The organism is Methylorubrum thiocyanatum (assembly GCA_014138645.1).
Lineage (GTDB): Bacteria > Pseudomonadota > Alphaproteobacteria > Rhizobiales > Beijerinckiaceae > Methylobacterium > Methylobacterium thiocyanatum.
Window position 1 is genome coordinate 1 of the sequence record JACJIB010000012.1, and the last position, 56,229, is coordinate 56,229.

55 protein-coding genes and 1 pseudogene are annotated in these 56,229 nt (G+C 67.9%); 33 read left to right on the top strand and 23 right to left on the bottom strand.

Annotated features, from left to right (window positions below):
* Positions 1-96, bottom strand: a pseudogene (locus tag HNR51_RS26985) (IS5/IS1182 family transposase); the annotation flags it as partial.
* 86 nt (positions 97-182) lie between these two features.
* The gene (locus tag HNR51_RS24645; RefSeq protein ID WP_141951543.1) at positions 183-1,463 is read right to left on the bottom strand and encodes an O-acetylhomoserine aminocarboxypropyltransferase; all 1,281 of its coding nucleotides are present in this window, start codon (positions 1,461-1,463) and stop codon (positions 183-185) included.
* A gap of 421 nt (positions 1,464-1,884) precedes the next feature.
* Between HNR51_RS24645 and petA the strand changes: the two genes are divergently transcribed.
* The 4 genes from petA to HNR51_RS24665 all read left to right on the top strand — a co-directional run bounded on the left by petA (position 1,885) and on the right by HNR51_RS24665 (position 5,756).
* On the top strand, positions 1,885-2,433 hold the full coding sequence (petA, locus tag HNR51_RS24650) for a ubiquinol-cytochrome c reductase iron-sulfur subunit (RefSeq protein WP_012454363.1): 549 nt from the start codon (positions 1,885-1,887) through the stop codon (positions 2,431-2,433).
* A gap of 34 nt (positions 2,434-2,467) precedes the next feature.
* A complete protein-coding gene (locus HNR51_RS24655; protein ID WP_012454364.1) occupies positions 2,468-3,760 on the top strand; it encodes a cytochrome b in 1,293 nt (430 codons plus the stop codon).
* Between the two features lie 21 nt (positions 3,761-3,781).
* Complete coding sequence (locus tag HNR51_RS24660; RefSeq protein WP_152277158.1) at positions 3,782-4,675, top strand: cytochrome c1; 894 nt, start codon at positions 3,782-3,784, stop codon at positions 4,673-4,675.
* 205 nt (positions 4,676-4,880) lie between these two features.
* The gene (locus HNR51_RS24665; RefSeq protein ID WP_012454366.1) at positions 4,881-5,756 is read left to right on the top strand and encodes an S-methyl-5'-thioadenosine phosphorylase; all 876 of its coding nucleotides are present in this window, start codon (positions 4,881-4,883) and stop codon (positions 5,754-5,756) included.
* 103 nt (positions 5,757-5,859) lie between these two features.
* Here the strand turns inward: HNR51_RS24665 and HNR51_RS24670 are convergent, their stop codons facing one another.
* Both HNR51_RS24670 and HNR51_RS24675 read right to left on the bottom strand, forming a co-directional pair.
* Complete coding sequence (locus tag HNR51_RS24670; protein ID WP_182556690.1) at positions 5,860-6,123, bottom strand: YARHG domain-containing protein; 264 nt, start codon at positions 6,121-6,123, stop codon at positions 5,860-5,862.
* A 35-nt stretch (positions 6,124-6,158) separates the two neighbouring features.
* Complete coding sequence (locus HNR51_RS24675; RefSeq protein ID WP_182556691.1) at positions 6,159-7,064, bottom strand: metallophosphoesterase; 906 nt, start codon at positions 7,062-7,064, stop codon at positions 6,159-6,161.
* A gap of 189 nt (positions 7,065-7,253) precedes the next feature.
* Here HNR51_RS24675 and hisB point away from each other — a divergent pair, with 189 nt between their 5' ends.
* From hisB to coaA, 8 genes are all read left to right on the top strand, one after another.
* Complete coding sequence (gene hisB, locus HNR51_RS24680; RefSeq protein WP_182556692.1) at positions 7,254-7,841, top strand: imidazoleglycerol-phosphate dehydratase HisB; 588 nt, start codon at positions 7,254-7,256, stop codon at positions 7,839-7,841.
* 22 nt (positions 7,842-7,863) lie between these two features.
* Complete coding sequence (locus tag HNR51_RS24685) at positions 7,864-8,352, top strand: DUF2628 domain-containing protein (protein WP_182556693.1); 489 nt, start codon at positions 7,864-7,866, stop codon at positions 8,350-8,352.
* Positions 8,349-9,011 carry an imidazole glycerol phosphate synthase subunit HisH gene (hisH, locus tag HNR51_RS24690; protein WP_182556694.1) on the top strand — a complete coding sequence of 221 codons (663 nt, stop codon included), beginning with the start codon at positions 8,349-8,351 and terminating at the stop codon, positions 9,009-9,011. Before HNR51_RS24685 ends, hisH begins: the two co-directional genes overlap by 4 nt.
* 41 nt (positions 9,012-9,052) lie before the next feature.
* Positions 9,053-9,799: a 1-(5-phosphoribosyl)-5-[(5-phosphoribosylamino)methylideneamino]imidazole-4-carboxamide isomerase gene (hisA, locus tag HNR51_RS24695; RefSeq protein ID WP_012454372.1), complete on the top strand. Its 747-nt coding sequence runs from the start codon at positions 9,053-9,055 to the stop codon at positions 9,797-9,799.
* A 23-nt stretch (positions 9,800-9,822) separates the two neighbouring features.
* Positions 9,823-10,308: a DUF29 domain-containing protein gene (locus HNR51_RS24700; RefSeq protein ID WP_012454373.1), complete on the top strand. Its 486-nt coding sequence runs from the start codon at positions 9,823-9,825 to the stop codon at positions 10,306-10,308.
* A 10-nt stretch (positions 10,309-10,318) separates the two neighbouring features.
* Complete coding sequence (hisF, locus tag HNR51_RS24705) at positions 10,319-11,095, top strand: imidazole glycerol phosphate synthase subunit HisF (protein WP_152277164.1); 777 nt, start codon at positions 10,319-10,321, stop codon at positions 11,093-11,095.
* 120 nt (positions 11,096-11,215) lie between these two features.
* Entirely contained in the window at positions 11,216-11,539 is a 324-nt protein-coding gene (locus HNR51_RS24710; RefSeq protein WP_041371349.1) for a phosphoribosyl-ATP diphosphatase, read from the top strand.
* The gene (gene coaA / locus HNR51_RS24715; protein ID WP_141951552.1) at positions 11,536-12,549 is read left to right on the top strand and encodes a type I pantothenate kinase; all 1,014 of its coding nucleotides are present in this window, start codon (positions 11,536-11,538) and stop codon (positions 12,547-12,549) included. The genes HNR51_RS24710 and coaA overlap by 4 nt, the downstream gene beginning before the upstream one ends.
* Before the next feature lie 717 nt (positions 12,550-13,266).
* Here coaA and HNR51_RS24720 read toward each other — a convergent pair.
* On the bottom strand, positions 13,267-14,139 hold the full coding sequence (locus HNR51_RS24720) for a hypothetical protein (protein WP_239681524.1): 873 nt from the start codon (positions 14,137-14,139) through the stop codon (positions 13,267-13,269).
* 530 nt (positions 14,140-14,669) lie between these two features.
* On the opposite strand from HNR51_RS24720, the gene HNR51_RS24725 reads away from it, so the two are divergent.
* Complete coding sequence (locus HNR51_RS24725; protein WP_012454378.1) at positions 14,670-15,803, top strand: transglycosylase SLT domain-containing protein; 1,134 nt, start codon at positions 14,670-14,672, stop codon at positions 15,801-15,803.
* 242 nt (positions 15,804-16,045) lie between these two features.
* Positions 16,046-16,567, top strand: a complete 522-nt coding sequence (locus HNR51_RS24730; protein ID WP_182556758.1) for a response regulator — start codon at positions 16,046-16,048, stop codon at positions 16,565-16,567.
* Positions 16,568-16,621: 54 nt separating this feature from the next.
* Here the strand turns inward: HNR51_RS24730 and HNR51_RS24735 are convergent, their stop codons facing one another.
* Entirely contained in the window at positions 16,622-17,128 is a 507-nt protein-coding gene (locus tag HNR51_RS24735; protein ID WP_182556695.1) for a hypothetical protein, read from the bottom strand.
* 462 nt (positions 17,129-17,590) lie between these two features.
* Between HNR51_RS24735 and HNR51_RS24740 the strand changes: the two genes are divergently transcribed.
* Positions 17,591-18,268, top strand: a complete 678-nt coding sequence (locus HNR51_RS24740) for a L,D-transpeptidase (RefSeq protein ID WP_012454381.1) — start codon at positions 17,591-17,593, stop codon at positions 18,266-18,268.
* A 116-nt stretch (positions 18,269-18,384) separates the two neighbouring features.
* Here the strand turns inward: HNR51_RS24740 and HNR51_RS24745 are convergent, their stop codons facing one another.
* Both HNR51_RS24745 and HNR51_RS24750 read right to left on the bottom strand, forming a co-directional pair.
* Complete coding sequence (locus HNR51_RS24745; protein ID WP_182556696.1) at positions 18,385-18,705, bottom strand: hypothetical protein; 321 nt, start codon at positions 18,703-18,705, stop codon at positions 18,385-18,387.
* 194 nt (positions 18,706-18,899) lie between these two features.
* Complete coding sequence (locus HNR51_RS24750) at positions 18,900-19,376, bottom strand: phasin (RefSeq protein WP_012454383.1); 477 nt, start codon at positions 19,374-19,376, stop codon at positions 18,900-18,902.
* A 240-nt stretch (positions 19,377-19,616) separates the two neighbouring features.
* Between HNR51_RS24750 and HNR51_RS24755 the strand changes: the two genes are divergently transcribed.
* The 5 genes from HNR51_RS24755 to HNR51_RS24775 all read left to right on the top strand — a co-directional run bounded on the left by HNR51_RS24755 (position 19,617) and on the right by HNR51_RS24775 (position 28,742).
* A complete protein-coding gene (locus tag HNR51_RS24755) occupies positions 19,617-22,178 on the top strand; it encodes a PAS domain-containing sensor histidine kinase (RefSeq protein WP_182556697.1) in 2,562 nt (853 codons plus the stop codon).
* A gap of 270 nt (positions 22,179-22,448) precedes the next feature.
* Positions 22,449-24,398 carry an acetate--CoA ligase gene (gene acs, locus HNR51_RS24760; RefSeq protein ID WP_012454385.1) on the top strand — a complete coding sequence of 650 codons (1,950 nt, stop codon included), beginning with the start codon at positions 22,449-22,451 and terminating at the stop codon, positions 24,396-24,398.
* A gap of 215 nt (positions 24,399-24,613) precedes the next feature.
* Positions 24,614-25,000, top strand: coding sequence for a DUF485 domain-containing protein (locus HNR51_RS24765; RefSeq protein WP_012454386.1), 387 nt, complete (start codon positions 24,614-24,616; stop codon positions 24,998-25,000).
* A complete protein-coding gene (locus tag HNR51_RS24770; RefSeq protein WP_182556698.1) occupies positions 24,997-26,682 on the top strand; it encodes a cation acetate symporter in 1,686 nt (561 codons plus the stop codon). The genes HNR51_RS24765 and HNR51_RS24770 overlap by 4 nt, the downstream gene beginning before the upstream one ends.
* Positions 26,683-27,005: 323 nt before the next feature.
* Positions 27,006-28,742 (top strand): MFS transporter, encoded by a 1,737-nt coding sequence (locus tag HNR51_RS24775; RefSeq protein WP_041371354.1) that lies wholly within the window; start codon positions 27,006-27,008, stop codon positions 28,740-28,742.
* A gap of 94 nt (positions 28,743-28,836) precedes the next feature.
* On the opposite strand, the gene purH is transcribed toward HNR51_RS24775, so the two are convergent.
* The 3 genes from purH to sseA form a co-directional block, all read right to left on the bottom strand.
* Positions 28,837-30,435: a bifunctional phosphoribosylaminoimidazolecarboxamide formyltransferase/IMP cyclohydrolase gene (gene purH, locus HNR51_RS24780; RefSeq protein WP_182556699.1), complete on the bottom strand. Its 1,599-nt coding sequence runs from the start codon at positions 30,433-30,435 to the stop codon at positions 28,837-28,839.
* Between the two features lie 128 nt (positions 30,436-30,563).
* On the bottom strand, positions 30,564-32,276 hold the full coding sequence (locus HNR51_RS24785) for a heparinase II/III family protein (RefSeq protein WP_182556700.1): 1,713 nt from the start codon (positions 32,274-32,276) through the stop codon (positions 30,564-30,566).
* A 184-nt stretch (positions 32,277-32,460) separates the two neighbouring features.
* A complete protein-coding gene (gene sseA, locus HNR51_RS24790) occupies positions 32,461-33,309 on the bottom strand; it encodes a 3-mercaptopyruvate sulfurtransferase (protein ID WP_182556701.1) in 849 nt (282 codons plus the stop codon).
* A gap of 198 nt (positions 33,310-33,507) precedes the next feature.
* Between sseA and HNR51_RS24795 the strand changes: the two genes are divergently transcribed.
* Positions 33,508-33,744, top strand: a complete 237-nt coding sequence (locus HNR51_RS24795; protein WP_012454392.1) for a hypothetical protein — start codon at positions 33,508-33,510, stop codon at positions 33,742-33,744.
* Positions 33,745-33,840: 96 nt separating this feature from the next.
* On the opposite strand, the gene HNR51_RS24800 is transcribed toward HNR51_RS24795, so the two are convergent.
* Positions 33,841-34,926, bottom strand: coding sequence for a calcium-binding protein (locus tag HNR51_RS24800; RefSeq protein WP_182556702.1), 1,086 nt, complete (start codon positions 34,924-34,926; stop codon positions 33,841-33,843).
* A gap of 521 nt (positions 34,927-35,447) precedes the next feature.
* On the opposite strand from HNR51_RS24800, the gene HNR51_RS24805 reads away from it, so the two are divergent.
* From HNR51_RS24805 to gyrB, 8 genes are all read left to right on the top strand, one after another.
* Positions 35,448-36,968: a DEAD/DEAH box helicase gene (locus HNR51_RS24805; RefSeq protein ID WP_182556703.1), complete on the top strand. Its 1,521-nt coding sequence runs from the start codon at positions 35,448-35,450 to the stop codon at positions 36,966-36,968.
* Between the two features lie 104 nt (positions 36,969-37,072).
* Positions 37,073-37,258, top strand: coding sequence for a YegP family protein (locus HNR51_RS24810; RefSeq protein ID WP_003600744.1), 186 nt, complete (start codon positions 37,073-37,075; stop codon positions 37,256-37,258).
* Between the two features lie 124 nt (positions 37,259-37,382).
* On the top strand, positions 37,383-37,667 hold the full coding sequence (locus HNR51_RS24815) for a hypothetical protein (RefSeq protein WP_012454395.1): 285 nt from the start codon (positions 37,383-37,385) through the stop codon (positions 37,665-37,667).
* Positions 37,668-37,873: 206 nt separating this feature from the next.
* Positions 37,874-38,017, top strand: a complete 144-nt coding sequence (locus tag HNR51_RS24820) for a hypothetical protein (RefSeq protein WP_182556704.1) — start codon at positions 37,874-37,876, stop codon at positions 38,015-38,017.
* Between the two features lie 87 nt (positions 38,018-38,104).
* Positions 38,105-38,509 carry an acyl-CoA thioesterase gene (locus HNR51_RS24825; protein ID WP_012454397.1) on the top strand — a complete coding sequence of 135 codons (405 nt, stop codon included), beginning with the start codon at positions 38,105-38,107 and terminating at the stop codon, positions 38,507-38,509.
* Positions 38,510-38,585: 76 nt separating this feature from the next.
* Positions 38,586-39,230, top strand: coding sequence for an MBL fold metallo-hydrolase (locus HNR51_RS24830; RefSeq protein WP_182556705.1), 645 nt, complete (start codon positions 38,586-38,588; stop codon positions 39,228-39,230).
* Positions 39,231-39,352: 122 nt separating this feature from the next.
* Positions 39,353-39,982, top strand: a complete 630-nt coding sequence (locus HNR51_RS24835) for a DNA gyrase subunit B family protein (protein WP_182556706.1) — start codon at positions 39,353-39,355, stop codon at positions 39,980-39,982.
* A 211-nt stretch (positions 39,983-40,193) separates the two neighbouring features.
* A complete protein-coding gene (gyrB, locus tag HNR51_RS24840) occupies positions 40,194-42,641 on the top strand; it encodes a DNA topoisomerase (ATP-hydrolyzing) subunit B (protein ID WP_182556707.1) in 2,448 nt (815 codons plus the stop codon).
* An 81-nt stretch (positions 42,642-42,722) separates the two neighbouring features.
* Here gyrB and HNR51_RS24845 read toward each other — a convergent pair whose 3' ends face one another.
* The gene (locus tag HNR51_RS24845) at positions 42,723-43,427 is read right to left on the bottom strand and encodes a sigma-70 family RNA polymerase sigma factor (RefSeq protein ID WP_182556708.1); all 705 of its coding nucleotides are present in this window, start codon (positions 43,425-43,427) and stop codon (positions 42,723-42,725) included.
* Between the two features lie 398 nt (positions 43,428-43,825).
* Here HNR51_RS24845 and mscL point away from each other — a divergent pair, with 398 nt between their 5' ends.
* Entirely contained in the window at positions 43,826-44,254 is a 429-nt protein-coding gene (gene mscL, locus HNR51_RS24850; protein WP_012454486.1) for a large conductance mechanosensitive channel protein MscL, read from the top strand.
* A 6-nt stretch (positions 44,255-44,260) separates the two neighbouring features.
* Here mscL and HNR51_RS24855 read toward each other — a convergent pair whose 3' ends face one another.
* From HNR51_RS24855 to HNR51_RS24885, 7 genes are all read right to left on the bottom strand, one after another.
* A complete protein-coding gene (locus HNR51_RS24855; protein WP_012454487.1) occupies positions 44,261-44,551 on the bottom strand; it encodes a hypothetical protein in 291 nt (96 codons plus the stop codon).
* Positions 44,552-44,834: 283 nt separating this feature from the next.
* A complete protein-coding gene (locus tag HNR51_RS24860) occupies positions 44,835-45,248 on the bottom strand; it encodes a DUF1236 domain-containing protein (protein ID WP_012454488.1) in 414 nt (137 codons plus the stop codon).
* A gap of 184 nt (positions 45,249-45,432) precedes the next feature.
* A complete protein-coding gene (locus HNR51_RS24865) occupies positions 45,433-46,614 on the bottom strand; it encodes a pyridoxal phosphate-dependent aminotransferase (RefSeq protein ID WP_182556709.1) in 1,182 nt (393 codons plus the stop codon).
* 38 nt (positions 46,615-46,652) lie between these two features.
* Entirely contained in the window at positions 46,653-46,844 is a 192-nt protein-coding gene (locus HNR51_RS24870) for a hypothetical protein (RefSeq protein ID WP_012454490.1), read from the bottom strand.
* 133 nt (positions 46,845-46,977) lie between these two features.
* Positions 46,978-48,396 carry an ATP-binding protein gene (locus HNR51_RS24875; RefSeq protein WP_182556710.1) on the bottom strand — a complete coding sequence of 473 codons (1,419 nt, stop codon included), beginning with the start codon at positions 48,394-48,396 and terminating at the stop codon, positions 46,978-46,980.
* A gap of 7 nt (positions 48,397-48,403) precedes the next feature.
* Positions 48,404-49,132, bottom strand: a complete 729-nt coding sequence (locus tag HNR51_RS24880; RefSeq protein ID WP_141951570.1) for a response regulator — start codon at positions 49,130-49,132, stop codon at positions 48,404-48,406.
* Positions 49,132-49,695 carry a MarR family winged helix-turn-helix transcriptional regulator gene (locus HNR51_RS24885; protein WP_210280241.1) on the bottom strand — a complete coding sequence of 188 codons (564 nt, stop codon included), beginning with the start codon at positions 49,693-49,695 and terminating at the stop codon, positions 49,132-49,134. The genes HNR51_RS24880 and HNR51_RS24885 overlap by 1 nt, the downstream gene beginning before the upstream one ends.
* Positions 49,696-49,929: 234 nt before the next feature.
* Between HNR51_RS24885 and HNR51_RS24890 the strand changes: the two genes are divergently transcribed.
* From HNR51_RS24890 to HNR51_RS24900, 3 genes are all read left to right on the top strand, one after another.
* Positions 49,930-50,817: a branched-chain amino acid aminotransferase gene (locus tag HNR51_RS24890; RefSeq protein ID WP_141951572.1), complete on the top strand. Its 888-nt coding sequence runs from the start codon at positions 49,930-49,932 to the stop codon at positions 50,815-50,817.
* 77 nt (positions 50,818-50,894) lie between these two features.
* Complete coding sequence (locus HNR51_RS24895) at positions 50,895-51,167, top strand: DUF3072 domain-containing protein (RefSeq protein WP_012454495.1); 273 nt, start codon at positions 50,895-50,897, stop codon at positions 51,165-51,167.
* A gap of 354 nt (positions 51,168-51,521) precedes the next feature.
* Positions 51,522-51,671: a Flp family type IVb pilin gene (locus HNR51_RS24900; protein WP_114415955.1), complete on the top strand. Its 150-nt coding sequence runs from the start codon at positions 51,522-51,524 to the stop codon at positions 51,669-51,671.
* Positions 51,672-51,752: 81 nt separating this feature from the next.
* On the opposite strand, the gene HNR51_RS24905 is transcribed toward HNR51_RS24900, so the two are convergent.
* From HNR51_RS24905 to HNR51_RS24915, 3 genes are all read right to left on the bottom strand, one after another.
* A complete protein-coding gene (locus HNR51_RS24905; protein WP_182556712.1) occupies positions 51,753-52,532 on the bottom strand; it encodes a DUF937 domain-containing protein in 780 nt (259 codons plus the stop codon).
* A gap of 251 nt (positions 52,533-52,783) precedes the next feature.
* Complete coding sequence (locus HNR51_RS24910) at positions 52,784-54,223, bottom strand: MATE family efflux transporter (protein WP_182556713.1); 1,440 nt, start codon at positions 54,221-54,223, stop codon at positions 52,784-52,786.
* The gene (locus tag HNR51_RS24915; RefSeq protein WP_012454499.1) at positions 54,216-56,114 is read right to left on the bottom strand and encodes a monovalent cation:proton antiporter-2 (CPA2) family protein; all 1,899 of its coding nucleotides are present in this window, start codon (positions 56,112-56,114) and stop codon (positions 54,216-54,218) included. Before HNR51_RS24915 ends, HNR51_RS24910 begins: the two co-directional genes overlap by 8 nt.
* Positions 56,115-56,229 lie beyond the last annotated feature (115 nt).

Below are 56,229 nucleotides of genomic sequence, written 5' to 3' on the forward strand. Positions count from 1 at the left end.
CCGGTCGTCGTTGCGTTCGGGCCCGGGCTGGTTCTTGGGCATGAACGGTTCGATGACCACCCACTGCTCGTCCGACAGCCAGAACAAGTCCGCCACGGCGCGCCTCCCTGTCTCAAGGTGCACCATGGAAGCCACATTACGTCGACAGATCAATACCTTGATAGGGTTTTGACCCTAGACCCTCACGCCCGCAGGGCGGCGTCGAGATCGTCGATGAGATCCTGCGGATCCTCGATGCCGATCGAGAGGCGCACAGTCTCGGGGCCGGCGCCCGCTGCCCGCTTCTGCTCGTCGGTGAGCTGGCGGTGCGTGGTCGAGGCCGGGTGGATCACCAGCGAGCGGGTGTCGCCGATATTGGCGAGGTGGCTGAAGAGCTGGAGGTTCGAGACCAGCTTCACGCCGGCCTCGTAGCCGCCCTTGAGGCCGAAGGTGAACACGGCCCCCGCGCCCTTGGGCGTGTAGCGCTGCGCCAGCGCGTGGTAGCGGTCGCTCTCCAGGCCCGGATAGCTCACCCAGTCCACGAGGTCGTGGCTGCTGAGGAAGGTGGCCACCTTCAGGGCGTTGTCGGAGTGGCGCTGCATCCGCAACGGCAGCGTCTCGATGCCGTTGAGGATCAGGAAGGCGTTGAAGGGCGACAGCGCCGGCCCGAGATCGCGCAAGGAGAGCACCCGCACGGCGATGGCGAACCCGAAATTGCCGAAGGTCTCGGCCAGCACCATGCCGGCATATTCCGGCCGCGGCTGCGACAGCATCGGGTAGCGTTCGTCGCCCTGCCACTGGAAGGTGCCGCCGTCGACGATCAGGCCGCCGATGGAGTTGCCGTGACCGCCCAGGAACTTGGTGGCCGAATGCACGACGATGTCGGCGCCGTGCTCGAACGGCTTGATCAGGTACGGCGTCGCCATCGTGTTATCGACGATGAGCGGGATGTTGTGGCGCTTGGCGATCACCGAGAGCGCGGCGATATCGGTGATCACGCCGCCGGGATTGGCGATGGACTCACAAAAGATCGCCTTGGTGCGCGGGGTGATGGCGCGCTCGAAGGAGGCGGGATCGTCGGTATCGGCCCAGACCACCTGCCAGCCGAAGTTCTTGTAGGAATGGTTGAACTGGTTGATCGAGCCGCCGTAGAGCTTGTTGGCCGCGATGAACTCGTCACCCGGCTGCATCAGCGCGTGCAGCGTCAGGAACTCGGCGGCGTGGCCCGAAGCCACGGCGAGCGCGGCCGTGCCGCCCTCCAAGGCAGCGATGCGCTCTTCCAGCACCGCATTCGTCGGGTTGGTGATGCGGGTGTAGATGTTGCCGAAGGCCTGGAGCCCGAACAGCGAGGCGGCGTGGTCCACGTCGTCGAAGACGAAGCTCGTCGTCTGGTAGATCGGGGTCGCCCGCGCGCCCGTGGCCGGGTCGGGGGTCGCGCCGGCGTGGATCGCGAGGGTGTTGAAGCCGGGCTGGCGGTCGGTCATCGGAAAACTCCTCAAGACGCGTCGTTTACGCCCGTGCCTTTCGGCGGTGCAAGCGTTGCGGCCGCATGGAGCCCCGTGAGGCCGCGGCGCGTCTCAGGCATCGGCCGTTCGGCTGCCGAACCCTCGACGGCGTCTTCCGGGGTTTCGATTGCTGCTCCGCGGTAACGATCAGCGGGGATCGTTGCAGTGCGGCACGGCGCAGCAAGCGCGGCAGTCTGGACATGTTCGCATCTGGCATGTCAGAGAGCCGCACAGGAAATAAAACGGTAATCCGGTGACCCACGGTCGCATTGATTGCCGCGGCGCGATGGTGTCTCCCGTTGCGTCGGACTTCGAATTTGAAAGCCTCCAGGGCGCGGGCGGCCAGACCGGTCGGGTGCGATGAGAGGCTCGGCGCGACGGCTGACGGGAGGGTTGCACCTTGGCGGACGAAGGGCCTCAGGGCACCAAGCGAGATTTCCTGTTCCTCGCCACCGGCGCGGGACTGGCCGTCGGGGCCGGCGCGGTGGCATGGCCCTTCGTGGCGTCCATGGCACCGGACGCCGCGACCGTCGCGGCCGGTGCGCCGCTCGAGGTCGATCTCAGCCCGATCCAGGACGGCCAGATCGTCAACGTGTTCTGGCGCGGCAAGCTGATCTTCGTGCGCAAGCTCACGGAGAAGGAAATCACGGACATGAAGGCCGTGCCCCTCTCCGAGATGATCGATCCGGCCACCTTCGATTCCCGGGTGAAGAAGGGCCACGATCAGTGGCTCGTGAGCTACGGCAACTGCACCCATCTCGGCTGCGTGCCGATCGGCCATTCCGGCAATTACGAGGGCTGGTCCTGCCCCTGCCACGGCTCGCAGTTCGACGCCGTCGGCCGCGTGCGCCGGGGCCCGGCGCCGACCAATCTGCCGATTCCGCCCTACGCCTTCGAGACCGATACGAAGATCAAGATCGGTGAAGAGGGCGGCAAGGCGGTCGCCTGACAACAGGACACGAGAAGCCGGAGCGGGCAAACCGATGAGCAGCGCACACGCGACCTCGACCTACGTACCCAAGAGCCGCGTCGCGAAGTGGTTCGAGTCACGGCTCCCGCTGGTCGGGCTGGTGCACTCGTCCTTCGTCGCCTTCCCGGTTCCGCGTAACCTCAACTACTTCTGGACCTTCGGCGCGATCCTGATCGCCTTCCTCGGCATTCAGATCATCACCGGCGTCTGGCTGGCGATGCACTACGATCCGAGCTCGGCCAACGCGTTCGAGAGCGTCGAGCACATCATGCGCGACGTGAACTACGGCTGGCTGCTGCGCTACGCGCACGCCAACGGTGCGTCGATGTTCTTCGTGGCGGTCTACGTCCACATCTTCCGCAACCTCTATTACGGGTCCTACAAGGCCCCGCGCGAGGTGCTCTACCTGCTCGGCGTCATCATCTACCTCCTGATGATGGCCACCGCCTTCCTCGGCTACACCCTGCCGTGGGGCCAGATGAGCTTCTGGGGCGCCACCGTCATCACCAACATCCTGGCGGCGATCCCCGTGGTCGGCGACACGATCCAGAGCCTGCTCTGGGGCGGCTACTCCGTCGGCAACCCGACCATCAACCGCTTCTTCTCGCTGCACTTCCTGCTGCCGTGGATGATCGCCGGCGTCGTCGTCCTGCACGTCTGGGCCCTGCACGTCACCGGCCAGAACAACCCGGCCGGCATCCCGATCAAGTCGAGCAAGGACGCCGTGCCCTTCACCCCCTACGCGACCATCAAGGACGTGTTCGCGGTGGTGGTGTTCATGATCCTGTTCGCGTGGTTCATCTTCTACCAGCCGAACTATCTCGGCCACGCCGACAACTACGTACCCGCCAACCCGTCGGTGACGCCTGCGCACATCGTGCCGGAATGGTACTTCCTGCCCTTCTACGCGATCCTGCGCGCTGTTCCCGATAAGCTCGGCGGCGTCATCCTGATGTTCGGCGCGGTGCTGATCCTGGCCTTCGCGCCCTGGCTCGACACCTCGCGGGTCCGCTCCTGCAACTACCGTCCGGTCTACCGGGTGTTCTTCTGGGTGTTCCTCGTCAACGCCATCCTGCTCGGCTGGCTCGGCGCCAAGCCCCCGGAGGGCGGCTACGTCCTCGCCTCGCGGATCTGCACCGTCTACTACTTCGCCCACTTCCTCATCGTCATGCCGCTGGTCGGCCTGTTCGAGACGCCCGACCGTCTGCCGGGTTCGATCCTCGAGACCGTGACCGGTCCGGGCAAGCAGGTGAGCGGCTCGGGCATGCCGGCGGGTGCTGCGGCCGAACCGGCCAAGCGCGCCTAAGGCTTGAGGGAGAGAACAACGATGCGCATCGCACGCCTCGCCGCCGCGGCTCTGCTCGCGGCCTCCCTCGGTGCCGGCTCGGCGCTCGCCGAGGACGGACACGGCACCAATCCGCCGCGGGAGAAGTGGAGCTTTGCCGGCATGTTCGGCCGGTTCGATCAGGCGCAGCTCCAGCGCGGCTTCCAGGTCTACAAGGAAGTCTGCGCCAACTGCCACTCCATGCGCCTCGTCGCCTTCCGCAACCTCGCGGAGCCGGGTGGCCCCGGCTTCACCGAAGGGCAGGTCAAGGCGCTGGCCGAGACCTACAGCGTGAAGGAGCTCGACGATTCGGGCGCCGAGAAGGAACGCCCGGCCCGCCCGGCCGACCGCTTCCCGTCGCCCTTCCCGAACGACAAGGCGGCCGCTGCGGCCAATGGCGGCAAGGCGCCGCCGGATTTCTCGGTGCTCGCCAAGGCCCGCACCTACGAGCGCGGCTTCCCGCTCTTCGTCTTCGATGCGCTGCCGGTCACCGGCTATTCCGAGCAGGGCGTCGACTACATCCACGCGCTGCTGACCGGCTACGAGGACGCCCCGAAGGGCTTCACGATGCCGGAGAGCGGCTACTACAACAAGTATTACCCGGGCCACGTGATCGCGATGCCCAACCCGCTCAGCGACGGGCAGATCACCTATCCGAAGAACGACAAGGGCGAGCCGGTCGTGCCGGAGACGGTCGAGCAGTACTCGCACGACGTGGCGGCCTTCATGGCCTGGGCGGCCGAGCCGCACATGATGGCCCGCAAGGCCCTGGGTCTGCGCGTGATCCTGTTCCTGATCGTGCTCGCCGGGCTGCTCTTCTACGTGAAGAAGCAGGTCTGGAAGAAGGTCGGCGGCGAGGTTCATGGCCTGCAGCCGGAGCTGCACAAGACCTACTGACCGGATCAGCGGATCGGACGGACGAACGGGCCCCTCGCGGGCCCGTTTGCGTGTCGGGGGAGGCCTGCGTTAAGGGTTTCCCATCGCCGGACGAGCCGATCCGGGCGCATTCAAAACGTCATCGCCGATGCTTATGCCCGGTCCCGCGAGGAAATCGCGCGGCGCGGGTCGCGTGAGTTTCGGCCATACAACAAGGGATTCTTGCATGACGGCAGCGGTTCTCGGCGTGATCGGCGGCTCGGGCGTCTACGACCTGCCCGGCCTGGAGGATATCCGCGAGGAGACCATCGCCTCGCCCTGGGGTGAACCCTCCGACGCGCTGCGCATCGGCCGCATCGGTCAGACCAAGGTGGTGTTCCTGGCCCGCCACGGGCGCGGCCACCGCTTCTCACCCACCGGCATCAACTACCGCGCCAATATCGACGTGCTGAAGCGGGCGGGCGTGACCGACATCGTCTCGCTCTCCGCCTGCGGCTCGTTCCGCAACGAGCTACATCCCGGTCTGTTCGTGCTGGTCGATCAGTTCGTGGACCGCACCTTCGGTCGCGCGACCTCGTTCTTCGGCAATGGCTGCGTCGCCCACGTGTCCTTCGCCCACCCGGTCGGGCCGGCGCTCCAGAAGCGCATCGCCGCGGCGGCGGAGGCCGAGGGCATCTCGGTGCACAAGGGCGGCACCTATGTTTGCATGGAGGGGCCGCAATTCTCGACCCTCGCCGAGTCGAAGCACTACAAGGCGGCGAATTTCGACGTGATCGGCATGACCAACATGCCCGAGGCCAAGCTCGCCCGTGAGGCGGAGATCACCTACGCCACCATCGCGATGGTGACGGATTTCGACTGCTGGCATCCGAGCCACGATAGCGTGGACGTCGCCTCGGTGGTCGCGGTGGCCCGCGCCAATGCCGGCAGGGCGGCGCAACTGGTCGCCCGCGTCGCCCTCGACTTCCCGGCCGAGCGCGAGGATTGCCCGGCCGGCTCGCACCGGGCGCTGGATGGTGCGATCATGACCGCCGCCGCCCACCGTGACCCGGAGCTGGTCGCCAAGCTCGACGCCGTCGCCGGCCGCGTGCTGAACGGCTGAGGCGCACCCTCGGCTGAGCGCCGCTTCGGTCGAAGGCACGGTCCCCCCTCTCCGCCTGTGGGAGAGGGGCATTCACGGTAAGGGCGGATATCGGCGTAGAGCCTCAGCGGGCGCAGCCGGCGGCGCGTTCCTGGCGCTGGATGTCGGCGATGTCGGCGCGCTGGCGGGCGGAGAGCGGCACGTCGGCCAGTTCGTCGTACCTGCAGCCGGCATTGCCGAAGGCGCGGATCGCGCGCTCGGTGCGGAAGCAATAGCCCGCATCCTTATAGATCGCATTGCGCTCGCCCCACAGCTCGTCGCAGGGGAAAGCCGCCAGAGCGGGCCAGGCCGTGATCGTCACGACAAGCGCAGCGGTCAGTCGACGCATGAAACGGGCTCCGTTCCACCGGAGCACGGACGTCCTCAGGCGGTCTTGAGGTTGAGCGAACGGCTCGGCTCGCGGCCGAACCCCTGGATCTCCAGACGGTCGCCCACGATCTCGACGATGGCGAAAGCCGAGCTGTCCGGCGTGTCTACCATGCCGCGGAAGTTCACGTAGTGGATTCCGTCGCGCTCCGCGTAGTTGCCCGCATGGTTGTGGCCGTTGAAGTAGGCGATCACGTGCGGCCGGTTGGCGAAAAGCGCCGTGAGCCGGTTCGCATCCCAGAGATTGTGCGGGTTTTCCGGCGCGACCGGGTAATGGTTGAGCACGACGACGCGCTGGTTTTCCGCCCGCGCCGCCGCCAGCCTCTGTTCCAGCCACGCGAATTGCGCGTCGCTGAGGGAGCCGTTCCACGGCTTGGCATTCGGCCGGTTCTCGGCCTTGGCCCGCTCCAGCCGCTCGGCGGCAAGCCGGCGGCGCGGGTCGTCGGGGGGCGGGGCGAACAGCGAGACATCATTGCCGTCGAGGACGACGAAGCGGATGCCGCCGACGGCGAAGTCGTAAGAGGGGGCCTCCATCCCGAGCAGCCCTGCCGTCCGCCCGAGAAACTCGGGCGCTACGTCGAAGTCGTGGTTGCCGAGCAGGAAGCGGGTCTCGTGGCGCAGCATCCGGTAGATCGGCAGGATCTTGTCGTAGCTCGCGATGTCGCGGTCGATGATGTCGCCGAGCGTCACCACGAAGCGCAGATCCTCGGCGTTCAGGACAGCGACGGCCGCACGCATCTTGTCGAGGCTGTTGGCGTAGTAGCGGTTGAGGGTCAGGTTGGGCGGCGCCTCGGCATATTGCGGGTCGGCGATCACGCCGAAGCGCAGCCGCTCCGTCGTGGCGCCCGCCGGACCGGCAAGGAGCGCGGCGCTCGCGGCGAGGACGGAACGGCGGGACAACATGGCGGCGCCTCGACATGTGGGGATGCGGCAGGCTCGCCCGCCCGCATGACCTGCGGATGACGCGGGGGCGTTCCTCGTTGAATCCTCTCCCGAAAAGCCTTCCCCCTCCGGGTAAAACCACACTACAAGGCAGGCCCGGCCGGCCGCTCGCGGCCGCGGCCTGTTTCAGGATCAGATATTCAGCACGCGATGCGTACAGCCAGCATCAGCCGCCGCACGGCGGAGACCGACGTTTCCGTCTCGATCGATCTCGACGGCACCGGCAAGGCCACGATCGCGACCGGCGTCGGCTTCCTCGATCACATGCTGGAGCTGTTCGCCCGGCACGGCCTGTTCGACGTCACGATCAAGGTCGAGGGCGACCTGCACGTCGATCAGCACCACACCACCGAGGATACCGGCATCGCGCTCGGCCAGGCGGTGGCGAAGGCGCTCGGCGACAAGCGCGGCATCGCCCGCTACGCCGACATTCACCTGCCGATGGACGAGACGCTGAGCCGGATCGCGATCGACATCTCGGGCCGGCCGTTCCTCGTGTTCCGCACGACGTTCCGCGTCGAGAAGATCGGCCAATTCGACACTGAGCTGGTGCGTGAATTCTTTCAGGCTTTTGCGATGAACGCCGGAATCACGCTGCACGTCGAGACGCTCTACGGTGACAACGCGCACCACATTGCCGAGAGCGTCTTCAAGGGGCTGGCCCGGGCCTTGCGCAAGGCGGTCGCCATCGATCCGCGCGAGGACGGCCGCGTTCCCTCCACCAAGGGATCGCTCTGAGACTGGACGAGGAGGAGCGAGAATGCGGACCTATACGCTGCACGTTCCCGAGGGCGCTCCGCGGGGTGACGCCCGTGCCTTGGAGAAGGCGCACATCGTGCGCGACGGCTTCTCCTGGGGCGCCTTCGCCTTCACGGTGCTGTGGTTCGTGCGCCACCGCCTCTGGCTTGCCGCGCTTCTCGTGCTGGTCGGACTCGCTGCGCTCGGATTCGCCGGCCGGGCGCTCGGCCTCTCGCCCTTCGCGGCGCTGGTCGCGGTTGGGCTGGCGAGCCTCCTAATCGGCATGGAGGCGTCGAGCCTGCGCCGCTGGACCTACGGCCGCCGGGGCAAGCCCGCCCGGGACGCGGTGATCGCCGGCTCGCAGGAGGAGGCCGAACTGAAGGCCGCTGCCCGCTGGCTCGATGCGGAGGCGGCCCCCGGCGTGGCCACCCCGGTCGCGAGCCGCCCGGCGCCCCGCCGCGGTGACGACGCGGTGATCGGCCTTTTCCCCGCAAGCGAGGGTGGACGGTGAGCGAGCAGACCGTCGCGATCATCGATTACGGATCGGGCAACCTCCACTCGGCGGCCAAGGCCTTCGAGCGCGCGGCCCGCGAGGCCGGGCTCGACGGCACCCGCATCGTCGTCACCGACGTGCCGGAAGCCGTGACGGGCGCCGACCGCGTCGTCCTGCCCGGCGTCGGCGCCTACGCCGATTGCCGCCGCGGCCTCGACGCGGTGCCCGGCATGGTCGAGGCGATGACCGAGGCGGTGAAGGGGAAGGGCAAGCCCTTCCTCGGCATCTGCGTCGGCATGCAACTCATGGCGAGCCGCGGCCTCGAATACGAGGAGACCGCCGGCCTGAACTGGATTCCCGGCGATGTCGCTCCGATCGAGCCCGCCGACCCCGCCCTCAAGATCCCGCATATGGGCTGGAACACCCTGCATCTCGACCGCGAGCACGCGCTGCTGCGCGACATCGCGATCGGGGAGGGGGGCCTCCACGCCTATTTCGTCCATAGCTTCGCGCTGAAGGCGGCGGAGCCCGCGGACGTGGTCGCCCATGCCGAGTATGGCGGCCGGATCACCGCGATGATCGCGCGCGACAACATGGCCGGCACCCAGTTCCACCCTGAGAAGAGCCAGCGCCTCGGCCTCGCGCTCCTCGGCAACTTCCTGCGCTGGCGCCCCTGAGGGCGCCTGCTTCCGACACACCGATTCGGGCGAGTCCACGCGTGATCCTGTATCCGGCCATCGACCTCAAGGAAGGGCGCTGCGTCCGCCTCGTTCAGGGCGACATGGCCCAGGCCAAGGTCTTCAACGACGACCCCGCGGCGCAGGCCGCGGCCTTCGAATCCCAGGGCTTCTCCTGGCTGCACGTGGTCGATCTCGACGGCGCCTTTGCCGGGGCACCGCGCAACGCCGCGGCGGTGGATGCGATCCTGGCGCGGGTGAGCATGCCGGTGCAGCTCGGCGGCGGCGTGCGCGAGATGCGCACCCTCGAAGGTTGGCTGGAAAAGGGCGTGAGCCGCGTCATCATCGGCACCGCGGCGGTGCGCGATCCGGCCTTCGTCCGCGAGGCCGCCCGGCGCCATCCGGGAAAGATCGCCGTCGGCATCGACGCCAAGGACGGGCGCGTGGCAGTCGAGGGCTGGGCCCAGACCTCCAGCATGACGGCGGAGGAACTCGGGCGCCGCTTCGAGGATGCGGGTGTCGCCGCGATCATCTACACCGACATCGCCCGCGACGGCATCCTCAAGGGCCTCAATATCGAGATGACGCTGGCGCTCGCCGCCGCCGTGAACATCCCGGTCATCGCCTCGGGTGGCCTCGCCTCGATCGCCGACGTCGAGCGCCTGCTCGAGCCGGACTGCGCCGTGCTGGCCGGCGCCATCACCGGACGCGCCCTCTACGACGGCCGGATCGACCCGAAGGAGGCGCTTGCCGCCATCGCCCGCTCCCGGAGCGGTGCCGCTTCGTGATAGGGTGCGGGCAGGAGGCTCGCATGAGTGCTATGAAGGCTGCCGCCGTTCAGACCCGGTCCGGCACCGCCTATGAGGACGACTTCTACACTTGGACCCAGGAGCAGGGCGCGCGCCTGCGGGCCGGTGACCTCTCGGCCCTCGACCTCGCGAACTTGGCGGAGGAGATCGAGAGCTTGGGACGCAGCGAGTTCAACAGCCTCGTCGGCGCGTGGCGCGTGATCCTGCTGCACATGCTCAAGTTCGATCATCAGCCGGACAAGAAGACCCGAAGCTGGGCCATTTCGATCGCGGCACAACGGAAAGAGGCAGAGTTCATCCTCAAGGACAACCCGGGCCTGAAGCGTCGCTTGGATGAGGCGTTGGAACGCGCCTATCACGGCGCCCGACTCGGTGCATCGAAGGAGACGCGCCTTCGCTTGAAGCGCTTTCCCGAGACCTGTCCCTACTCTCTGGAAGACATCCGGTCGCGGCCCTTCCCCGTCGATCCTGACGATCCGATTGCCTGAAAGCCTCCCTGTGCTCAAGACCCGCATCATCCCCTGCCTCGATGTGAAGGACGGGCGCGTCGTGAAGGGCGTGCAGTTCCTTGAACTGCGCGATGCCGGCGATCCGGTGGAATCGGCCAAGGCCTACGACGCGGCCGGGGCCGACGAACTCTGCTTCCTCGACATCACCGCGAGCCACGAGGACCGGGGCACGCTGCTCGACGTGGTGAGTCGCACCGCGGAAGCCTGCTTCATGCCGCTCACCGTCGGTGGCGGGGTGCGCACCGTGTCCGACGTGCGCACGCTCCTGCTGGCGGGCGCCGACAAGGTCGGCATCAACACGGCGGCCGTGAAGAACCCCGATTTCGTCGCCGAGGCGGCGGAGAAGTTCGGCGACCAGTGCATCGTCGTGGCGATCGATGCCAAGCGCGTCTCCGGGCCGGACGAACTGGCACGCTGGGAGATCTTCACCCATGGCGGCCGCAACCCGACCGGCCTCGACGCGGTCGAATTCGCCCGAAAGGTCTCCGAACGGGGGGCCGGTGAACTCCTCGTCACCTCCATGGACAAGGACGGCACCCGCTCCGGCTACGACCTCGCGCTCACCCGCGCCATCGCCGACGCGGTGAAGGTGCCGGTGATCGCCTCGGGCGGCGTCGGCGGGCTCGACGACCTCGTGGCGGGCGTGCGCGACGGCGGGGCAAGCGCGGTGCTCGCCGCCTCGATCTTCCACTTCGGCCAGCACACGGTCGGCGAGGCGAAGAGCCATATGGCCGCCGCGGGCCTTGCGATGCGGCTCGATCCGTAACGGGTATCCGGTGCGCGGCTGCCCGCGGCCCTTGACCGGGGGCCTGAGCCTGCGCAGGGTCCGGGACAACGGTGTCCGATCATGCGATGCCGCATGATATCGGTTCCGTTTGCACGCCTGATGACGAAGTTCAGCCTCGACGATCTCGCTGCCCTCGTGGACAGCCGCGCCGGCACGCCGCCCGAGACCTCCTACACGGCAAAGCTCCTTTCCGAGGGCCCGGCCAAGGCGGCCAAGAAGCTCGGTGAGGAAGCGGTCGAGGCGGCCATCGCCGCGGTCCAGGGGGACCGCAAGGCCCTCGTTTCGGAGGCGGCGGACGTGCTCTACCACCTCGTCGTGACGCTGAAGGCGGTGGGCGTACCCCTCGACGACGTCATGGCGGAGCTCGGCCGGCGCACCGCGCAGAGCGGGCTCGCCGAGAAGGCGGCGCGGAGGCATACATGATCGGGGCGCCGATCCCGTCGGCCGGGATCGAACCGGAAGAGCGCCAGAATCCGGTGACCGGCCAGGGGCCGAGCCGCCTCTCGCCCTACCGGATCTTCTCGCGGGACGAGTGGGCCCAGCTTCGCGCCGACACCCCGCTGACGCTGACCGCCGAGGATATCGGCCGGCTGCAATCCCTCAACGACCCGATCTCCATCGAGGAGGTTGTGGCGATCTACCTGCCGCTCTCGCGCCTGCTCTCGCTGTACGTTGCCGCCACGCAGGGGCTGTTCAAGGCGACGCAGCGCTTCCTGCTCGCCGAGCACGACGCCAAGGTGCCCTACATCATCGGGCTCGCCGGTTCGGTGGCGGTCGGCAAATCGACCACGGCGCGGGTGCTGAAGGCCCTGCTCGCCCGCTGGCCCAACACCCCGAAGGTCGATCTCATCACGACCGACGGGTTTCTCCATCCCAACGCCGAATTGCAGCGCATGGGCGCGATGGAGCGCAAGGGGTTTCCCGAGAGCTACGACAGCGCCGCCCTGCTGCGCTTCCTCGCCGACATCAAGGCCGGCCACAAGCGTGTCGCGGCCCCGGTCTATTCCCACCTCGTCTACGATGTCGTGCCCGGCGAGGAGCAGGTGATCGAATCGCCCGACATCCTGATCGTCGAGGGTTTGAACGTCCTCCAGCCGGCCCGCCTGCCGCGGGACGGCACAGCGATTCCCTTCGTCTCCGACTTCTTCGACTTCTCGATCTATCTCGACGGGCACGAGGACGACCTGCACCGCTGGTACGTCAACCGCTTCCTGCGCCTGCGCCAGACCGCCTTCCGCGACCCGCTCTCCTACTTCCGCAAATACGCCGAGGTCACCGAGGCCGAGGCGCTGGACATCGCCGACCGGCTCTGGACGACGATCAACCTGCCGAACCTGCGCGACAACATCCTGCCCACCCGCCAGCGGGCGAGCCTGATCCTGGCCAAGGGCCCGAGCCACCGCATCGAGAGCGTGGCGTTGCGGCGGTTATAGGCCGTGCTGCTGGTACACGGAAGCCGCTGTCGGCGTATGGAGCGGGGTGGGATCGTTGATCTTCGGTATGACGCGTCACCTCGACGGATGTGTCTGAGCCGCGGTTCGAGTCATCACAGATCACGGTTCGATTTGCCCATTGATAAAGATCTGGTGATGCGCCTTCACCGTGCGAGGCAGTTCAGGGCCGCCGCTGCGAACGACCCCTGTTCGACGAATTTTTCGGAGGAGAAGTGTCCTACCCGCAAAGAGGACGAGGAACCGGTCTCGGCGTATAAGTTCGGCACTCCCCATAGCTTCCATCCTCCTGAAGGAAGCAGATTTGGGCAGAGCCATCATCGAATTCATTGAAGCAGATGGGGGATTTTTCGAGTTCGTGGCTTCTGGCGACGAGCAGGGAGAAGAGCCCGGACAAAGCCGTCTTCTGCGCTTCTGCTGCCGTTAGCACAGATGCCACACGCCTTGGCGGTGGATTAGACGTCGCAGTTGCTAGGACTCCTTGTGTCGCGGAGATCGTGCGGACGGAAGCGACCACAACCGAATCGCTGGCCGGCATGCTTTCGGGTGATTGTGCGCCGGATCTCGTTTTGTAACTCTTCGGCTTAGCTGCGGGGGGCTTTGCCTTCGACTTGAGTTTCCGCGACTTTTTCGTCTTCTTCGATTCTTTCGACATTCTTGCCTCCTATGGATGATAATCGTCCCGGCAGAATGGGGGCATCACTGTGAAACAGCGGATCGGAAGCCGTTCGAAATTCCGCTCGTGATTTGTGACGTGAAGTGAAATTGCTCTGCTATGGGAATGAGGGACTTTCCGCCCGCCGCTCGATCAACTGGACCGAATGTAATCAGGAGATCATGTGTCTTGTCACGACTTGTGCTAAAGAATGGCCCATTCGGATTCACAGTGGCTCTGACCAGGGTCCACGTCGGGGTCGCGCTGGCGCTGGCGATGGTTTGAAATGAAACTTGGTGGGAGAGTACGTTTTTGCGGCCGGGTTCCGGATCGTCGGCATTCCCCAGCACGGTTGCCAGTATTCGGCCGTACAGCAAATCTGAGAGCTTGAGATCGTTTTGAACCAGCAGTGAGCCGTTGCGCTGTTCGCCGCTCGCATCGCACCGCGGCCCGTTCGGGCGAAACAGATCTCTCACAGTATAAAAGATATTCATCTTCTCGATCCGGGTCGCTTCCGCCGAACCGGAGAGGCCAAGCGCGGCGTTGAAGACGAAGTCCGTTGCGGGCGGAGGCTTCAGCAGTGCGGAGGGGCTAATGGTCGTCTTCTCGACGATCGTGAAGGTGAACGCGACCTCAGCGCCCCAGTTGTCGAGGAAGGCAGAGTAGACGCGTCCACCCGGGATCTCCGATGCGCGCCTGAGATCACGGCTCACCACCCGGGTGATTGCATCTTGGAGCTGGCAGCGAACACTTCTGACAACGGCTTGTATCATGTTCTGAGCGCCCGCCTGACTCGTATCATGCGGGAACTCTGTTAGATCCGGGACAACCGTCCCACAGCCGGGCAGCAACATGACAAACAAGAATGCTGCCGATGTTGATTTGATTTTCATAGCCTGCCCAATTTGCGCCGGCACGAGGCATTCTCTTTTTGATTCTCGGATGCGGCGATATTTCGATACTGCCGTGGGTATTTGCAGATGCAATGATAAAAATGCCACATTGTGCCTGAATATTCAAAAATTACGATGCGGGGGACGACAGTGCCCTGGATAATATACACATATATATGTGTGGGTCTATTTCTGAAGTAATTCCAACAAATCAACACAACATGGCAATATGAATTATGATCTATTATTGTAATTAATCGGGCATACGATGATGCAATCGCAGTGTAGGGGCGCAATTTCCTGCCCCGGCTGCCCGTTGTCGTGTCTCGATTGGGGACTGTTCGATTTGTTCTGCTAACGCAAGCCATTACGATGCTCTGCGGCTGGCCGTGAAAAACATCGGGGACAACGCCCCAAACGGCTCAGCTTGCCTGCAAATTGCCGCGGCTTGCCCTGGGGATGCCACAACCTCGGCCGTGTTTGCGCCACATCCGGCGGCGTAACTGTTGCCCACACGCCGCTGGCGCCATCACGAAGAGTGAGCGACGACAACGATGCAGGGCCGTACGATCGGATCGCCGCGTACCACCTCGATGCCGCGCAAGAGCGGGCGTCCCACCCCGTCCTCCGACGTCATCACCCTCAATTCCCGGACGGGCCGCGATCACGGCAGCCGCACGGCGCTGGTGCGCTCCATCCTCTCCATGACGCTTCTCGCCGGGGGGTTGAGCGCGGTTCTGCTCAATGCCGGCACCGATCTCGGCCGGGCCGAGGCCTCGACCAAGGTGTCCGACCTCGCCATGCCGAAGCCGCGCCTTCAGGCGCTGGCCCCCGAGGCGCCGGTGCCGACCGTGCTGGCGGCCTCCGCGAGCTTCCACCCCGTGGGCGATCTCGACACGGAACTCGGCACCAATACGGTGGACCGCGTCTCCTACGACTTCCTGCTCTCGCAGACCTCGACCGGCGATCCGAACGACATCCTCGAATTCGGGCCGATGAAGATCCGCCGCCACCTCGTGCAGACCATCGTCAAGGCGGCCCAGGCGGTCCAGACCGATCCGGTCCTGCTCATGGCGGTGGCCGACAAGGAATCGAGCTTCATCACCGCGGTCCAGGCCAAGACCTCCTCGGCCACCGGCCTGTTCCAGTTCATCGAGCGCACCTGGCTCGGCGTGGTCCGCGATTTCGGCCCGAAATACGGGTACGAGAAGGAGGCCGCCCTGGTCGTGCCGGATGCCAACGACAGGCCGTCGATCCAGGATCAGGCCGAGCGCACCCGCATCCTCGACCTGCGCCGCGACCCCTACCTCTCGGCTGTGATGGCCGGCGAGATGCTCAAGCGCGACGCTGCCCGCATCGCCCTCAAGATCGGCCGCGAACTGAGCCTCGGCGAGGTCTATCTCGCCCACTTCCTCGGGCCGGACGACGCGGAGAACTTCCTGTCCCAGGTGGTCGACAAGCCGACCGCCGCCGCCGCGACCCTTCTGCCGGGTCCGGCCCGGGCCAACCGCTCGATCTTCTTCGGTGGCACCACCGGCCGCGGACGGCACCGCAAGCCCGCGAGCCTCTCCGTTGCCCAGGTCCATCAGAAGTTCGAGGCGATGATGAGCACGCGCGGCGACCGTTATCGCGACGTGCGCAGCGTGGCCGGCCTCATCACCCTCGCCGACGCCGACAGCGTCCAGTAGGGCGGACTGGAGGGCGGGCGCTGCGTCCGCCCGCCGCGCGGCTGACCCGCACGGTGAAAATCTTCATTCGACGCAACTGAGCGGCGCCCGCCCGCTTTGTTGTCCTGTGCGGCGTCGCGACCCTTGCCGTTCTCAAGAGGTTTTCCGCCGCTCTGGATGCGCGAGAGAGGATTGTTTCCTTGACCGACTCGTTTCGAGACCGATCGCGACGGGATTTCGCCGACGATCCCCTGTTGCCCGGCATGAAGCTCGACCAGATCGGGCAGGCGCTCGCCTCCTGCTACGACAACCTCGTGGCGGAGGGCATCCCGGATCACCTCGCCGCTCTGGTCCGACGCGTCGATCATGCCGAACGTACCACGCCCGCGAAGGCCGATGGCCCGGAGGCACGCATCGTCCTCGTGGTGGAGGACGAACGCGACACCCGCGAACTCGCCGAGAGCGTGCTCGAAGAGACCGAGATGCGCGTCATCGGCTGCGACAGCGCCGAGCGTGCGCTGAGCGTCCTGCAGGAGCGCGGCGGCGACGTGGCCCTGGTCTTCGCCGATATCCGCCTCGCGGGCGCGATGGACGGGCTTCAACTGGCCCGTGCCATCGCCACCCTGTGGCCGCGCACCCGGCTGGTCGTGACCTCCGGTGTCGAGCCGGAGCCCGGTGTGGCGCTGCCGGAGGGGGCCGTCTTCATCCCGAAGCCCTGGCGCGCCTTCGATGTCCTGGTCGAGGCCGAGCGCGCCGCCCGCGACCCCTCGCCTCCGGTCAGCTGACCCCCTGGAGGCGCCGAGCCGGGACCTATGGCGGTCCGCGTCGAAAAGGTCGGCTCAGGCTGCCACCGCCTCGCGGCGACGGCGCCGGGGGAGAAAGAACAGGGCCGCGCCGATCAGGCCCAGAACGCCCGCAGCCGAGCCGACATAGATGAGTTCCTGGTCGGTCTGTTCCTGATGCGCGGTATCGGCGAGGACGACGACGTTCTCATCGGATTTTGGCGATCCGGCCTCGCCCGCGATGTACTTGATCGGCAGGCGATCGACGGCGAGTTGGTTGTCGACGATGACCTGCGCGGCCAGCGCGTGCGAGATCGAGACCTCCTCGACCTTCCGCCGCACGCCGCCGCCATCCGTCCAGCTCAGATCGAGCTTGTAGCTCGTTCCACCGCGGCGGCGTTTCACCCGCGTTGCGCTGTCGACGGTCGCCTCGGTCTGAATGCCCATCGCCATCACGTCGCGCCGGCGGTTGCCATCCTGCCAGCAGGCGAGCGCCACGATCGGTCCGCCGACTGCGCAGAGAACCGTGAGCCACTTCAGCTTTCCGAGGATCCAGCCCACCATACCTTCGACCTCTTCAAAGTTTCGAGGTGATCAGGCTAGGATGAGGCGAAGGAAAACGCAAACTCATCGAGCCGTGATCTGGTTCCATTGCGGATTTTTCGCGCGAAATCAGGGCTTTATGGCGGCTATGGCAGATATGAGCCTCCGCTCGATCGTGCGGCGCAGTCGGCGCGTGCCGGTGCGCTTGCCCGACGCGATCGAATGCGCTCGCGGCTTCTCGACGTCAGGGCTGATTCGCGGTCGAAACGGGAGCGGGATGCCTGAGAGCGGCGATCTCGCACGAGGCCGGCGGCCGGCCCGCTCGATCCGACGCGGCCGATTTGGGAGTAACCACGGCGGTGCGGCCAAGCTCATGTGAGCCGCCGCACGGCGGAGTCGTGGAAAATCCGTAAACGGCAGGGAACCGAGCAAGCACAGTCACGCTTGTTAAAGCAAAGATTACTGCACAGGTAGGCACCTGCGATGAAGACCCTGGCATCTGTTCTCGCCGGCGTTGTCGGCGTCTGTGTTCTTGCGACCAGCTCCGTGAGCGCCGCGCCCTACGATCCGTTCGGCTCGGACGACGACTATCAGGAACAGTCGCAAGGCGGCTGGCCGGTCTACGACCCCTACGCGACCCAGCGCCGCTCCGGCGCTCAGGGCTACGGCCAGAGTTACAATCAAGGCTACGGCGAGGCCGAAGCCGCCCAGGCACAGGTCGCGCGGATCCCTCGCGAGATCGTTTCGTTCAACGGCCGCTACGCGCCGGGCACGATTGTGGTCTCCACCGCCGAGCGGCGCCTCTACTACGTGCTGCCGGACGGACAGGCGATCCGCTACGGCGTCGGCGTCGGCCGGCCGGGCTTCACCTGGAGCGGCGTGAACAAGATCACCGCCAAGCGTGAATGGCCGGGCTGGACCCCGCCGGCGGCGATGCTGGCCCGCCGCCCCGACCTGCCGCGCTACATGGCCGGCGGGATCGAGAACCCGCTCGGGGCCCGCGCAATGTATATCGGCAAGTCGGAATACCGGATCCACGGCTCCAACGAGCCGGATACGATCGGCCAGGCCGTGTCGTCGGGCTGCATCCGCATGACCAACGAGGACGTGACCGACCTCTATTCCCGCGTGAAGGTCGGGGCGACGGTCATCGTCAACTGACGGCGCTCATCGAGCGTCTGAAGCAGGGATGAGAAGAGAGGCGCGCCGGCGAAACCCGGCGCGCTTTCTCGCGTGTCGGATCCTGCCCTTCTTCAGAGGCCGTCCGCCCCTCGGCGCTACGGCGCGACGCGGCCAACCGCCGTGCGCGGGCCGTTCAGGAACGAGACCGGCATATCGCAGAAGCAGCGCGCACCGAGCGGACGCGGGCCCGGCAGCGGACAGGAAAACGGCTGAAGGCCGCTGATGCCGGACTGCACGGCATCGCAATTGAGACCCATGGCACGGCGCGGCGGCGGGCCGCCCCAGTCACGGTAGGCGCGGGCGCGGGGCGGCGGCGCGTCGTAGCCGTCATCGTAATACTGCGCCTGGGCCGGTGCGAGGCTTCCGGCCGCGACGGCGAGCAGGGCTGCGAGGCCGAGAGTAGGAACGGGACGCATCGTGTCCAAAACCTCCGCTGGGCCGCCGGAAGACGGGCGGCACGGCCGCGAGCCTTGCGGCGTCCGGGAGGCGGAAAAGAGGCGAAGCGCGCCGTTCCCGTTCGCGGGAGACGTGCGGAGCGAAAACAGCCCGCTCCGTCGAGAGCGGGCCGTCATCTTCGAGGAGGAGTTGGCGGAACCCCTCGAACGAGGCGTCAGGAGGTCGCCTTCTGGGCGTCGTTGGCGTTCTCGCGGGCCGTCTCGACACCCTGCTCGTAGGCCTGGCGGGCTTCCGCGGCACCCTGCTGCATGGCGCTCTTGGCGTTCTCGGCGCTCTGCTGGAACGCGCTCTGCGCCAGGCCGCCGAATTCCTTGGCCTGCGCCTGGATTGCGGCGAATTGGGCGCGCACGAACTCGGCCTGGTGCTGCATCGCCTCTTGGACGTCACGGGCGCGGACGAGTTTCTGCGCGAGGTCGAACGCAGCGTTGACGTTCTGCTCGGCGTACTCGAAGCCGCGCGACGAGATGTTGGTGGCGTTGGTGCGGGCGAGGTCCGTCGAGCCCTGAACCGTGTCCGCGGTGCGGCGGGCGGCACCGATGAACGAGTCGAACGCCTTACGGGCCTGCTCGACGCTCTTTTCGGCGAAGTCGCGCATTTCGGTCGGGATCTCGTAATTGGGGGTGCTGCTCACGTCTCTCTCCTCTGTTTGGCATCGAGCGCTCGTTGTGCGGCGCACAATGTGCAATGCAAAATAGCGCGGTGGTGGCCATTTTTCCAGCCCCGAGGGGCCAATTAAGGTTACCAGTTGATAAACGTGTGGCGGCGGGTTTCAGTGTCCACGTCCGTCGGCAGTTAAGTTACACAGGAAGCTTGTGTTCATGCCCCAGGTGTCCAACCGCAGGCGATGAAGGGGCTCATGATCAGGGTTCGGATGTCGGACCACGCTGTGCAGGATTCGTTGCCGGGGGACGATTCGGCTGTTCTCGCCGCGCTGACGCGCTGGCGCGGCGACGCCTCGACGGCGCATCTCGTGCGCGAAGGCGGGGCGCTGCTCGTTCTCGACGGAGCGGCGGAGCGGATCCTCCACGCCGCCGGCGCGGCACTCGCGCTGCGGGCCGGCGTTGCCGGTGCGGACGGGGGGGTGCTTCCCGCTTTGCGCCTGCCCGAGCAGATCCGTCGCGCCGGCACCTTGGACGCGCGCCCCCGTATGGTCCGCCTGCGCTTCGATCCCCGCGGCGTGGCGCCTCCGGTGGTCGTCCTGGCGGCGCGTGCCGAGATGGAGCCCGGCCGCTCCGTCCTCCTCCTTGCTCCGATCGGACCGATTCCCTCCCTGCGTCCGTTCGAGGCCGGGCCGGCGAAGGCCGAGCCGCCATCGCAGAGGGCGAGCCAACCCGACGCGCAGCCCGAAGCGTCCACGCCCGCTCCGGCCCCGTCGCCTGCGATGGCGACGGAGGCCGGTCCCGATCAGCCAGAGGCGACGGCGGATCTGCCGGCGCGGCTGATCTGGCGCAGCGATGCCGAGGGCGTGCTGACACAGGTCTCGCGCACGCATCCCGACCTCGCCGAAGCGCTTCTCGGCCAGTCCTGGGCCATGCTCGCCATCGACGGCGTGATCGAGGGCGCGGCGCTGACGGAGGCGCTTTCGGCGCGCCGGACCTTCCGGTCCGTGCCTCTGCTGGTGCGCGGGCGTGCCTACGAGCACGCGCTCGAAATCTCCGGTGCTCCGGCGGGCCGCGCGACGGAGGACTTTTCCGGCTTCGGTGGTTTCGCGATCCTCGGCGAGCGGTCCCCGCGCGCGATCGAGGAGGATGCCGCGGCTGAGACCGAGTCCGGCGGATCGGACGCCCAGCGGGACGCCGAGCCCGTTGCTGGCCCCGACGTGGAGGACGGCCTATCGGTGAACGAGCACGCGGCCTTCCGCGAGGTGGCGCGCATTCTCGGATTGCGGTTCGCGCCCGACCTGTCCGCCGAGGCCGTCGAGGCCGGGTCCGCGGATTCGGCGACGGTGAGTTCGGTGACGCCGTTCCCCACGCCGCCCGGCCGGATTGGCGAATCCGAGGCGCGCGCCCGCGCCGCGCTCACCGAACTGCTCGAGAGCCTGCCCCTGGGCGTGCTCGTCTATCGTGGCAGCGAGATGCTGTTCGCCAGCCGCGCCTTCCTCGATCTCACCGGCTACGCCGACCTGTCGGCTCTGCGCGAGGCCGGACTGGCGCACCTCTTCCGCGGCCTGCCGCCTGGGGAGCGGGAGATCGCCGGGCCGGTTCCCTTCGCCCGGTCCGAGGGCGGCACGGTGGCCCTCCTCGTCGATCGGGCCGGCCTCGTCTGGGAGGGGGCTCCGGCCGAACTCTGCCTCGCGCGGGCGGCACCTGCCGCCGCCGCGCTCCAACTCCCCGCCGTTCCGCCCAATGCGGCGCGGTCGCGGGCGGAAAAGGTGCTGGAGAGCCTGGAGGAGGGCGTCGTCACCCTCGACGCGGAAGGCCGCGTCGTCGGCCTGAACCCGAGCGCCGCCGAACTCGTCCACGCCCATCCCAAAGAGGTCGTGGGCGGGCGTTTTGCCGATCTGTTCGCGCCCGAGAGCCTGCCGGCGCTGGAGACGGCGGTCACCGATTCCCGCCGCTCCGGCGCGAGCGAGATCCACGGCGTCACGCCACGCACGGGCGCGGCGGCTCTGCGCCTGCGCATCGCCCGTCTGCTGGGCGAGGACGCGCCGGGCTACTGCGCCAGCCTGCGCGAGATCCGCGACGACGAGCCGGCGCTTCCGGCCGCGGGCGAGCCGGCGCGGCGGGAGGCGTCCGAGGCGGAGGCCGTGTGGAAGGCCAATGCGCTCGCCCGCGTCAGCCGCGAGATCCGCCCCTCGCTCAACGCGATCCTCAGCCTCACCGAGATGATGCTCTCCGACCGCTTCGATCGGGCGGATGCCGAGCGTCTGGAGGCCTACCTGCGGGAGGTGCGGCTCTCCGGCGGCCGGATCGCCGGCCTCATCGACGACCTGCGCGACCTCGCCGAGATTCAGGCCGGCCGCGGCAAGCTCACCTTTGCCGAGCTTGCCCTCAACGAGCTCGTCTCCTCCTGCATCGCCGCACAGCAGGCGCAGGCGGCGCGGGATCGCATCGTCCTGCGCACGAGCCTCGCACCGGATCTGCCGGCCATGCGGGCGGACATGCGCTCGATCCGGCAGGCGACGCTGACCGTGCTTGGAAATGCCATCCGCGTGACCGAGGCGGGCGGACAGGTGATCGTCTCGACCACCCGCGCCGAACGGGGCGGGATCGCCCTGCGGGTGCGCGACACCGGCACCGGCATGACCGAGGACGAATTGATGGGCGCCCTCGAACCGTTCCGGGCAGATATCGCCCCCGCCGCGGAAGGCGAGGAGAGAGGGTTCGGACTGACGCTGACCAAGGCGCTCGTCGAGGCCAATCGCGGCCGCTTCCGCATCACCAGCCGCAAGGACGAAGGCACCCTCGTCGAGATGCTGTTTCCGGCCGCATGACCGCTCGGCCGGCACGCGCTCCGGCCGGCCCGCCAACACGGCGCACCGCTAATTCTTGCGATCCGACAAGCCTTTCCCGGATTACCAATGGGAAAGCCGAGGCTCTATGGAGCCTCCAATGAATTATGGTGCAACTCGATTGCGCAAAATTCCAGGGCACGACTTTTTGGTGCTTGCCGGGTGTATTCAACTGCGCTTAAGAGTTTTTTCGGAAGCCCCGGCTGCGCGGACCTTCGCGATACGATCGGGCACCCTCAGGGAAGAAACCAAATGAGCGAGAAGGTCATCGACGTTCAGGATGCCTGGCGGGAACGGGCTTTGATCGACGACGCCAAGTACAAGGAGATGTACGCCGCGTCCGTTTCCGATCCTGAGACGTTCTGGGCCGAGCACGGTCGGCGGATCGACTGGTCCACGCCCTTCAGCAAGGTCAAGAATACGAGCTTCGCGCCCGGCAACGTCTCGATCAAATGGTTCGAGGACGGCAAGACCAACGTCGCGCTCAACTGCATCGACCGGCACCTCGAGACCCGCGGCGACCAGACCGCGATCATCTGGGAAGGCGACGATCCCAACGAGTCGCAGCACATCACCTACAAGCAGTTGCACGCGGAAGTGTGCCGGATGGCCAACGTCCTGCGCAACCGCGGCGTCGGCAAGGGGGACCGCGTCACGCTCTACCTGCCGATGATCCCCGAGGCCGCCTACGCGATGCTGGCCTGCGCCCGGCTCGGGGCCATCCACGCCATCGTCTTCGGCGGCTTCTCGCCCGATTCCCTCGCGAGCCGGATCAAGGGCTGCGGCTCCAAGCTCGTCATCACCGCCGACGAGGGCCTGCGCGGCGGGCGCAAGGTGCCTCTCAAGGCCAATGTCGACGAGGCGATCAAGCGCCTCGATGCGGACCTCGTCGACCACGTCATCGTGGTGAAGCGCACCGGTGGCAACGTGGCGATGGAGCCGGGCCGCGACGTCTATTACCACGAGGCCGCCGAGCAGGTGACCGACGAGTGCCCGGCCGAGGCGGTCGAGGCCGAGCATCCGCTCTTCATTCTCTACACCTCGGGCTCGACCGGCCAGCCGAAGGGCGTGGTGCACACCACCGGCGGCTATCTCGTCTACGCCTCGATGACCCACCAATACGTGTTCGACTACCACGACGGCGACGTCTACTGGTGCACGGCGGATGTGGGCTGGGTCACCGGCCACAGCTACATCGTCTACGGCCCGCTCGCGAACGGCGCGACCACGCTGATGTTCGAGGGGATCCCGACCTACCCGTCGAACTCCCGCTTCTGGGAAGTCATCGACAAGCACAAGGTCAACATCTTCTACACCGCGCCGACCGCGATCCGCTCGCTCATGGGCGGCGGCGAGGGCCCGGTGAAGAAGACCTCGCGCGCCTCCCTGCGGGTGCTGGGCTCGGTCGGCGAGCCGATCAACCCGGAGGCCTGGGACTGGTACTACCGCGTGGTCGGCGATTCCCGCTGCTCCATCGTCGATACGTGGTGGCAGACCGAGACCGGCGGCATCCTCATCACCCCGCTGCCCGGCGCGACCAAGCTCAAGCCCGGCTCCGCGACCCGACCCTTCTTCGGCGTGCAGCCGGTGATGGTCGATGCCGAGGGCAAGGAGCTCGACGGCGCCTGCGAGGGCAACCTCTGCATCAAGGACAGCTGGCCGGGCCAGATGCGCACCGTCTACGGCGACCACGAGCGCTTCGAGCAGACCTACTTCTCGACCTATAAGAACCTCTACTTCACCGGCGACGGGGCGCGGCGCGACGCCGACGGCTACTACTGGATCACGGGTCGCGTGGACGACGTCATCAACGTCTCCGGCCACCGCATGGGCACGGCGGAGGTCGAATCCTCGCTCGTCGCCCATCCGAAGGTCTCCGAGGCCGCGGTGGTGGGCTATCCCCACAACGTGAAGGGCCAGGGCATCTACGCCTACGTCACCCTCAACGAGGGCGAGGACGGCTCCGACGAGCTGCGCAAGGAACTCGTCACCTGGGTGCGCAAGGATATCGGCCCGATCGCCTCGCCGGATCTGATCCAGTTCGCGCCGGGCCTGCCCAAGACCCGCTCGGGCAAGATCATGCGCCGCATCCTGCGCAAGATCGCCGAGGACGATTTCGGCTCGCTCGGCGACACCTCGACCCTGGCCGAGCCGGCGGTGGTCGACGACCTGATCGAGAACCGCCAGAACCGCTCGGCCTGAGCGTGTTCGCACAAGTCCGGCCGCCGCGTGCGGCCGGAACCGTTTCCGGCACGATCCAGGTGCTGGACCCCACGGTACCGGTCATCCGCCAGGGTGCGCCGGTGCCGATCTGCACCGGGGCGGGCGCCAACGCTCCGGTCGTCATCATGACAGAATAAGAGACCGATCCCCGGCGCCTGCGCTGCGCCGGAACAGGATCGCGCGGGAGGAGATGCATGAAAACGATACAGACGGCGGGGCCGTCCGCGACGTCGGACGTCCGGACGCTCCACGGGGCGGGAGCCCTCGACATGCCCGAGCCCGATCACCGGCTCGACCGCATCGCCGAGCACCCGACGTTCAAGACGCTGGTTCACGAGCGGACGCGCTTCGGCTGGATCCTCACCGGCCTGATGCTGCTGGTCTATTTCGGCTTCATCGGCCTGATCGCCTTCGACAAGGCGCTGCTCGCCACCAAGGTCGGCGGGACCGCCTCGCTCGGCTTCTACATGGGCATGTTCGTCATCGTCTTCGCCTTCGTGCTGACGGGCATCTACGTCGCCCGCGCCAACACCCGCTACGACCGGCTCTCGGCCGACCTCATCCGGAGCCTCGCCAAGTGATCCGCCTCGTCCCACTCCTCGGCGTCGTCCTCCTCGGCGCCACCACGGCGATCGCCGCCGGTCCCGATATGGGCGCCGTGCAGAAGCAGGCCACGAACTGGCCCGCCATCTTCATGTTCCTGTTCTTCGTGCTGTTCACCCTGGGGATCACCTACCGGGCGGCGAAGGGCTCGAAGTCGGCCTCCGACTTCTACGCGGCCGGCGGCGGCATCTCGGCGCGCACCAACTCGCTGGCGATCGCCGGCGACTACATGTCGGCGGCCTCCTTCCTCGGCATCTCGGGGCTCGTCTATTCCTCCGGCTTCGACGGCCTGATCTACTCGACGGGCTTCCTCGTCGGATGGCCGATCGTGCTGTTCCTGATCGCCGAGCGGCTGCGCAACCTCGGCAAGTTCACCTTCGCCGACGTCGCGAGCTTCCGCCTCGACCAGACTTCGATCCGCATCATCTCGGCCACCGGCACTCTCGTCGTGGTGGCGTTCTACCTGATCGCGCAGATGGTCGGCGCGGGTAAGCTGATCCAGCTCCTGTTCGGCCTCGACTACCTCTACGCGGTGGTGATCGTCGGCGCGCTGATGATCATCTATGTCGCCTTCGGCGGCATGAAGGCGACGACCTGGGTGCAGGTCATCAAGGCCTGCCTGCTGCTGGGGGGCGCGACCTTCATGGCCGGCGCCGTGCTCTACCTCTACGACTTCAGCCCGGAGAAGCTGTTCGCGACCGCGGTGCAGACGCATCCGAAGGGCGACGCCATCATGGCGCCCGGCGGCCTCGTCTCGAACCCGATCGACTCGATCTCGCTCGGCGTCGGCCTGATGTTCGGCACCGCCGGCCTGCCCCACATCCTGATGCGCTTCTTCACGGTGTCGGATGCCCAGGCGGCCCGCAAGTCGGTGTTCTACGCCACCGGCCTGATCGGCTACTTCTACATCCTCACCTTTATCATCGGCTTCGGCGGCATCGCCCTGCTGATGTCCGATCCGAGCTACTTCAAGCTCGGTGCCGACGGCACGACCTACGACAAGATCAAGGACATGGTCGGCGGCACCAACATGGTCGCCGTGAACCTCGCCAACGCGGTGGGTGGGCCGTACTTCCTCGGCTTCATCTCGGCGGTGGCCTTTGCGACCATCCTCGCGGTGGTGGCGGGCCTGACGCTGGCCGGCGCCTCGGCGATCAGCCACGATCTCTACGCCCAGGTCTTCGCCCGCGGCCGCACCACGGAGAAGGCGGAGGTCAACCTCTCCAAGCTCTCCGCCGTCGGCATCGGCATCGTGGCGATCTATCTCGGCTACGTGTTCGAGAACCAGAACGTCGCCTTCATGGTCGGCCTCGCCTTCTCGGTGGCGGCGAGCTGCAACTTCCCGGTCCTGACCATGTCGATTCTCTGGCGCGGCACCACGACTTGGGGTGCGCTGGCCGGCGGCCTCGTCGGACTCGTCGCGGCCGTCGTCATGGTGGTGCTCTCCGACGCGGTCTGGGTGAAGACCTTCGGCCATCCGGTGGCGCTGTTCCCCTACGCCAACCCGGCTCTGTTCTCGATGCCGCTGGCCTTCGTGACAATCTGGGCGGTCTCGTCGATGGACCGGACCCGCCGCGCCAACCGCGAGCGCGCCGCCTTCGATGCGCAGTTCGTGCGCTCGGAGACGGGCATCGGAGCCTCGGGGGCGCACGCCCACTGATCGGACGCAAGTACGGACGTCTCAAGGGGCGCGGCCGAGGAGGCCGTGCCCCTTTCGTTTGCCCCTCCCAAGACCCAGGCAGTCTTCGAGGAGGCGTTCGCCGAACCGAAAACGGTGAAGCCGGCCGCTTCCGAGCGTGATCCGAGCATTCCCCTTACCGCGCAGATGCGAATTCTGTCGAAGAGAGGTCCCTTCCACGCTTTCGTCGCTTGGGACATTCCCAGCCATGCGGTAAAAAGATCGTGCCTATGCGTGATCCGCATAGAATCGGGTCTCAAACCGGAAAACCGGGTGCCCGTGCACGTTCTTGGAGGATCGTCAGAATGGCTGTGGCAACCGCAGTACCGCGGGCAGGGGAGGCGGTCAGGCCGATGACCGCCGGAGAGAAGAAGGTCATCTTGGCCTCCTCTCTCGGCACTGTCTTCGAGTGGTACGATTTCTATCTCTACGGCTCGCTCGCCGCGATCATCGGTGCGCAGTTCTTCTCGGCCTATCCGGAGGCGACGCGCAACATCTTCGCGTTGCTGGCCTTCGCGGCCGGCTTCCTCGTGCGCCCGTTCGGCGCCCTGGTATTCGGCCGGCTCGGCGACATGGTCGGGCGCAAGTACACCTTCCTCGTCACCATCCTGATCATGGGCATCTCGACCTTCGCGGTCGGCCTGCTGCCCTCCTACACCACGCTGGCCGCCTACAATGTCGGCTGGATCGCGCCGGTGACGCTGCTGGCCCTGCGCATGCTCCAGGGTCTCGCGCTCGGGGGCGAGTATGGCGGCGCGGCGGTCTACGTGGCCGAGCACGCGCCCCAGGGGCGGCGCGGCTTCTACACCGCCTTCATCCAGACGACCGCGACCCTGGGCCTCCTGCTCTCGCTGATCATCATCCTGTCGACGCAGGGCTACGTGAACAGCGCCTATCCGGCCACGACCGTCACCAACGCCGACGGCAGCACGACGACGCTGACCGCCTTCCAGGTCTGGGGCTGGCGCATCCCGTTCCTCGTCTCGGTGGTGCTGCTGGCGATTTCGGTCTGGATCCGTCTGCAGATGCAGGAGAGCCCGGCCTTCCAGAAGATGAAGGCGGAGGGCACCCACTCCAAGGCGCCGCTCTCGGAAGCCTTCGGCCAGTGGAAGAACGCCAAATGGGCGCTGCTGGCGCTGCTCGGCCTCACCGCCGGTCAGGCGGTGGTCTGGTACACCGGCCAATTCTACGCGCTGTTCTTCCTGCAGAGCATCCTGAAGGTCGATCAGTTCACGGCCAACGTGATGATCGCGTGGTCGCTCATCCTCGCCACCGGCGGCTTCCTGTTCTTCGGCAGCCTCTCCGATCGGATCGGCCGCAAGCCGATCATCCTCGGCGGCTGTCTGATCGCGGCGCTCACCTATTTCCCGCTGTTCAACCTGCTGACCGCCAACGCCAACCCGGCGCTGCACGCGGCCCAGGCGAGCGTGCCGGTGGTGGTGAAGACGAATACGGACGACTGCTCGTTCCAGTTCAACCCGGTCGGCACCGCCAAATTCACCAAGGAGTGCGACGTGGCCAAGGCCCTGCTCGCCCGCTCCGCGGTCGCCTACGACACCGAGAACCAGCCGGCCGGCACGCCGACGGTGGTCAGCGTCAGCGGCAAGGACTTCCCGGTGGCCGACCCGAACTTCTCCAAGGCGGTGACGGCGGCGCTGACGGAAGCCGGCTATCCCGCGGCGGCGTCAAACCCGACGGTGATCAAAGCGTCGAACCCCCTCGACGTCTTCACCGGCCAGAAGCTCGCGGTGATCGGCATCCTGACGATCCTCGTCCTGTACGTGACGATGGTCTACGGCCCGATCGCCGCCGCCCTGGTGGAGCTGTTCCCGACCCGGATCCGCTACACCTCGATGTCGCTGCCCTATCACATCGGCAACGGTTGGTTCGGGGGGCTTCTGCCCGCCACCGCCTTCGCGATGGTGGCCCAGACCGGCGACATCTATTTCGGCCTCTGGTACCCGATCGCGATCGCGCTCTTCACCTTCGTGGTGGGCCTGATCTTCATCCCCGAAACGAAGGATCGGGACATCCTGGCCTGATCGGCCGGGATCCCTCGGCGCCAAAAGGAAAGCCCCGCCGCGAGGCGGGGCTTTTCGCATTCTGCCGGGACCCGTGAAGCCGGATCGGCCGATATCAATGCCGGAAGTGGCGCACGCCCGTGAACACCATGGAGAGGCCGGCCTCGTCGGCGGCCCGGATCACCTCGTCGTCGCGCATCGAGCCGCCGGGCTGGATCACCGCGGTGGCGCCGGCCTCGGCCGCGGCGAGCAGGCCGTCGGCGAAGGGGAAGAAGGCGTCGGAGGCCACGGCCGAGCCCTTGGCGAGGCTCTCCGTCAGACCGAGGCGCTGCGCCGCCTCCGCCGCTTTCCGCGCCGCGGTGATCGAGGAATCGACCCGCGACATCTGCCCGGCGCCGATGCCCACGGTAGCGCCGCCCTTGGCATAGACGATGGCGTTCGACTTGACGTGCTTGGCCACGCGATAGGCGAATCGCATGTCGGCGAGTTCCGTCTCGCTCGGCGCGCGCCGGGTCACGACCTTCAGGTCCATGTCGTCGACGCTCATCGCGTCCCGGCCCTGAACGAGGAAGCCGCCCGCCACCGTGCGGATGGTCTCGCCCTTCGCCCGCGGATCGGCGAGGCCGCCCGCGAGCAGCAGCCGCAGGTTCTTCTTGGCACCGACGATGGCACGCGCCTCCTCGGAGGCGTCGGGGGCGATGATGACCTCGGTGAAGATCTCGACGATCTTCTTCGCGGCCTCGGCGTCCAGCGGGCGGTTCAAGGCGACGATTCCGCCGAAGGCCGAGGTCGGATCGCAGGCGAGCGCGCGCTCGTAGGCGTCCAGCAGGCTCGCCCCCTCGGCGACGCCGCAAGGGTTGGCGTGCTTGATGATCGCCACCGCTGCCGTGCGGCCGGGATCGAACTCGGCGACGCATTCAAAGGCCGCGTCGGTGTCGTTGAGGTTGTTGTAGGACAATTCCTTGCCCTGGACCTGCCGGGCGGTGGCGATGCCGGGGCGTAAGGTGCCGGGCAGGCGGTAGAAGGCGGCCGACTGGTGCGGGTTCTCGCCATAGCGCAGGCTCTGGGCGAGCGTGCCGCCGAGCGCCTTGAAGGTCGCGGCCTCGCCGCTGCCCTCGACTTCGGCGAGCCAGTTGGCGATGGCCGCATCGTAGGAGGCGGTGCGGGAGAAGGCCTTCTGCGCCAGCCGGCGTCGCGTCGCCGCGGTGAGGTTGCCGTCGCTGTCGGTAAGTTCGGCGAGGATCGCCGCATAGTCCGTGACATCGACCACGACCGCCACGTCGGCATGATTCTTGGCCGCCGCCCGGATCATGGCCGGGCCGCCGACATCGATGTTCTCGACGCAGTCGTCGTAGCTCTTGCCCGCCTTCAGCGTCTCCTCGAACGGGTAGAGGTTGACCACGAGAAGGTCGATGGCGCCGATGCCGTGGGCGGCGAGTGCCGCCTGATGCTCGGGATTGTCGCGCACCGCGAGCAGGCCGCCATGGACCGCCGGATGCAGCGTCTTCACCCGGCCGTCCATCATCTCGGGGAAGCGGGTCAGCTCCGACACTTCCCGGACGGCGAGCCCCGCTTCGGTCAGCGCCCGGTGAGTGCCGCCGGTCGAGATCAGCTCGACCCCGCGCCGGCTCAGTGCCGCGGCGAAGTCCGTGAGCCCGGTCTTGTCCGAGACGGAGAGGAGGGCGCGGGTGACCCGGATCTGGTCGCGCGGCATGGGATGGCCTGTGTCGTCAAACGAGGAAATCGCGCGCGCGGTAGCACGGATCCGGCTGGGGCGGCCAGTTGGCCGGGCGAAAGCGCGGTGCGGAAACGGTTCTATCAACCGCCGCACGGCCCACTCGGTCAGATCTGCTCGATCCGCCAGCCCACCCGTACCTCCTCGTCCACGCTCAGGTGCAGGACGATCTGCGCCGTCCGCCGCGCGCCGACGACGCCGGCGAAATAGACGCTCTCCTCGATGGACGGCGTCGCGCCCTCCGCGGAGAAGCGCCACCGTTCTCCCGTCGGCAGGCCGAGGATCACGCTGCCGTCCTCCTGCGGCTGCGTGGCGACGGCGGTGTGGAGATGGAAGCGCACGGCGACGGGCTGGGGCTTGGAGCGCGGGCGCTTGCCCTCGCGCCGGAAGGCGTCCTCGCCCTCCAGCCGCACCGGGCCGTCGCAGAGGCGCCAGCGGCGCTCGTGCAGGATGCCGAATTCGGCGACGTAGCCGTCGTGGCGCGCCGCGAGGACCGCCGCGCCGTTCTCGGTCCGCCGCTCGACCGCGACGGGGCCGGGGCCGCGCAGCACCACGGGGCCGCGCCGCGACAGCAGCCAGCGCGCGGCCAGCCGGGGGATCCACCAATCCTCCGGCTCGTCGAGGAAGCGGCAGGAGGAGGTGTCGGCCACCGTCGCCGTCGAATGGGCGGCGGTGCTGCGCGCGGCCCGGCGCAGTTCGCCGCCGCTGGCGGGCGTGCCGCAATTGACGACGATGCGCTGCGCCCCGCTCGTCAGCTCGAAGGAGAGGCAGCCCGCGGCAGCCTCGCGGGACTGGTCCATCGGCGGCGGTGCGCCGACATCGCAGACCATGACCACCCGGCCGAGTTCCAGCCGGGCGTAGCCGGAATGGGAGGCGTACATCAGCGGCTCGGTGCCGGCCCCGTCATAGACCAGCAGCGTCGCGAGATGGTCGGCCGCCGTCACCCCCATGCCGTTGAAGTGGCTGAGCGAGGCGTCGCCGTGGCGCAGGAGGCGCAGCGCCGGCAGCATCCGGTCGACGGCGCGCAGCAGCGCCTCCGGCGGATCGACGCTGCGGCTGAGGAAGCTCTGGCGCAGGGGCAGGAGGTCGAGCAGCAGCTCCATGGCGAAGCGCGGATCCCGCGAACGGTGGCCGCCATCGGGGAGGATCTGCGCTTCGAGTTCGCGCACGAGGATGCGGGTGGCCCGGCGCAGGATCGGCTCGATGCCCTCGCAGCACAGGCCGGCATAGGTCAGCGCCACCGCCGCGAGGAGGCGCGATTGCGGCGGCGCGGAGCGGCGCAGGGACCGCTCCAGCTCCCGTGCGCCCTTGCCAACGGCCTTCAGGAAGCCCTGGTAGAAGGCGTGGTCGGCCCCCTCCAGCACCAGCGGCGACTGGCACAGGAACGAGATCAGCCGCCGGGAGGCCACCGGCACCGGGCTCGCCCGCGCCGCCTCGCCTCGCCCGCTCATGAAATCCGAGACGAAGGCCCGCGCGTTGGCACGGGCGAGCGCCGTGTCGGCGGCGCGCAGATGGCGCAGCCAGCCGAAGCCGTAGAGCGCGTCGGCCCATTCGGGGGAGGGCGGGTCGTAGTCGAAGGGCGAGCGCCCGCTCACCACCAGGGAGCGGCCGGCGAAGACGAACAGGCCGGAATAGATGTCGTCGGCCAGCGAGGCGTCGCTGGTGCGCAGGTCGTGCGGCGCGATGACGAGGCCGGTCACCCGCGCACGGGTGAGGATCTCGGGCCGCGCCGTGAGCCGCGCCGTCCGCTCGCGAACCGCGCGGACGATCTCGTGACCGAGCAGGCGGTAGAGCTGCCAGCGTTCGGGGCCCCTGCCCAAGCGGTATCCTCCGAGCGATCGAGACGGACCGTGCGGCTCGCCGCCCGGACCCGCGCGATGGGTCGCCCGGCAGCCGGTTCAGGCCAAGCTTACGCGGGTCCTCTTAACCGCCCTTTAAGGCTGTGTCGTCCTCGCACACAGACGCATCCCCGTAATGCACGGGGCGGGCGGGCATGGTCGCCGGTCAGGCGGGGCCGGTCTCCACGGGACGGGCGGGGTCGGAGCCCCATTCCGACCACGAGCCGTCGTAGAGCGCACGCGGCTTCCTTCCCAGCGTCTCCAGCGCCAGCGCGATGATGGCTGCGGTCACGCCCGAACCGCAGGTGGTGACGACGGGACGGTCGAGATCGACCCCGGCCTCGGCGATCGCCGCGCGCAGGGAGGCCTCGTCGCGCAGCCGACCATTCGCCTGGAGCGCGGCGTAGTGGAGGTTCCGGGCGCCGGGCATATGGCCGGGGCGAACGCCGGGGCGCGGCTCGGCCTCCTCGCCGCGGAAGCGCGGACCGGAGCGGGCATCGACCACCTGGGCCGAGCCATTGGCCAGCGCCCGGGCGATGTCGCCCGCATCCGCCACGGCGCCGTTGTCGAGCCGGGCGGTGAAGTGGCGCCGGTCGCGCGGACGGCCCTCGCCGTCCTCGGTCGGATAGCCTGCGGCGATCCAGGCGGGCATGCCGCCCTCCAGGATCGTGACGTCGCGCATGCCGAATGTCTGGAGCATCCAGCGCACCCGCGGCGCCGAGAACAGGCCCATCCCGTCGTAGACGACGACCTGCGCTCCGTCGCCGACTCCGAGCGCGCGCATCTTCGAGGAGAACACCTCGGGCCGCGGCAGCATGTGGGGGAGGGGCGAGTCGGTGTCGCTCATCGCGTCGAGATCGAAGCGGATCGCGCCTGGAATATGGGCGGCCCGGTACTCGGCCTCGGCGTCGCGGCCCTGCGCCGGCAGGTACCACGAAGCGTCGAGCACCACGATGTCCGGCGCGCTCAGGCGTTGATGCAGCCAATCCACCGTGACGAAGGGCGATACGGTCATGGATGTCCTCGCCGATGCGCGTACCCGCGGAGAAGACACCACATCCGGCATTGGCGGAGTTTCGGCAAGGCCGGAGGCGCAAAACCGGGCGCGCAAAAGGGGCGCGTAAAAGGGCGCGACGGCGTGGCCCCCCGATTGTCCCTGTCATCGGCCCGATCTTCGGGTAAGCGCGAGACGCCAGCAGGGAAGCGGACCGACGTGCGAGAGACCTATCATATCGAAGTGCTCGGCCCCGAGGAGCCGGACGCGCCCGGCGGCGTGCAGCAGCGCGTCTCCGTTCGGACCTCGAGCCCGGAGGGCGCGGAGGAGCGGGCAAGGCGACTGTTCGCCCGTGCGCGGGTGCCGCAGCGCTCCGGCACGCCGCCCGAGGCGGTGCGGGTGATCGACGGGGCGGGCACCGAAATCTTCCGGATGAGCCGGTTCGACGAGGCCTAGGCGCGGGCGGCGCGGGGCGGCCGCCCGTGCGAGGCTCCGCGGGGTGCGTCCCCGCAGGGCGGCGTCACGACGAGCCCGGTTCGACGGCTTACGCGGTCAGGCGAAAGCGCCGTCGTTGAAGGTCGTGCGTCCCTCGACGGCGCCGTATTGGAGGTAGTGCAGGAGGGGATTGATGCCCTCCGCCGCGACGTCGCCATAAGCCGCGAGATAGGCCTTGGTGTCGAACTGGGCCGAGGGATCCCGTCCCTCCTTCCAGCCATAAGTGAGATAGTGCTGGAGGGGATCGATCCCCTCTGCCGCAACATCTGCGTAGGCGGCCAGATAGCCCTTCGTATCGAAGAAGGCGTTGGGGTCGCGGCCCTCCTTCCAGCCGTAGTCCCGGAAATGCTGCTCGGCGTCGTTGCCGTTCTGATAAACGTCACGGTACTGGCTGAGATAGAACAGGTCGTCGACCGCGGCATTGCCGTCGGCCTGCAGGATCGAGCGGTCCGAGAATTCGAACACCTCCGTGTTCTTGACGGTATCGACCGAGTTCGAGCCCGTGATCGTCGACAGCGTGCCGGAGGACACCACGCCCGCCTCGGCGAAGCTGAACTCGAAGACCGCCGTATCGACGCCGACGGCGCCATCGAGCGTGTTGGTGCCGGTGCCGCCCCACATCCGATCGTTGCCGAAGTCGCCGAAGACAGTGTCGTTGCCGGCATCGCCGTAGAGGCTGTCGTTGCCGAGGTCGCCATCGACGAGGTCGTCACCGTTGTCGCCGTGGACGATGTCGTCGTCCTCGCCGCCCGCGACGAAGTCGTTCCCGTCCTCACCGAAGACGAGATCGAACCCCTGTTCGCCAACGAGGAAATCGTCGCCCTGTCCGCCGTAGAGGACGTCTTCGCCGGGATTGCCCGCCGCGTAGTCGTTTCCGTCCTGGCCGTAAATCGTATCGTTGCCGGCCTCGCCGATGATCTGGTCGAAGCCGCCCGCGCCGTAGATCGTGTCGTTCCCGGGGCCACCGGCGATATAGTCGAGGTCGACGCCGCCGGTGATCGTGTCGTCACCGTCCTGGCCGTCGATCCGATTGAAGCCGCCCGGATCGGTTATGACGTCGTTTCCGGACAGGCCGAGAATGATGTCGTCGTCCAATGTGCCAGTCAGAACATTGCCCACGTTCGTTCCCGAGATCGTCGCCATTGTCCATCTCCTGCCAGAGCGGCTCGCAAATCAGCCGAACGGGCATCCGATGCGGCAATGATGATGTTCCCGGGCTCGCAGCAATTTCCGAAAACTGCAAAAATGTTATCTTGCTCCGTATCGCATGTATATTTTCTGTTTTTACTTGGCTGTTCGCTGCGTCCTCCGGTGCGCGAGGCGAGGCCGCCTGTCGATCGGGAGGCAAGCCGTGTCGCGACGAGACAACCGGCGATGCCAGCCGCCTCGATCGTCTGACGCAGCGGGTCTGCCGCGCGTACATTGACTTCGCGGGTGCAACGTCGCATATCGCAGTTGCAGCGTCAGCGGCCACACGGGGTCGCTTGAGGGGGCTGCGTGACGGTTCGCGCCTCGTCTGGGGTCGCGCCCCGGCCCCTCTCTTCAACGTGCATGCACCCCAGGCCGCCCCATCACGCGGGCAGCCTCCCGGACCAACGGACCCGCCTTTTATCCCGCGTTCTCATGCGCCGGATCGCGGGTTCCGCTGCCTTGAAAGTACCGACTTGACCCAATTCACCGATTTCGGCCTGGCCCAGCCCGTTCTTCGCGCGCTGGAAGAGGCCGGCTACGTCACGCCGACGCCGATTCAGGCTCAGGCCGTGCCGCCGGCCATGGAAGGCCGTGACCTGTGCGGCATCGCCCAGACCGGCACCGGCAAGACCGCCGCCTTCGCCCTGCCGATCCTGCACCGGCTGTCGCTGGACAACCGTCGCGCACCGCGTCGCGGCTGCCGCGTGCTCGTGCTCTCGCCGACCCGCGAACTGGCGAGCCAGATCGCCGAGAGCTTCTCGGATTACGGCCGGCACCTGCCCTACACCAACACCGTCGTGTTCGGCGGCGTGAACATCAACCGCCAGGAGCGGGCGATCGCGCCGGGCGTCGACATCCTCGTCGCCACGCCGGGCCGGCTCATCGACCTCGTCGATCGCCGCGCCCTGACGCTGGAAGGTGTCGAGATCCTCGTCCTCGACGAGGCCGACCAGATGCTCGACCTTGGCTTCATCCACGCGCTCAAGCGCATCGTGAAGATGCTGCCGGCGCGCCGCCAGAGCCTGTTCTTCTCGGCGACCATGCCGAAGAACATCGCGGGCCTTGCCGACCAGTACCTCACCAACCCGGTGCAGGTGGCGGTCACCCCGGTGGCGACCACCGCCGAGCGCGTCGATCAGCAGGTCATCTTCTGCCATACCGGCGCCAAGCAGGCCCTGCTCAACCACGTCCTGCGCGATCCGAAGATCGAGCGCGTGCTCGTCTTTACCCGCACCAAGCACGGCGCGGACCGGGTCGTGCGCGGCCTCGACAAGGCGGGCATCGTCGGCGCGGCGATCCACGGCAACAAGAGCCAGCCGCAGCGCGAGCGGGCGCTCGCCGCCTTCCGCGACGGCTCCTGCCGCGTGCTGGTGGCCACCGACATCGCCGCCCGCGGCATCGACGTCGAGGGCGTGACGCACGTCGTGAACTACGACCTGCCGAACGTGCCGGAATCCTACGTTCACCGCATCGGCCGCACGGCCCGCGCGGGTGCGGAAGGTATGGCGATCTCGTTCTGCAACGACGAGGAGCGCGCCTACCTGCGCGACATCGAGCGCACCACCCGCCAGAAGGTGCCGGTCGCCGGCTTCCCCGAGGGCTTCGTGCCGCCGAGCCGGCAGGAGGCGCAGGAGACCGCCGCCGAGGAGGCGCGCCGTCCCCCGCGTCAGCCGCAGGGTCGCCCCGGCCAGCGCCAGGGCCGTCCCGGCGGTGGTCGTGGCCAGGGTGGCGAGGGCCGCGGCGAGCCGCGCGCGCACGAGGGCCGCGGCGGGCGTCCCGGCGGCCAGCCGGGCCATCGCCAGGACCAGCGCTCCGGCGGTCCGCGTCCCGACGGCCAGCGGCAGGACCAGCGCCGCCCCGAGCGGGCCGGCGAGGCTCGTCCGCAGGGGGCCCGCCCGCAGGGTGCGCGTCCCCAGGGCGGGCGCCCCGCCCGCTCCGGCGGCGGCGAGGGCGGCCGGGCCATCGGCTGGCTCGACCGGGCGCCGCGTTCCTGATCGCGCCAGCGATCCGAGCGATCTGAAGCGATCCTTTCGGCGCGGGATGCGTTACATCCCGCGCCGTGTTCGTTCGAGGCACGGCCCGGCAGGAGACAGGCGGGATGCGCTACGAACTCTATCGCGACGCGGGCGGGCAGTGGCGCTGGCGCCTGCGCGTCCAGAACGGCAACGTCATCGCCGATTCGGGCGAGAGCTACGTCCGCCGCGAGGATTGCGAGCGCGGCATCGAACTGGTGAAGGGCAGCGCCGAGGCCTCCGTCGTCGATATGACGACGAAGATCGCCTGACGCGGCGCCGCCGATTTCGGCCTCGCTTTTTCGCGAAACCGTTTCGATCCTTCGCGCGTTCTCGCTCGCGCGGCGCGCCGGCTTCGGCGTGTCCGTTTGCGATTGCCGCAGAGGGAATGCCGACTTGCTGAAGAAACTCCTCATCGCCGCGCTGATGGTCTTGGGCCTCGCGGCGGTCGCCCCGCAGGGCGCCTCGGCCGCTCCGGTCGGTCCGTCGGTGGCGCTGGTCACCGAGACCGCCCCCGCGACCGTCGAGAAGGCGCAGTACTACTATCGTCGTGGCTGGGGTCCGCGCCGCTACTACGGCCGCCGCTTCTACGGCCCGCGTCCGTTCTATCGCCGCCCGTACTACCGCCGTCCGTTCTACGGCCCGCGTCGCTTCTACGGCCCGCGCCGGTTCTACTACTAAGATCGTCCGGTCGCCCGGGAGCGCCCAGCGGCCTCCGGGAGCGAGCATGTTACGGAAGGCCCGAAGCGTCCCCGCTTCGGGCCTTTTTGCTTGTCCGTGCCGGCCGGCCGGATCTTGTCGGCGCTTCCCGAAATGCGCCGGGCGGATGTAGGATGGCGGTCGAGTGAGCCGGCCCGCGCCAGACGGGCCGCTCCGGAGGACGCCCCATGATCGATCTCGTGACGCGGCAGCGGCGCGCGATAGCGCCCCCACGCACCCCGTCCTGGCAGGACATCCCGCTCGAATTGTTCGTCTGCGCCGCGGCGATCTTCCTTGCAGCCGGGCTGGAGCTTCTCGGCCTGATGCCCTGATCGGAGCGGTCTCGTCTCTGGCGCGCCATTGCCGGCCGTGCTTGGCTGTCGATCAGCGCGCCGTCGAATCGGCGGACGGGGGGATCCATGACGCAGGCGATTGATGTGGGCGACGAGCATCCCATCGGCGACCTCACGGTGCGCACCATCGCCATGCCGGCCGATACCAACGCCAACGGCGACATCTTCGGCGGCTGGGTGCTCTCGCAGATGGATCAGGCCGGCGGCATTGCCGGGGTCGAGCGGGCGCAGGGGCGGGTCGTGACGGTGGCCGTCGATGCGATGACCTTCATCCGGCCGGTACGGGTCGGCGACGTGCTGTGCGTCTATACCCGGATCGGCCGGGTCGGGCGCACCTCGATGAAGATCCACCTCGAAGCCTGGGCCCGGCGCTTTCAGACGCAGTTCCGCGAAAAGGTGACCGAGGCGACCTTCACCTTCGTCGCGATCGACGAGGCGGGCCGGCCGCGCCCGATCCCGAGCGAGGGCTGACGCCGCCCGCGGATTGGCGCTTCCGGGCGCGACGGGATAGAAACGCGGCACGTCTGTCGCAACCTGCCGAGTTCGCATGCCCGCCACGCCCCGCGCCGCGATCATCCCGGTCACCCCGTTCCAGCAGAACTGCACCCTGATCTGGGACGACGAGACCAAGACCGGCGCCGTGGTCGATCCCGGCGGCGACCTCGACCGGATCGAGGCGGCGATCCGCTCCCAGGGCGTCAAGGTCGAGAAGATCCTGCTCACGCATGGCCATATCGACCATGCCGGCGGCGCCGCGGAGCTGAAGGAGCGGCTCGCCGTTCCCGTCGAGGGGCCGCACGAGGCGGACCGTTTCCTGCTCGATTCCCTGCCCGAGACCGGGGCGAATTACGGTCTCGAGGGCGCCCGCGCCGTCACGCCGGATCGCTGGCTCAACGAGGGCGACACCGTCACCGTCGGCGGCCTGACCTTCGACATCTGGCACGCCCCCGGCCATTCCCCCGGCAGCGTCGTGTTCATGAGCCGCGACGCCCGCTTCGCACTCGTCGGCGACGTGGTGTTCCAGGGCTCGATCGGCCGCACCGACCTACCCGGCGGCAGCCACGAGCAACTGATCCGGATGATCAAGGAGAAGGTGCTGCCCCTCGGCGACGACGTCGCCTTCATCCCCGGCCACGGGCCCACCGGGACGCTGGGGCAGGAGCGGTTGACGAACCCGTTCCTGCAGGGGTGAGCCTGCAGGGTTGAGTTTTCACCCCTTCCGAGCCGCGGCCAGACATGTCTGGAGCGCAGCGATCGCGCCGACGAGGCGGCTGATGGTCGGCCGCAGGACATTCGGCCTGTAGGAGCAATGTGGTGACGACGATCGATCCCCAGAGTTTCGGCGCCGGCCCGATCCGGATCTTTCTCGGTCTCGGCGGCGTCCGAGTGCGCCCGCGGATGTATATCGGGGATACGCAGGACGGGACGGGCTTGCACAACATGGTTCTCGCCGTCGTCAATGCCGCGCTGCGCGAGCGAGCGGGCCGCCGTGCCGAGCGCATCGCCGTAACCCTGAGCGCCGACGGCTCCTGCACGGTCTCCGATGATGGTCCGGGCCTGTCCGGCGAGCCGGACGGCAGGGGCGGCCTCCGTGAGATCGAGGCCGTGATGACGCAGTTCGTCGAGAGGGAGATCGCGAGCAACGCGGAGCAGGCCGCGCTCTGCGTCGTCAATGCTCTCTCGCACTGGCTGCGGATCGAGACCCGGAGCCTTGGCAAGGTCTACGATCTGGAGTTTCGACACGGTGTTCCGCTCTCGCCACTCGGGGTCCGGGATGCGGAGGGAGACCATCGCGGGACAGACATCTCGTTTCGGCCCTCCGCCGACATCTTCGCGGAGCGGATCTTCGACGTGGCGCGGCTCGGCGATCGCTTCGACGCGCTATCACGGCAGACGGGCGCACAAATCAGCCTCATCGATGCACGCGGGACGCGGGATGCCTGAGATCCGCAACTCTCCGGCGGGGCAGACGAACAGCCCTTACGCGACGTTAACGCCGAGGGTCCACAAAGAGGCTGATCGGCGCTTTCCCGACGTGAAAAACGATGCAAAATCAGGGGGGAACGCCTATATGAGATTAGGACGGAACTAGCAGGCACGCCCGGTTCGACCGGGCTCGAAAACAGGCTCACGAGCCGCCTGCCCGAGGAATTTCATGGCTGACTCCCCGAACACCGAACACGCCGAGAGCTACGGCGCGGAATCGATCCGCGTGCTCAAAGGTCTGGATGCCGTGCGCAAGCGGCCCGGCATGTATATCGGCGACACCGACGACGGCTCCGGCCTGCACCACATGATCTACGAGGTGGTGGACAACGCCATCGACGAGGCGCTCGCGGGCCATGCGGACCTCGTCACCGTGACGTTGAACGCCGACGGCTCCTGCACGGTCTCCGACAACGGCCGCGGCATCCCCACCGACATCCACCGGGAGGAAGGGGTCTCGGCGGCCGAGGTCATCATGACCCAGCTCCATGCCGGCGGTAAGTTCGATCAGAACTCCTACAAGGTCTCGGGCGGCCTGCACGGCGTCGGCGTCTCGGTCGTCAACGCGCTCTCCACCAGCCTCATGCTGCGGATTTGGCGCGGCGGCAAGGAGCACCGGATGGAGTTCCGCCACGGCGACGCGGTGGCGCCGCTGGAGGTGGTGGGTCCCGCAGGCGACCGGCGCGGCACCGAGGTGACGTTCCTGCCCTCGACCGAAACCTTCACGATGACGGAGTTCGACTACGCGACGCTGGAGAAGCGCCTGCGCGAACTCGCCTTCCTGAATTCGGGCGTGCGCATCGTGCTCACCGACGCGCGCCATGCCGAGCACAAGCGGGAAGAGCTCTGCTACGAGGGCGGCGTCGAGGCCTTCGTGCGCTATCTCGACCGCTCCCGCAAACCCGTCGACGGCATGGCCAAGCCCGTGACCGTGCTCGGCGAGCGCGACGGCATCCGCGTCGAGGTGGCGTTCTGGTGGAACGACTCGTTCAACGAGACGGTCCTGCCCTTCACCAACAACATCCCCCAGCGTGACGGCGGCACGCATATGGCGGGCTTCCGCGCCGCCCTGACGCGGCAGCTGACCGGCTACGCCGAGTCGTCGGGCATCGCCAAGAAGGAGAAGGTCTCGCTCACCGGCGACGATTGCCGCGAGGGCCTCACTGCCGTCATCTCCGTGCAGGTGCCGGACCCGAAATTCTCCTCGCAGACCAAGGACAAGCTCGTCTCGTCCGAGGTCCGACCGGCGGTCGAGAACATCCTCAATGAGGGGCTCTCGACTTGGCTGGAGGAGAACCCGGCCCAGGCGAAATCCGTGATGGGCAAGGTCGTGCTCGCGGCCGCTGCCCGCGAGGCGGCACGCAAGGCCCGCGAGACCATCACCCGCAAGGGCGCCCTCGACATCGCCTCGCTGCCCGGCAAGCTCGCCGATTGCCAGGAGCGCGATCCGTCGAAGTGCGAATTGCTGCTGGTGGAGGGCGATTCGGCCGGCGGCTCGGCCAAGCAGGGCCGCGACCGCACCTTCCAGGCCGTGCTGCCGCTGCGCGGCAAGATCCTGAACGTCGAGCGGGTGCGCGCCGACCGGATGCTGTCCTCGGCCGAAATCGGCACGCTGATCACGGCGCTCGGCGCCGGCATCGGCCGCTCATCGACCGACCGCGAGGGCTTCAACCCGGACAAGCTGCGCTATCACCGCATCATCATCATGACGGACGCGGACGTCGACGGTTCGCATATCCGCACGCTGCTGCTGACGTTCTTCTTCCGGCAGATGCCGGAGATCATCGAACGCGGACACCTCTACATCGCCCAGCCGCCGCTCTACAAAGCCGAGCGCGGCCGTCGCGCCCTCTACCTCAAGGACGAGCGGGCGCTGGAAGATTACCTGATCGACCAGGGCGTCGAGGGTGCGGTGCTGCGGCTCGCCTCCGGCACCGAATTCGGCGGCGCCCAGCTCAAGACGCTGGTCGAGGAGGCCCGCGCCTTCCGCGGCATCCTGCACGGGCTCCACACCCGCTACGACCGGGCCGTGGTCGAGCAGGCGGTTCTGGCCGGCGCCTTCGCCAAGGACGTCGCCGAGAACCTGGGCGAAGCCGAGGTGCTGGCCGACCGCACCGCCAAGCGTCTCGACCGGATCGCCGACGAGATCGAGAAGGGTTGGACCGGAGCGGCCTCGGAGGGTGGCTACGTCTTCAGCCGGACGCTGCGCAGCGTGAAACAGGTCGCCAGCCTCGATGCGACGCTGCTCGCCTCGCAGGAGGCGCGCCGTCTTGCCGAGCGGGCGGAGACGCTGCGTGAGATCTACGAGGAGCCGGTGACGCTCTCCCGCAAGGGCGATGAGACTGAATTCTACGGTCCCGTCGGCCTGTTCGAGGCGGTGATGGCGTTCGGCCGCAAGGGGCTTCAGCTCCAGCGCTACAAGGGGCTGGGCGAGATGACCGCGCAGCAGCTCTGGGAGACGACCCTCGACCGCGACGTGCGTTCGCTGCTGCAGGTGAAGGTCAAGGACACGACCGATGCCGACGACCTGTTCGTCAAGCTGATGGGCGACGTCGTCGAGCCGCGCCGCGAGTTCATCCAGGAGAACGCGCTGAGCGTGGCGAATCTCGACGTCTAACGCTCGACCCCGAGAGCCGGTCGCCGGCTTTCGGGCTCATGCCGAACTTGCTGCGGGCCGATCCTGCGGCTGACGGCAGGGTCAGGCCCGAGCCGCCAGACCGTCCGGCAAGCCCTCGAAGGAATCGATCAGGAAGGCGCGGGCGCGGCTGACGCGGCTTTTCACCGTGCCGACTTGGCAGCCGAGGCGCTCCGCCGCTTCCTCGTAGGTGAAGCCCTCGGCGCCGACCAGGAGAAGCGCCTGCCGCTGTGGCAGCGGCAGCGTGCCGATCAGGTTCATCACCATCCGCAAGCCCGCCGCGTGTTCCTGATCGGGGTGGGCCGTCAGCGTGCCCGCATGGACGCCGTCGGCGTCTTCCACCTCGCGTCGACCCTTGCGCACCTCCGTATAGAACTGGTTGCGCAGGATGGTGAAGAGCCAGGCCGTGAAGTTCGTGCCCGGCGTGAACCGCTCGCGATTCGCCCAGGCCTTGACCATCGTTTCCTGAACAAGGTCGTCGGCGCGGGTCGGGTTCGCGGTCAGCGAGATCGCGAAGGTGCGCAGCATCGGCAGCGCCTTCACCAGATCGTCGCGGAAGATCGCCTCGACCTGCCCGCCATGAACCGCGAGAGCGGCCTCGAACTGCTGCAGGAGTTCGGCGAGCCGGCCGGGCAGGGGAGCCTGACCGGCGAGATCGAAGTAGTCGCGCAGCGCCAAGGTCAGGAACTGAGGTACGGATCTTGCCGCTTTGCCATGGCTAGCGTCGGGATCTTCTGGCAAGGTCGGGCGAATCGGTTCGTCGGGCATCCGAAGCGGTACCTCGGCAAAGGCATGAGCGTTGGGGTTACGCATTCTTCGGTAGCAATCTAAAAATGAACTGATCCTAAACGATTCCAAACAAGGCCCTCGTCGCGGCGCTGATCTCAGCACATCGCGCGACCGAGCGATGAATTTTGTTGCCCGATTGTTTCCGAAGGATTGCCGTCCAGGGGGAATCAGGCCGCCGAAGATTAGGGCCTGCCTCGCCCTTTCTCATCTTGGCAGTTCAAGGCGCAACGGATTGGCTCCGCCCATCCGCGCGGATCCATCGGCAAAAAGGGCGCTGATTGGCGCGGGCGGGGCCGGGCGCCCCTTGGCGGGCACAACCTTCGGCTTAGCTTTGCAGGCGGCGCCCGCTTCGAAGCCGGCGGAGACGGAGACCCGGCATGTTGGAAGAGTTCAAGAAGTTCGCCCTGCGCGGCAACGTGGTCGATCTCGCCGTCGGCGTGATCATCGGCGCGGCGTTCGGTGCGATCGTCAACTCGCTGGTTCAGGACGTCATCATGCCGATCATCGGTGCGATCACCGGCGGCCTCGATTTTTCGAACTACTACATTCCCCTCTCGTCCAAGGTGCAGGCAGGCATGCCCTATGCCGAGGCGAAGAAGGTGGGCGCGGTGATCGGCTACGGCCAGTTCCTGACGCTCGCCGTGAACTTCACCATCATCGCCTTCGTGTTGTTCATGGTGATCCGGGCCATGAACGGCCTGAAGTCGAAGGAGGAGGCGAAGCCGAAGCCCGAGGCCGAGGTGCCGGCCGACGTGAAGCTGCTGGCCGAGATCAGGGATCTGCTGGCGGCCCGCCGGGAGGCGTGAGCCGCACTACTTCTTCGTCTCGCTCGCCTCGGGGGTGACGCCGAAGGCATCGAGGATCCGGTCGAGCGCCTGTTCGACGGCCTCCGTGCCTTCCTCGTGCGTCTTCAGCCGGGTTTCCAGACGGCGGATCTGCGGCTCGAATTTCTCGGGCACGGTCGGCTCGTCCCCGAGGAAGCGCGGCTCGGGAGCGGCTTCGGTGTAGACGCCGCGCAGCTCGTGGCCGAGGTGGTCGCGGACGGATTCCGGCAGAGGCGGGTTCTCGGACAGCTTTTCGGGTGTCGCGTCGGGGCCGCTCATCGTCAGTCCTGGTCTCGCTCAAACATCGTCTCGGACGAATAAACGAACGAAGACATGGAGCGTTGCGTCCGGAATCGCTGTCTGCCGTCCGCATCGCGGCGGAACGACGCCGGACATTGATCATCCGCTGCCCGAGTGTCGGACGAGGCTTCGTCGCGAGCGATGACGAGGCGCCTGTCTGCCGGGGCTCCGTGGGCGCAACCCGTCCACGAAAACGGCCCCGGCAGAGGCTGCCGGGGCCGGATGGCGCCGCCCGTTGTGGGCGGCCCACGGTGTGGTCGTGTTAGTCGAGCACTTCGATGATGCGGTGACGGCCATCGACCAGCACCGGACGGTCGTTGACCACGGTGTAGCGGGTGCCGCGGGTGACGTTGTACTCGTTCGGCACGTCGTAATAGGTCACGCCGGACGACGGCAGGGTCGAGCCGACGACGACGCGGCCGTCATAGTCGTAGGAGCGGACATTGCGCTCACGGACATAGGAGCGGAAGCGGGGACGATCCTCGACACCGAGGATGCCGCCGATCGTGCCCGTGGCCGCGCCGACCGCGCCGCCGACGATGCCACCGATCGGGCCGGCCGCATCCGCGCCTTCCTGAGCGCCGCGTTCAGCGCCGCGCAGGGTGCCCTGAGCCTGGGCAGCCATGGGGAGGGCGAGGGCGATGGCCGAGGCGGCGAGAAGGGTCTTGATCTTCATTCCAGCGTCTCCGTCGTTGTGAGGTCCGCTGCGAACCGAGCGCAGCGAAGCATGGGCCGGTAACGCCCGAGTCTGGAATTCGGATGCATGGAAAATCGAGAAAGGCCGAGATTGTCGATCACGGCCCGAATCGGGATCGCGACCTTCCCGATCCTGTCGCTGGAAGGGATGAAAACGTTTGGGCTCAGTCGGGACGACGTACGGCCAGGAACCGACCGATCCGCTCCAGGGCCCGCGTGATGTTCTCGGCCGAGTTGGCGTAGGACAGGCGCAGATACCCCTCGCCGTGCACCCCGAAATCGGGGCCGCCGATCACCGCCACACCGGCTTCGTCGAGGAGTGCGGCGGCGAGCGCCTTGGCCTTCCAGCCGGTCCGGACGACGTTCGGAAAGGCGTAGAAGGCGCCCCTGGGCGTCACGCAGGACACGTTGGGCAGTGCGTTCAGGCCGTCCACGACGAGCCCGCGGCGGCGGTCGAACTCGGCCACCATCGCGGCGACGCAGTCCTGCGGCCCGTCGAGGGCGGCGACCCCGGCCCATTGGGTAGCGGCATTCACGCAGGAGAACGAGTTCACCGCGAGTTTGCGGGCGGCGTCGTAGAGCGGCTTCGGCCAGACCGACCAGCCGAGCCGCCAGCCGGTCATCGCGTAGGTCTTCGAGGCGCCGTCGAGATAGATCAGCCGGTCGCGGATCTCAGGGTAGGCGAGCAGGGAGACATGCGCCTGCCCGTCATAGGTCATGGTGCCGTAGATCTCGTCGGACAGCACCGCGACGCCGGGATGGCCGGCGAGGCCGGTCACGAGGGCATCGATCTCGGCCTTCGGCGTGACGCCCCCGGTCGGGTTGGCCGGCGAGTTGACGATGAGGAGGCGGGTGCGCTCGGTGATCAGCGCGAGTGTTTCCTGCGCCGAGAAGGCGAAGCCGTTGGCCTCGCGGATCGGAACCGGCACCGGGGTCGCCCCGGTGAACTCGATCATCGAGCGATAGATCGGGAAGCCGGGATCGGGATAGAGGATCTCGGCGCCGGGCTCGCCGAACATCAGGATCGCCATGAACATGGTGACCTTGCCGCCCGGCACGATCATCACCGCGTCGGGCGAGACTTCGACGCCGTGGCGGCGCTGGATGTCCCGCGCCACCGCCTCACGCAGCGGCGGAAGGCCGATGGCCGGCGTGTAGCCGTGATGGCCGTCGCGCAGGGCCTTGATGCCGGCCTCGACGATGTGCGGCGGCGTCGGAAAGTCCGGCTGCCCGATCCCGAGATTCACGATGTCGCGGCCCTGCGCCGCGAGCGCGCCGGCGCGGGCGAGGACGGCGAAGGCGTTCTCCTCGCCGATCCGGCCGAAGGAAGGTGCGATCTGCAGCATGGCCTCGACCTTCCCTCAGGCGCCGGCCGGCGCCGGGCTCAACCGTGCGAGCGCGCGGCGAGGCGGCTGGCGGCAAACGAGATCGCGCCGCCGACGACGAACAGGATCGCGAAGGTCTTGACCGCGGCGTAGAACAGGGCCGGCTCGATCCCGGTATCCGTGAAGAGCACGGCGCAGACGGCCGCGATCGGGAGGAGCAGCACGACGAAAAGCGGCACCAGCGGGTTCATTCGACGTCACTCGCGTTCATGAGGGGCCGCGGGACGGCCCGAAGAATAATGCGCGGCGGTCTTAGCATCGCCGTTCCCTCGGAGGAAACTCCCGCGCTTCAGATTCCTGCGGCCCGAACCGTCGGAATCTCGTTCAGGCGGGGATGCGAACCGTCGCACGCAGGCCGCCGAGAGGACTGTCCTGCAGACCGACATCGCCACCATGGGCGCGGGCGATGTCGCGGGCGATGGCGAGGCCGAGCCCCGAGCCCCCGGCATCCTGGCGCGCGTCGTCGAGGCGCACGAAGGGTTTGAACACGTCCTCGCGGCTCTCCGGCGGGATGCCGGGGCCGTCGTCGTCGATCGAAACGAGGAAGGCGCGATGCTCGCGCTTGCCCGAGATCGCCACGGTGTCGGCGTAGCGCGCAGCGTTGGCGGCGAGGTTGAACAGGCAGCGCCGCATCGCGTCGGGCCGCACGGTGACGAGAGGGCTGCCCTCGATCTCGACCGCCTCGACATGGGCGCCGAGCCGCTCGACGTCGCTGCGCAGATCCTCCAGCAGGGTCCGCATGTCGGTCTCGGCGGCGGTCTCGGCGGAATCGCCGCGGGCGAAGGCGAGATAGCCCTCCAGCATCCGGCTCATCTCGTCGACGTCGCGCTGGAGATCCTCGACCTCGGGCGTCTGCTCGACCAGGGCGAGGGAGAGCTTGAACCGGGTGATGATGGTGCGCAGATCGTGGCTGACGCCGTTGAGCATCGCCGTGCGCTGTTCCATGGCGCGCTCGATGCGCCGCTTCATCTCGATGAAGGCGTGGCCCGCCTGCCGGACTTCGCGGGCGCCGCGGGGCTTGAACTCGATCTCGCGGCCCTTGCCGAACCCCTCCGCCACCGCCGAGAGGCGCAGGATCGGCTTGATCTGATTGCGCAGGAACAGGATCGCCACGCCGAGCAGCACCAGCGACGAGCCGGTCATCCAGAGCAGGAAGATGTGGGAATTCGAGGCGTAGGCCTGATTGCGCCGCGCGGTGACCCGCATCACGCCCTCGGGGATCGCCACGCGGATCTCGATGAGGTTCGAGCGGCCCACCGTATCGATCCAGAACGGGCGCCGGATCTGGCGTCGGATCTCTTCGGACAGCACCTCGTCGAGGATCGAGAAGAACGGGCGCGGCCCCGGGCTCGGCAGCTTGGCACCCTTCAGGATGTCGATGTCGAGGTTCAGCCGCTCGCCGGCGATGCGCGTGAGGGTCTCCGCGTTCCTGTCCTGCGGGTAGGACTCGTAGATGTCCATCAAGGCGGCGACGTCGGCCGTCACGGCCGCCGAGAGCCGGCGGGTCACGAGCTGCCAGTGGCGCTCCATGAAGGTGTAGGCGATCACCGACTGGAGCAGCACCATCGGCGCGATGATGATGATCAGCGAGCGGGCGTAGAGCCCCTTCGGCAGGGCGTCGCCGATGGCTCGGCTGATGCGCCGCCACAGCTTCCGGATCCGGCCGAAGACGCCGCCGAGCGCGCCGGTCCGGCGGGACCCGGTCCGAGATTCGCCCGATGAGAGGCCGGCGGGGACCGCCATGGGATCCTCAATCGATGGCGAGGCGATAGCCGACGCCGCGAACGGTGTGCAGGAAGCTCGGATTGGCCGGATCCGGCTCGATCTTACGGCGCAGGCGGTTGATCTGCACGTCGATGGTGCGTTCGGCCGCCAGACCGCCGTTGCCGGCGAGCGTCTCGCGCTCGACGTTGCCGCCCCGCGCCTGAGCCAGCATGGTCAGGATCTCGCGCTCGCGTTCGGTGATCTTCACCGGCTCGCTCTCCCGGCGCAACTCGCCCCGGTCGGCGCGGAAGCTGAACGGACCGAAGCTGACCGCATCCTCGCCGGAAAAGCGGGTCTCCGGCACGGCGGCGTGGCGGCGGATGATGTTGTTGAGCCGCAGGATCAGCTCGCGCGGCTCGAAGGGCTTGGGCAGGTAGTCGTCGGCGCCGATCTCCAGACCCGTCACCCGGTCGTTGGGGTTGGAACGGGCGGTCAGCATCAGGATCGGCACCCGCGAGGTCTCGCGCACCGAGCGGGCATAGTCGAAGCCGCTCTCGCCGGGCATCATCACGTCGAGCACGAGGGCGTCGAACACGAAGCATTGCCCGCGCAGACGCGCCTCGGCGGCGTTCGCGGCGGCCGTCACGCGAAATCCCTGCTCGGAGAGGAACCGGGACAGGAGCTCGCGCACCCGGCGGTCGTCATCGACGAGCAGGATGTGGGGCGCATGGTCCGGAAGCTCGGGGCGGACCCGGAGGGCGGTCTCGGCCGACATCAGGCGCGCACCGTCGCGCGGCGCGCCATCAGGCGACGGATCGCGGCCCGCTCGGCCGGCTCGATCATCGCGAGCAGGAAATCCTGGGCGGAGGCGGCGCGGGTTCCGCGTCCGCCCTCGGTCTCTTCGTCCTCCGCCGGCGCATCGAGGGCCCGCACGATGCGGCGGACCTGGACGCGCGTCAGGTCGGCCGTGAGTGCCCGGCCGGACGGGGTGCAGAACAGGAGCCGCTGACGCCGGTCGCTGGTGCCGGTCTGCTGCTCGACATAGCCCTGATCGATCAAATCCTTCAGCACCCGGTTGAGGCTCTGCTTGGTGATGCGCAGGATATCGAGGAGTTCGGCGATGGTGAGGCCAGGATAGCGGTCGACGAAGTGCAGCACCCGGTGATGCGCCCGGCCGAAGCCGTACTGCGCCAGGATCCGGTCGGGATCGCCGACGAAGTCGCGGTAGGCGAAGAACAGGAGTTCGATCAGGTCGTCGCTGTCGCCGCCCGTCGCGGGACCGTTGGTGAGTGCGGTCTCACCGGCGGCCTGATGGCCCATCTCGGCGTCTGGCGTCATCGCAGGGTTCACGTCGTGAGGACCTCGGTCGGCGGCAGATCGCGGGGCTTCGGAGGGCCCGGGAAGATAAGTCAGTGTTGTTGACATATCTCAGCCCCGTTGCTACCCGTCAACCCTGCCGGTCCATCCGCCCGCCGCATCGTCCCCGTTCGGCGACCCTGCGCCCGCGCGCCGGCTCCTGCCCCACCCTGCGACCCCGCGCTTCGCCGAGGCCGCGCAGAGGAACTTCGAAAAATGTCCGTGATTCCCTTCGATGAGCGCGAAGGCACGATCTGGTTCGACGGCGCAATGGTGCCGTGGCGCGAAGCGAAGATCCACGTGCTCAGCCACGGCCTCCACTACGGATCGTCGGTGTTCGAGGGCGAGCGGGCCTATGGCGGCCGGATCTTCAAGAGCCGCGAGCATTCCGAGCGTCTGCGCCGCTCGGCCCAGCTCCTCGATTTCGAGATCCCGTACTCCGTCGATCAGATCGAGGCGGCCAAGGCCCAGGTGCTGTCGACCAGCGGGCTGCAGGACGCCTATCTGCGCCCCGTGGCGTGGCGCGGCTCGGAGATGATGGGCGTCGCGGCGCAGAAGAACACGATTCATCTCGCCATCGCCGCCTGGGAATGGCCGAGCTACTTCGATCCGGCGACCAAAATGAAGGGCATCCGCCTCGACATCGCCGATTACCGCCGACCCGATCCGCGCACGGCGCCCTCCACCTCGAAGGCGGCGGGTCTCTACATGATCTGCACGATCTCGAAGCACCGGGCCGAGAACAAGGGCTACGCCGACGCGCTGATGCTCGACTGGGAGGACAATGTCGCCGAATGCACCGGCGCGAACGTCTTCTTCATCGCCGACGGCGTGATCCATACGCCCCAGGCCGACCGCTTCCTCAACGGCATCACCCGTCAGACCGTGATCGAGCTGGCCAAGCGCCGCGGGATCGAGGTGATCGAGCGCCGCATCCGTCCCGAGGAGATGACGGGCTTCTCCGAGTGCTTCATCACCGGCTCGGCCGCCGAGGTGACCCCGGTCTCTGAGATCGGGCCCTACCGCTTCACTCCGGCGGCTCTGACCAAGACGCTGATGGACGACTACCTCGCCGAGGTGCAGCCGCGGGCGGCCGCCGCCTGAGATCCGGCAACGATTCCGTTCCGGGCGCATCGTCGCCCGGAACTTCGCGGCCGGCCCGACGTTCATGAGAACAATCCATGAACGATGTGAGTGCGTCGATGACCGGCAAGACGACCAAGGACCAGGCTGCGGCCGAGAATCCGAAATCCGATCCGACCGACGAGTCGAACCGGATCAAGGATCCCGACGAATGGACCACCGGCTCGGAGCCGATGACGGGGGCGCAGGCGTCCTATCTCAAGACCCTCTCCGAGCAGGCCAAGGAGCCGGACGCTTACGCGGCCGATCTCGATAAGGCGGAGGCCTCCAAGCGCATCGATGCCTTGCGCAAGGAGACGGGCAAGGCCTAACCCATCAGGGGCCGGGTATTGGTTCCGACACGTTCGGCCGGCGGCGGGGCCAACCGGCGCCGGTCATTGGAAAGCCTGGATTATTTCTCCGTCATTCTTGTCGGAATGCTGATCAAAAATCAGCAAAAAATTCCACCTACCAGTCATTCCTACAGGACGCTTCCTGCGGCGTTACAGTTAGTGAGATGATCGGACTTGCAGGAGTTTTTCCGGTTGGCCCTTAAGGTCGTTGCAAGCTTCGGAGTTTAGATTGCTGCCACAGCCAACTCGCGTGGACGATCTGCCGTGTCTCAAACTGCTTCTATCCGGCAGGTCCGTCGCTTGATCACTCTATTACGCGACGCCGCTGGGCGTATGTCACAGCACGACGGAGGAGCGACCGCCATCGAGTATGGGTTGGTTTGCACCTTCGTAGCGTTGGCGATTTTGGTAGGGCTGCAGTCGTTTGGAAGTACATTGACCGAGGTATTTCCGAAGGTGGTGAGTTTTCCGATCCTGGAGTAGCACTCCATTGGTACGGCGGACAGCTTGAGGACGGCAGATATTTATATTTAAATTCGGCGTCGTCTTCGTTTCAGGTCATTGTCAGTCCTTGCTGCCCGGCTTGCGCTTGTGCGCGGCAGCCTCATTTGACCTGCGAAATGACGGCTTTTGAGGAGGGTTAACGTCCGTCGCTGGCGGCACCGTCCCAGGCTTCGGCTGGCTCCAGAACGCGTCGAACGCGTCCTTCATCGCCTTGACGTTCTGCTCCTGAACCTCGGCTCCGGTCTGGAGCATCTGCTGAATCACCTCCATCGACGCCTTGGTCGCGTCCGGCATCGGCGGAGCCTCGGCTTTCCGGCGCGGCTCGGGCGGCCGGGTCGCGGGCGCGGGGGAGGGCACCATCTGCGTCGCCGCGGCGCTGAGGCCGTTGAACCAGTCCGTCCAGAACGTCCCCATCGGATAGGAAGGGGGGGGCGTCTCGGCGGCCGGTGCCGCGGCGGGCGGATTGAGGACCAAGTGAACGATGCCGGCCACGATCATGCCGGCCATGATCGGCAGCATCTGCCGGAGTGCCTGCGCTCCGATCCCGCTCGCCGACGATGCCTGCTGAATCACCGTCTGCGCGAGCAGGGGCGAGCCGAACAGCCCCGTCAGCATGTCCGCGCTGCCCTGCGGCGACGCCTTGCCGGGCTGGGCGAGGCCGAACAGGCGGCCGAAGCCCATCGGGTCGGTTCCGGCGTTACGCATGAGGCCCATGGACAGCGCCGGCAGCAGAGCCTCCATCGCGCGACGGGTTTGATCCGGCGTGAGGCCGAATTGCTGACCGAAGGCCTGTACGCTCGCGTCGCCCTGGCTCTGGAGGATGTCGAACATCGTGTACATGGCCGGGCGCCTCGAAGCAGCAACGGTCCGGATCCCGAACGCATCAGGCCGTGCCATGACAAGGGCGCATGGCGTCGACCCATCCCGTCCCGGCTGCGCCGCCGATGATCGCCGCCACGCCCGCCGGAGGCTCGCCGGAACGGCCTCGCCCGCGAGTGTGTCGCAACCGGGCAGGGCTGACCAGCCGTAAGCCCGATTTCACGCCGATTTCCCTAGGGATTGCAGGACCGCGGCTCGTGCCCGCGGAAATGTCAGAGCGACATCCCGCTGGAGGGCGCCGCCTGCACCGCCTCGGCGGCGGGCGGGTCGACGGCAGCCGTCTCGGCCGGAACGCCGCGTTCCAGCCGGCCCACGGTGCGGAAGGCGAGGGCGAGGCCCGCCACACCGAAGGCGACGGAGCCGATACCGGTGCCGGCGATCACGCCCTCGGGCCCGTACCACGCGGCGCCCAGCAGGGCGGGCGGCACCGTGCCGACGGTCGCGCGGCCCCAGTTCAACAGGGTCGAGAGGAACGGAAAGCCGAGATTGTTGAACGAGGCGTTGCCGAGGAACAGGAGCCCGTTGAAGAACCAGACCGGCCCGCTCACCAGACAGAAGAAGCCGAACAGGTCGGCGGCTACGCCCTTGAGTTCGAAGGCGCCGGCCAGCGGTCCCCTGGCGAGCGCCAGCAGCAGCCAGACGAGGAGGACGTAGAGCGCCGTCACCCCGGCTCCGACCCGGAGCACGCCGCGCATCCGGTCGAAGCGGCCCGCGCCCCAGTTCTGGCCGAGGATCGGGCCGATCGAGCCCGACATCGCGAACAATCCGCAGAACGCGACCGGCGCGAGGCGGTCGATCACCACGTTTCCGGCGATGGCCGCGGGTCCGAAGCCGGACAGGGCATGCGCCACGAAGGCGCTGGCCACCGACGGCGCGAGGTTCGTCAGCACCGCCGGTAGGGCGATGCGGGCGACGAGCGGCAGGTCGCCGAGGACCGCCGCGAGCCGGGGCGGTTCGAGCATGCGGTAGCGCCGGACCCCGACCCAGCCGATGGCGACGAAGGTCACGCGGGCGACGCAGACCGCGAGTGCCGCACCGTCCACCCCGAGACCGAAGCCGAAGATCAGGAGCGGATCGACGAAGATGGTGACGATGCCGCCGCCGAGAGTCACGTACATCGCCTCCCGCGCCGCGCCGACCGCGCGCAGCAGGCCGGTGAACAGCATGCCGGGTCCGAGCAGCAGGTTCGAGGGCAGGCTGATCCAGAGGTAGCGCTTGGCGACGTCCAAGGTGTGTCCCTCCGCGCCGATCGCGGAGAGCAGCGGGTCGAGCACGGCGAGCAGGAGGGCGGCCAGAAGCGCGGAGGCGATGGCGCAGTGGACGGTGACCGAGGTCGCGATCCGCCGCGCCCCGGCCGGGTCGCCTGCGCCGATCGCCCGCGAGACCAGGGCGCCGGCGGCGATCATCAAGCCGATATTGATGGCGATGGCGAAGAACTGGACGATCGAGGCGAAACCGACGGCGGCGGTGAGTGCCGGGTCTCCGAGCTTCGAGACGTAGAACAGCGACAGGAGATCGACGGCGAAGATCGCCATCAGCCCTACGGAACCGGTCGTGCTCATCACCACGACGTGGCGCAGGATCGAGCCCGAGACGAAGCGCGCGGCGCCGTCGTCCCGCCCCGGCTCCGACGCGGCGCCTGCCTTAGGCATTCGGCTCGGCATCCTCGGGTTCGAGGGCGCGGGCGGCCGATTCGTGCGGCTGCGCTTCGATCAGGCCGCGGGTCTCAGCACTGAGCGCCCGCGACGGACTCTTCGGTGCCGTCAGTGGCTCGGGCCGCAGTTCCGGCGTGCCGCGCAGCCAGCCGGAACCATCCGGCATCGCACCCGCCTGCTGGAGCACGAGGCGGGCGACGTCCCGCTTGCGCACGTCCTCGACCCGGCGCGCAGCGGCCTCGGCAGGCAGTCCCAGGCTCTCGAGCGTGGCGCGGCCGAAGCCGAGGGCGGATTCGACGGTCTCGCGGAGCTGGAAATCGACGTCGCGGTTCATCAGCTCGATGGCGTGGGTCCGGTCATAGGCGCGCACGAAGGTGCGCACGTTCGGGAATTCCTCGTGGACGATGTCGACGATCTTCAGCGCCGCCGGCGCGTCGTCGATGCAGACGCAGATCAGCTCCGCCTTGGCGAGGCCGGAGGCGCGCAGCACGTCGAGCCGGGTGCCGTCGCCGTAATAGATCCGGAAGCCGAAGCTCGTGGCATTGCGGATCTGCTCGACGTCCTTGTCGATGACGGTGATGTTGATTCCTTCCGCCAGCAGCACCTGCGCCAGGATCTGCCCGAAGCGACCGAAGCCCACCACCAGCACGCGGGTATCGCCGGCTTCCTGCGCCTCGCCGACATCGGAGGGCGGCTCGGCCTCCTTCGGGCGCCGGGCGATCAGCGCGTCGAGGCCCTTGGCGGCGATGGGGCCGACCAGCATCGTCAGGGCGGCCAGCGCGACGCAGAAGCGAGTCACGTCGGAGGCGAGGATGCGCAGGTCGCCCGCCGCCGGCAGGATGACGAAGGCGAATTCGCCGGCCGGCGCCAGCACCGCCGCGCCCCGCAGGGCGTCGAGCCAGGGCGAGCCGAACAGGCGGAACAGACCCGCCACCAGGGCGATCTTCACCGCGATCGCCGCCATGGTCGCGGCGAGCAGCGCCAGCCAGTGATTCGTGAGCAGGCCGCCGTCGATCGACATGCCGACGCTCATGAAGAACAGGCCGAGCAGCATGCCGCGGAACGGCTCGATATCGGCCTCGAGCTGGTGGCGGAAGTTTGATTCGGCCAGCATGACGCCGGCGAGGAAGGCGCCCATGGCCATGGAGAGGCCGGCCTCCTCCATCACCAGGGCCGTGCCGAGCACGACGAGGAGGGCGGCCGCGGTCATCACCTCGCGCCCGCCCGCCGCCGCCAGCAGGCGGAAGAACGGGTTCAGGCCGTAGCGCCCGACGAGGACCACGCCTGCCACCGCCACGGCGGCGCGGCCGGTGGAGCGCAGGCCCTCGTCGAGCCAACCGTCCTTGGGCGTCGCGCCGGCCGAGGCCAGCAGCGGCAGCAACGCCAGGATCGCCACCACCGAGATGTCCTGGAACAGCAGGATCGCGAAGGAGCGCCCGCCATAGGGCGAGCCGAGATCGCCGCGCTCCTCGAGCAATTGGAGCGCGACCGCCGTGGCCGAGAGGGCGATGGCGATGCCGACGACGCCCGCGGCGGCCGGCGTGAGGCCGTAGGCGAAGGCCGCGCCGGCGATGACGAGCGAGCACAGGGCCAACTGAGCGGTGCCGAGCCCGAAGATGTCGCGCCGCATCGAGACGAGCCGCGAGATCTCCAATTCGAGCCCGACGATGAAGAGCAGCAGCACCACGCCGATCTCGGCGACGCTCGACGCCGTCTCGGGCTCGGCGATCAGCGAGAAGCCGGCCGGACCGATCACCACGCCCGCGACGAGGTAGCCGAGCACCGCGCTCTGGCCGAGCAGGCGCACGAGCGGCACCCCGATCACCGCCGCCGACAGGAAGGTCAGCACCGGCGGCAGGAAGCTGGCATGGTCCGTGGCGCTCGCCATGAAAGCCCGTTGCCTCGCTGGTTCTTGAGGGGAGAAGGGCTTCCCCTTAGCCCGCCGGCTCCCGCATCGCGAGGGTGATTCGCGTGTCGTTCGTCACATAACCTGCCCCGCCGCA

Coding starts and splice junctions, on each gene's coding strand:
- HNR51_RS24665 (WP_012454366.1), top strand. CDS start 4,881: ATGACGGCAGCGGTTCTCGGCGTGATCGGCGGCTCGGGCGTCTACGAC.
- HNR51_RS24675 (WP_182556691.1), bottom strand. CDS start 7,064: ATGTTGTCCCGCCGTTCCGTCCTCGCCGCGAGCGCCGCGCTCCTTGCC.
- HNR51_RS24775 (WP_041371354.1), top strand. CDS start 27,006: ATGGCTGTGGCAACCGCAGTACCGCGGGCAGGGGAGGCGGTCAGGCCG.
- mscL (WP_012454486.1), top strand. CDS start 43,826: ATGTTGGAAGAGTTCAAGAAGTTCGCCCTGCGCGGCAACGTGGTCGAT.
- HNR51_RS24820 (WP_182556704.1), top strand. CDS start 37,874: ATGATCGATCTCGTGACGCGGCAGCGGCGCGCGATAGCGCCCCCACGC.
- HNR51_RS24895 (WP_012454495.1), top strand. CDS start 50,895: ATGAACGATGTGAGTGCGTCGATGACCGGCAAGACGACCAAGGACCAG.
- acs (WP_012454385.1), top strand. CDS start 22,449: ATGAGCGAGAAGGTCATCGACGTTCAGGATGCCTGGCGGGAACGGGCT.
- sseA (WP_182556701.1), bottom strand. CDS start 33,309: ATGACCGTATCGCCCTTCGTCACGGTGGATTGGCTGCATCAACGCCTG.
- HNR51_RS24890 (WP_141951572.1), top strand. CDS start 49,930: ATGTCCGTGATTCCCTTCGATGAGCGCGAAGGCACGATCTGGTTCGAC.
- HNR51_RS24745 (WP_182556696.1), bottom strand. CDS start 18,705: ATGCGTCCCGTTCCTACTCTCGGCCTCGCAGCCCTGCTCGCCGTCGCG.
- HNR51_RS24730 (WP_182556758.1), top strand. CDS start 16,046: ATGAAGCTCGACCAGATCGGGCAGGCGCTCGCCTCCTGCTACGACAAC.
- HNR51_RS24700 (WP_012454373.1), top strand. CDS start 9,823: ATGAGTGCTATGAAGGCTGCCGCCGTTCAGACCCGGTCCGGCACCGCC.
- HNR51_RS24725 (WP_012454378.1), top strand. CDS start 14,670: ATGCAGGGCCGTACGATCGGATCGCCGCGTACCACCTCGATGCCGCGC.
- HNR51_RS24910 (WP_182556713.1), bottom strand. CDS start 54,223: ATGCCTAAGGCAGGCGCCGCGTCGGAGCCGGGGCGGGACGACGGCGCC.
- HNR51_RS24765 (WP_012454386.1), top strand. CDS start 24,614: ATGAAAACGATACAGACGGCGGGGCCGTCCGCGACGTCGGACGTCCGG.
- gyrB (WP_182556707.1), top strand. CDS start 40,194: ATGGCTGACTCCCCGAACACCGAACACGCCGAGAGCTACGGCGCGGAA.
- HNR51_RS24645 (WP_141951543.1), bottom strand. CDS start 1,463: ATGACCGACCGCCAGCCCGGCTTCAACACCCTCGCGATCCACGCCGGC.
- HNR51_RS24915 (WP_012454499.1), bottom strand. CDS start 56,114: ATGGCGAGCGCCACGGACCATGCCAGCTTCCTGCCGCCGGTGCTGACC.
- HNR51_RS24660 (WP_152277158.1), top strand. CDS start 3,782: ATGCGCATCGCACGCCTCGCCGCCGCGGCTCTGCTCGCGGCCTCCCTC.
- HNR51_RS24810 (WP_003600744.1), top strand. CDS start 37,073: ATGCGCTACGAACTCTATCGCGACGCGGGCGGGCAGTGGCGCTGGCGC.
- HNR51_RS24865 (WP_182556709.1), bottom strand. CDS start 46,614: ATGCTGCAGATCGCACCTTCCTTCGGCCGGATCGGCGAGGAGAACGCC.
- HNR51_RS24875 (WP_182556710.1), bottom strand. CDS start 48,396: ATGGCGGTCCCCGCCGGCCTCTCATCGGGCGAATCTCGGACCGGGTCC.
- HNR51_RS24905 (WP_182556712.1), bottom strand. CDS start 52,532: ATGTACACGATGTTCGACATCCTCCAGAGCCAGGGCGACGCGAGCGTA.
- HNR51_RS24740 (WP_012454381.1), top strand. CDS start 17,591: ATGAAGACCCTGGCATCTGTTCTCGCCGGCGTTGTCGGCGTCTGTGTT.
- HNR51_RS24900 (WP_114415955.1), top strand. CDS start 51,522: ATGTCACAGCACGACGGAGGAGCGACCGCCATCGAGTATGGGTTGGTT.
- HNR51_RS24825 (WP_012454397.1), top strand. CDS start 38,105: ATGACGCAGGCGATTGATGTGGGCGACGAGCATCCCATCGGCGACCTC.
- HNR51_RS24845 (WP_182556708.1), bottom strand. CDS start 43,427: ATGCCCGACGAACCGATTCGCCCGACCTTGCCAGAAGATCCCGACGCT.
- hisB (WP_182556692.1), top strand. CDS start 7,254: ATGCGTACAGCCAGCATCAGCCGCCGCACGGCGGAGACCGACGTTTCC.
- HNR51_RS24830 (WP_182556705.1), top strand. CDS start 38,586: ATGCCCGCCACGCCCCGCGCCGCGATCATCCCGGTCACCCCGTTCCAG.
- coaA (WP_141951552.1), top strand. CDS start 11,536: ATGATCGGGGCGCCGATCCCGTCGGCCGGGATCGAACCGGAAGAGCGC.
- HNR51_RS24880 (WP_141951570.1), bottom strand. CDS start 49,132: ATGTCGGCCGAGACCGCCCTCCGGGTCCGCCCCGAGCTTCCGGACCAT.
- HNR51_RS24655 (WP_012454364.1), top strand. CDS start 2,468: ATGAGCAGCGCACACGCGACCTCGACCTACGTACCCAAGAGCCGCGTC.
- HNR51_RS24800 (WP_182556702.1), bottom strand. CDS start 34,926: ATGGCGACGATCTCGGGAACGAACGTGGGCAATGTTCTGACTGGCACA.
- HNR51_RS24735 (WP_182556695.1), bottom strand. CDS start 17,128: ATGGTGGGCTGGATCCTCGGAAAGCTGAAGTGGCTCACGGTTCTCTGC.
- HNR51_RS24870 (WP_012454490.1), bottom strand. CDS start 46,844: ATGAACCCGCTGGTGCCGCTTTTCGTCGTGCTGCTCCTCCCGATCGCG.
- HNR51_RS24855 (WP_012454487.1), bottom strand. CDS start 44,551: ATGAGCGGCCCCGACGCGACACCCGAAAAGCTGTCCGAGAACCCGCCT.
- HNR51_RS24670 (WP_182556690.1), bottom strand. CDS start 6,123: ATGCGTCGACTGACCGCTGCGCTTGTCGTGACGATCACGGCCTGGCCC.
- HNR51_RS24755 (WP_182556697.1), top strand. CDS start 19,617: ATGTCGGACCACGCTGTGCAGGATTCGTTGCCGGGGGACGATTCGGCT.
- HNR51_RS24885 (WP_210280241.1), bottom strand. CDS start 49,695: ATGACGCCAGACGCCGAGATGGGCCATCAGGCCGCCGGTGAGACCGCA.
- HNR51_RS24710 (WP_041371349.1), top strand. CDS start 11,216: ATGACGAAGTTCAGCCTCGACGATCTCGCTGCCCTCGTGGACAGCCGC.
- HNR51_RS24685 (WP_182556693.1), top strand. CDS start 7,864: ATGCGGACCTATACGCTGCACGTTCCCGAGGGCGCTCCGCGGGGTGAC.
- purH (WP_182556699.1), bottom strand. CDS start 30,435: ATGCCGCGCGACCAGATCCGGGTCACCCGCGCCCTCCTCTCCGTCTCG.
- HNR51_RS24860 (WP_012454488.1), bottom strand. CDS start 45,248: ATGAAGATCAAGACCCTTCTCGCCGCCTCGGCCATCGCCCTCGCCCTC.